The 57,671-nt window shown below is 44.9% G+C and carries 53 protein-coding genes and 1 pseudogene (1 of these 54 running past the window's edge); 39 read left to right on the forward strand and 15 right to left on the reverse strand.

All coding sequences use genetic code 11. The features are described from left to right. Positions 1-440 precede the first annotated feature (440 nt). Positions 441-878 (reverse strand): hypothetical protein, encoded by a 438-nt coding sequence (locus tag PPM_RS08035; RefSeq protein WP_013370299.1) that lies wholly within the window; start codon positions 876-878, stop codon positions 441-443. Between the two features lie 225 nt (positions 879-1,103). Between PPM_RS08035 and PPM_RS08040 the strand changes: the two are divergent. From PPM_RS08040 to PPM_RS08065, 5 genes and pseudogenes are all read left to right on the forward strand, one after another. Continuing rightward, positions 1,104-2,518, forward strand: a pseudogene (locus tag PPM_RS08040) (helix-turn-helix domain-containing protein). A 206-nt stretch (positions 2,519-2,724) separates the two neighbouring features. Next, positions 2,725-3,027 (forward strand): hypothetical protein, encoded by a 303-nt coding sequence (locus PPM_RS08045; protein ID WP_013370302.1) that lies wholly within the window; start codon positions 2,725-2,727, stop codon positions 3,025-3,027. 105 nt (positions 3,028-3,132) lie between these two features. Then, positions 3,133-3,864, forward strand: coding sequence for a hypothetical protein (locus tag PPM_RS08050; RefSeq protein WP_013370303.1), 732 nt, complete (start codon positions 3,133-3,135; stop codon positions 3,862-3,864). A gap of 14 nt (positions 3,865-3,878) precedes the next feature. After that, positions 3,879-4,268 (forward strand): hypothetical protein, encoded by a 390-nt coding sequence (locus tag PPM_RS29505; RefSeq protein ID WP_025676018.1) that lies wholly within the window; start codon positions 3,879-3,881, stop codon positions 4,266-4,268. Positions 4,269-5,104: 836 nt separating this feature from the next. Then, complete coding sequence (locus tag PPM_RS08065) at positions 5,105-5,467, forward strand: YmaF family protein (RefSeq protein WP_014599600.1); 363 nt, start codon at positions 5,105-5,107, stop codon at positions 5,465-5,467. Positions 5,468-5,694: 227 nt separating this feature from the next. Here the strand turns inward: PPM_RS08065 and PPM_RS08070 are convergent, their stop codons facing one another. After that, complete coding sequence (locus PPM_RS08070) at positions 5,695-6,534, reverse strand: manganese catalase family protein (RefSeq protein WP_013370305.1); 840 nt, start codon at positions 6,532-6,534, stop codon at positions 5,695-5,697. 225 nt (positions 6,535-6,759) lie between these two features. Here PPM_RS08070 and PPM_RS08075 point away from each other — a divergent pair, with 225 nt between their 5' ends. Together PPM_RS08075 and PPM_RS28175 are read left to right on the forward strand one after the other, a co-directional pair. Then, entirely contained in the window at positions 6,760-7,614 is an 855-nt protein-coding gene (locus PPM_RS08075; protein WP_013370306.1) for a manganese catalase family protein, read from the forward strand. A 180-nt stretch (positions 7,615-7,794) separates the two neighbouring features. Continuing rightward, positions 7,795-9,132: an IS3 family transposase gene (locus tag PPM_RS28175; RefSeq protein WP_014599601.1), complete on the forward strand. Its 1,338-nt coding sequence runs from the start codon at positions 7,795-7,797 to the stop codon at positions 9,130-9,132. A 140-nt stretch (positions 9,133-9,272) separates the two neighbouring features. Here the strand turns inward: PPM_RS28175 and PPM_RS08085 are convergent, their stop codons facing one another. Continuing rightward, entirely contained in the window at positions 9,273-10,337 is a 1,065-nt protein-coding gene (locus tag PPM_RS08085; RefSeq protein ID WP_013370307.1) for an HD-GYP domain-containing protein, read from the reverse strand. A gap of 270 nt (positions 10,338-10,607) precedes the next feature. Between PPM_RS08085 and PPM_RS08090 the strand changes: the two genes are divergently transcribed. The 7 genes from PPM_RS08090 to PPM_RS08120 all read left to right on the forward strand — a co-directional run bounded on the left by PPM_RS08090 (position 10,608) and on the right by PPM_RS08120 (position 17,369). Further along, a complete protein-coding gene (locus PPM_RS08090; RefSeq protein WP_013370308.1) occupies positions 10,608-12,062 on the forward strand; it encodes a bifunctional metallophosphatase/5'-nucleotidase in 1,455 nt (484 codons plus the stop codon). Continuing rightward, complete coding sequence (locus PPM_RS08095; protein WP_014599602.1) at positions 12,016-13,176, forward strand: HD-GYP domain-containing protein; 1,161 nt, start codon at positions 12,016-12,018, stop codon at positions 13,174-13,176. The genes PPM_RS08090 and PPM_RS08095 overlap by 47 nt, the downstream gene beginning before the upstream one ends. 97 nt (positions 13,177-13,273) lie before the next feature. Then, the gene (yfkAB, locus tag PPM_RS08100; RefSeq protein ID WP_013370310.1) at positions 13,274-14,404 is read left to right on the forward strand and encodes a radical SAM/CxCxxxxC motif protein YfkAB; all 1,131 of its coding nucleotides are present in this window, start codon (positions 13,274-13,276) and stop codon (positions 14,402-14,404) included. Positions 14,405-14,511: 107 nt separating this feature from the next. Beyond that, on the forward strand, positions 14,512-15,870 hold the full coding sequence (locus tag PPM_RS08105; RefSeq protein ID WP_013370311.1) for a hemolysin family protein: 1,359 nt from the start codon (positions 14,512-14,514) through the stop codon (positions 15,868-15,870). A 202-nt stretch (positions 15,871-16,072) separates the two neighbouring features. Next, positions 16,073-16,297 (forward strand): spore coat associated protein CotJA, encoded by a 225-nt coding sequence (locus PPM_RS08110; RefSeq protein ID WP_013370312.1) that lies wholly within the window; start codon positions 16,073-16,075, stop codon positions 16,295-16,297. 1 nt (position 16,298) lies between these two features. Then, positions 16,299-16,766 carry a spore coat protein CotJB gene (locus tag PPM_RS30390; protein WP_014599603.1) on the forward strand — a complete coding sequence of 156 codons (468 nt, stop codon included), beginning with the start codon at positions 16,299-16,301 and terminating at the stop codon, positions 16,764-16,766. Positions 16,767-16,799: 33 nt separating this feature from the next. Next, positions 16,800-17,369: a manganese catalase family protein gene (locus PPM_RS08120; RefSeq protein ID WP_013370315.1), complete on the forward strand. Its 570-nt coding sequence runs from the start codon at positions 16,800-16,802 to the stop codon at positions 17,367-17,369. An 87-nt stretch (positions 17,370-17,456) separates the two neighbouring features. On the opposite strand, the gene PPM_RS08125 is transcribed toward PPM_RS08120, so the two are convergent. After that, positions 17,457-18,167, reverse strand: coding sequence for a GntR family transcriptional regulator (locus PPM_RS08125; protein ID WP_013370316.1), 711 nt, complete (start codon positions 18,165-18,167; stop codon positions 17,457-17,459). A gap of 284 nt (positions 18,168-18,451) precedes the next feature. Here PPM_RS08125 and PPM_RS08130 point away from each other — a divergent pair, with 284 nt between their 5' ends. The 4 genes from PPM_RS08130 to PPM_RS08145 all read left to right on the forward strand — a co-directional run bounded on the left by PPM_RS08130 (position 18,452) and on the right by PPM_RS08145 (position 22,627). Beyond that, the gene (locus tag PPM_RS08130; RefSeq protein WP_013370317.1) at positions 18,452-19,426 is read left to right on the forward strand and encodes an SIS domain-containing protein; all 975 of its coding nucleotides are present in this window, start codon (positions 18,452-18,454) and stop codon (positions 19,424-19,426) included. Next, a complete protein-coding gene (locus tag PPM_RS08135; RefSeq protein WP_197537105.1) occupies positions 19,416-20,345 on the forward strand; it encodes a fructoselysine 6-kinase in 930 nt (309 codons plus the stop codon). The genes PPM_RS08130 and PPM_RS08135 overlap by 11 nt, the downstream gene beginning before the upstream one ends. A 104-nt stretch (positions 20,346-20,449) precedes the next feature. Beyond that, positions 20,450-21,766, forward strand: a complete 1,317-nt coding sequence (locus tag PPM_RS08140) for an anaerobic C4-dicarboxylate transporter family protein (RefSeq protein WP_013370319.1) — start codon at positions 20,450-20,452, stop codon at positions 21,764-21,766. A gap of 30 nt (positions 21,767-21,796) precedes the next feature. Beyond that, the gene (locus tag PPM_RS08145) at positions 21,797-22,627 is read left to right on the forward strand and encodes a sugar phosphate isomerase/epimerase family protein (protein WP_013370320.1); all 831 of its coding nucleotides are present in this window, start codon (positions 21,797-21,799) and stop codon (positions 22,625-22,627) included. 149 nt (positions 22,628-22,776) lie between these two features. Here the strand turns inward: PPM_RS08145 and PPM_RS08150 are convergent, their stop codons facing one another. Further along, complete coding sequence (locus tag PPM_RS08150) at positions 22,777-23,853, reverse strand: glycosyltransferase family 2 protein (protein WP_013370321.1); 1,077 nt, start codon at positions 23,851-23,853, stop codon at positions 22,777-22,779. 389 nt (positions 23,854-24,242) lie between these two features. Here PPM_RS08150 and PPM_RS08155 point away from each other — a divergent pair, with 389 nt between their 5' ends. The 3 genes from PPM_RS08155 (at position 24,243) to PPM_RS08165 (ending at position 28,567) form a co-directional block, all read left to right on the forward strand. Continuing rightward, entirely contained in the window at positions 24,243-27,092 is a 2,850-nt protein-coding gene (locus PPM_RS08155; RefSeq protein WP_013370322.1) for a methyltransferase domain-containing protein, read from the forward strand. 27 nt (positions 27,093-27,119) lie between these two features. Then, positions 27,120-27,782 carry a class I SAM-dependent methyltransferase gene (locus tag PPM_RS08160; RefSeq protein WP_013370323.1) on the forward strand — a complete coding sequence of 221 codons (663 nt, stop codon included), beginning with the start codon at positions 27,120-27,122 and terminating at the stop codon, positions 27,780-27,782. A gap of 83 nt (positions 27,783-27,865) precedes the next feature. Continuing rightward, entirely contained in the window at positions 27,866-28,567 is a 702-nt protein-coding gene (locus tag PPM_RS08165) for an HAD family hydrolase (protein ID WP_013370324.1), read from the forward strand. 102 nt (positions 28,568-28,669) lie between these two features. On the opposite strand, the gene PPM_RS08170 is transcribed toward PPM_RS08165, so the two are convergent. The 6 genes from PPM_RS08170 to PPM_RS08195 are packed head-to-tail and all read right to left on the reverse strand — an operon-like array spanning position 28,670 to position 35,427. Next, positions 28,670-29,848 carry a YheC/YheD family protein gene (locus PPM_RS08170; protein ID WP_013370325.1) on the reverse strand — a complete coding sequence of 393 codons (1,179 nt, stop codon included), beginning with the start codon at positions 29,846-29,848 and terminating at the stop codon, positions 28,670-28,672. Continuing rightward, positions 29,830-30,345 carry a GNAT family N-acetyltransferase gene (locus PPM_RS08175; RefSeq protein WP_013370326.1) on the reverse strand — a complete coding sequence of 172 codons (516 nt, stop codon included), beginning with the start codon at positions 30,343-30,345 and terminating at the stop codon, positions 29,830-29,832. The genes PPM_RS08170 and PPM_RS08175 overlap by 19 nt, the downstream gene beginning before the upstream one ends. Positions 30,346-30,363: 18 nt before the next feature. Further along, on the reverse strand, positions 30,364-31,470 hold the full coding sequence (locus PPM_RS08180; protein WP_013370327.1) for a YheC/YheD family protein: 1,107 nt from the start codon (positions 31,468-31,470) through the stop codon (positions 30,364-30,366). Further along, positions 31,467-32,837: a YheC/YheD family protein gene (locus tag PPM_RS08185; protein ID WP_013370328.1), complete on the reverse strand. Its 1,371-nt coding sequence runs from the start codon at positions 32,835-32,837 to the stop codon at positions 31,467-31,469. The genes PPM_RS08180 and PPM_RS08185 overlap by 4 nt, the downstream gene beginning before the upstream one ends. Positions 32,838-32,849: 12 nt before the next feature. Continuing rightward, positions 32,850-34,004, reverse strand: coding sequence for a YheC/YheD family protein (locus tag PPM_RS08190; RefSeq protein WP_013370329.1), 1,155 nt, complete (start codon positions 34,002-34,004; stop codon positions 32,850-32,852). Positions 34,005-34,047: 43 nt separating this feature from the next. Then, the gene (locus PPM_RS08195) at positions 34,048-35,427 is read right to left on the reverse strand and encodes a YheC/YheD family protein (RefSeq protein ID WP_014599605.1); all 1,380 of its coding nucleotides are present in this window, start codon (positions 35,425-35,427) and stop codon (positions 34,048-34,050) included. A gap of 162 nt (positions 35,428-35,589) precedes the next feature. Here PPM_RS08195 and PPM_RS08200 point away from each other — a divergent pair, with 162 nt between their 5' ends. The 3 genes from PPM_RS08200 (at position 35,590) to PPM_RS08210 (ending at position 37,822) form a co-directional block, all read left to right on the forward strand. After that, positions 35,590-35,934: a YlbF family regulator gene (locus PPM_RS08200; RefSeq protein ID WP_013370332.1), complete on the forward strand. Its 345-nt coding sequence runs from the start codon at positions 35,590-35,592 to the stop codon at positions 35,932-35,934. Between the two features lie 72 nt (positions 35,935-36,006). Further along, positions 36,007-36,291, forward strand: a complete 285-nt coding sequence (locus tag PPM_RS08205; protein ID WP_013370333.1) for a hypothetical protein — start codon at positions 36,007-36,009, stop codon at positions 36,289-36,291. A gap of 196 nt (positions 36,292-36,487) precedes the next feature. Next, entirely contained in the window at positions 36,488-37,822 is a 1,335-nt protein-coding gene (locus PPM_RS08210) for a DRTGG domain-containing protein (protein WP_013370334.1), read from the forward strand. 43 nt (positions 37,823-37,865) lie between these two features. Here PPM_RS08210 and PPM_RS08215 read toward each other — a convergent pair whose 3' ends face one another. Together PPM_RS08215 and PPM_RS08220 are read right to left on the reverse strand one after the other, a co-directional pair. Next, a complete protein-coding gene (locus PPM_RS08215; protein ID WP_013370335.1) occupies positions 37,866-38,363 on the reverse strand; it encodes a hypothetical protein in 498 nt (165 codons plus the stop codon). A 12-nt stretch (positions 38,364-38,375) separates the two neighbouring features. Then, the gene (locus PPM_RS08220) at positions 38,376-38,705 is read right to left on the reverse strand and encodes a YtrH family sporulation protein (protein WP_013309582.1); all 330 of its coding nucleotides are present in this window, start codon (positions 38,703-38,705) and stop codon (positions 38,376-38,378) included. Between the two features lie 137 nt (positions 38,706-38,842). On the opposite strand from PPM_RS08220, the gene PPM_RS08225 reads away from it, so the two are divergent. The 6 genes from PPM_RS08225 (at position 38,843) to pyk (ending at position 47,130) form a co-directional block, all read left to right on the forward strand. After that, positions 38,843-42,508: a DNA polymerase III subunit alpha gene (locus PPM_RS08225; RefSeq protein ID WP_013370336.1), complete on the forward strand. Its 3,666-nt coding sequence runs from the start codon at positions 38,843-38,845 to the stop codon at positions 42,506-42,508. Positions 42,509-42,675: 167 nt separating this feature from the next. Then, complete coding sequence (locus PPM_RS08230) at positions 42,676-43,173, forward strand: phosphatidylglycerophosphatase A (protein ID WP_013370337.1); 498 nt, start codon at positions 42,676-42,678, stop codon at positions 43,171-43,173. 153 nt (positions 43,174-43,326) lie between these two features. Then, positions 43,327-43,515: a hypothetical protein gene (locus PPM_RS08235; RefSeq protein WP_007429680.1), complete on the forward strand. Its 189-nt coding sequence runs from the start codon at positions 43,327-43,329 to the stop codon at positions 43,513-43,515. A 181-nt stretch (positions 43,516-43,696) separates the two neighbouring features. Further along, a complete protein-coding gene (gene accD / locus PPM_RS08240) occupies positions 43,697-44,590 on the forward strand; it encodes an acetyl-CoA carboxylase, carboxyltransferase subunit beta (protein ID WP_013370338.1) in 894 nt (297 codons plus the stop codon). Next, the gene (locus PPM_RS08245) at positions 44,591-45,574 is read left to right on the forward strand and encodes an acetyl-CoA carboxylase carboxyltransferase subunit alpha (RefSeq protein ID WP_013370339.1); all 984 of its coding nucleotides are present in this window, start codon (positions 44,591-44,593) and stop codon (positions 45,572-45,574) included. It abuts the gene before it with no gap. Between the two features lie 125 nt (positions 45,575-45,699). Then, positions 45,700-47,130, forward strand: coding sequence for a pyruvate kinase (gene pyk, locus PPM_RS08250; RefSeq protein WP_013370340.1), 1,431 nt, complete (start codon positions 45,700-45,702; stop codon positions 47,128-47,130). Between the two features lie 95 nt (positions 47,131-47,225). Here pyk and PPM_RS08255 read toward each other — a convergent pair whose 3' ends face one another. Further along, entirely contained in the window at positions 47,226-48,113 is an 888-nt protein-coding gene (locus PPM_RS08255) for a LysR family transcriptional regulator (protein ID WP_013370341.1), read from the reverse strand. A gap of 206 nt (positions 48,114-48,319) precedes the next feature. On the opposite strand from PPM_RS08255, the gene PPM_RS08260 reads away from it, so the two are divergent. From PPM_RS08260 to PPM_RS08290, 7 genes are all read left to right on the forward strand, one after another. Beyond that, entirely contained in the window at positions 48,320-49,243 is a 924-nt protein-coding gene (locus PPM_RS08260) for a phosphate ABC transporter substrate-binding protein (protein WP_013370342.1), read from the forward strand. A 105-nt stretch (positions 49,244-49,348) separates the two neighbouring features. After that, positions 49,349-50,281 (forward strand): phosphate ABC transporter permease subunit PstC, encoded by a 933-nt coding sequence (gene pstC / locus PPM_RS08265; protein WP_013370343.1) that lies wholly within the window; start codon positions 49,349-49,351, stop codon positions 50,279-50,281. Next, positions 50,281-51,177, forward strand: a complete 897-nt coding sequence (pstA, locus tag PPM_RS08270; RefSeq protein ID WP_013309592.1) for a phosphate ABC transporter permease PstA — start codon at positions 50,281-50,283, stop codon at positions 51,175-51,177. Before pstC ends, pstA begins: the two co-directional genes overlap by 1 nt. A gap of 16 nt (positions 51,178-51,193) precedes the next feature. Then, on the forward strand, positions 51,194-52,036 hold the full coding sequence (gene pstB, locus PPM_RS08275; RefSeq protein ID WP_013370344.1) for a phosphate ABC transporter ATP-binding protein PstB: 843 nt from the start codon (positions 51,194-51,196) through the stop codon (positions 52,034-52,036). Between the two features lie 210 nt (positions 52,037-52,246). Beyond that, positions 52,247-53,455, forward strand: coding sequence for a pectate lyase (gene pelA / locus PPM_RS08280; RefSeq protein WP_013370345.1), 1,209 nt, complete (start codon positions 52,247-52,249; stop codon positions 53,453-53,455). 136 nt (positions 53,456-53,591) lie between these two features. Continuing rightward, complete coding sequence (locus PPM_RS08285; RefSeq protein WP_013370346.1) at positions 53,592-54,110, forward strand: acyl-CoA thioesterase; 519 nt, start codon at positions 53,592-53,594, stop codon at positions 54,108-54,110. Next, positions 54,107-54,505, forward strand: a complete 399-nt coding sequence (locus PPM_RS08290; protein WP_013370347.1) for an FxsA family protein — start codon at positions 54,107-54,109, stop codon at positions 54,503-54,505. The genes PPM_RS08285 and PPM_RS08290 overlap by 4 nt, the downstream gene beginning before the upstream one ends. A 28-nt stretch (positions 54,506-54,533) precedes the next feature. On the opposite strand, the gene ytvI is transcribed toward PPM_RS08290, so the two are convergent. Beyond that, positions 54,534-55,652, reverse strand: a complete 1,119-nt coding sequence (gene ytvI / locus PPM_RS08295; protein ID WP_013370348.1) for a sporulation integral membrane protein YtvI — start codon at positions 55,650-55,652, stop codon at positions 54,534-54,536. Between the two features lie 344 nt (positions 55,653-55,996). On the opposite strand from ytvI, the gene citZ reads away from it, so the two are divergent. Both citZ and icd read left to right on the forward strand, forming a co-directional pair. Then, positions 55,997-57,109 (forward strand): citrate synthase, encoded by a 1,113-nt coding sequence (gene citZ / locus PPM_RS08300; protein ID WP_013370349.1) that lies wholly within the window; start codon positions 55,997-55,999, stop codon positions 57,107-57,109. 147 nt (positions 57,110-57,256) lie between these two features. Beyond that, on the forward strand, positions 57,257-57,671 hold the 5' portion of the coding sequence (icd, locus tag PPM_RS08305; protein ID WP_013370350.1) for an NADP-dependent isocitrate dehydrogenase. It continues 881 nt past the right edge of the window; the window shows 415 of its 1,296 coding nt (coding positions 1-415); the start codon lies at positions 57,257-57,259; its stop codon lies off the right edge, out of view.

Below are 57,671 nucleotides of genomic sequence, written 5' to 3' on the forward strand. Positions count from 1 at the left end.
TGACCCTGCACCTATTAATGCGCCAACAACACCCGATCAAACAACTGTTATTACGGAATAGACTAATACGGATACAGTTTCTAAGTAAACACTAAATGCTCTACTGGCTAAGCTAGTAATAGAGGAGCGTACAAAGGTACGACTGTGAGAGAGGTTCCGCAATAGATTTAGTGATTGGTATTAGATAAAGAAAGCCGGAGAGAGAATCTTCTTTTCCGGCTCTTTGGCATGGCGACAATCAGTACAATTACTTGTTCAGCAGCATGAATTTATTGATGAAACCCTCCTCTTGTATAAAGATGGGGGTTTGATTTTCGATGTGAAATCATAATAATATACGCCGCATCCTACTTCCTGTTTTTCTGAGAAGTGCTACCTAAATAATAAACTCCCTGTGTCTCGAACATAGTCACTAGATGTTCCACGATTTTTAATTTTTATTATCGTATTCTCCGTATGTATAAGTCCCAGTTGATTTCTTTTTGATCAGGCAAGATAATATCTTTGATAAAACCTTCGCCGTCATAAATAACTTTTAAACCAGGCTGAGGATCAGGGTTATCAATATGATATACCGGCAGTGATTTGGTTGCTTCTTCGATCTCTTTATCCTGTTGTTTTTCTTTTTCTAGCTCAACTTGTTGTTCAGCAGTAAGTGGGGCAATAGCAGCTTTAGATTTTTGCTGTTCAGGTACTGGAGTTCCTTTTTCCAATACAACCATGTTATTGTTCTCATCATATTGGATGATTGTACCCGCTAACATTTGGTCAGGGATTTTCCCCCCTTTCTCAGCATGAGAGATTGCCGGGCTGGCGACTACCAAAGAAATGAGTAACGTTGCAGCTAGAAAAGCTTGTGGTAGAAATTTTACTTTCAAACAAAACGCCTCCTTGAAATATTTGTGAATCAATAAATAGCATAAACGGGTCTATTAATATCGTCAACCTTTTTATGGAATATATGAATATATTTAATAGATTCGTGGACAGGTAAAGGCTTTAAATGAAAAAAAGGAAAGGTATTGACATCTGTTAAATTATGGATGACAATAGAATGCAATAATAAAAAGTTTTGGAATTTCTGTGTAGAAGGTGGATATGATATGAAGCATACACCTACGATTCGAGCAGAATTAGATAAATATATACAACAAAAAGGTTTGAGCCTAGCGCAATTCGGACAACTTGCAGGCATGAATAGGGGGATAATAAGTGCTATTGTAACAGGAAACAAGTCAATGTCTGTTAACCAGCTAGACCGAATCACTGAGGCTATGGGTTTACCAGAGGGAGAGTTTTACGATCTGTTTATAGAAAACTTCATCATCGACCATCCCCCGAATATGAGGCGAATCGAGCCATTTTTGTTTCGCTGTGCGGAGTTGGACAGGTTGGATGCGATCCGTCGAGTAGTTGGAGCCATCATGGACAATCTCCTGTATTCACCCAAGCTATTTGAAATTGCAGAAGGATTATTGTCGCAGGGACGATTAGAAGCGGCATTGATACTCTATGAGGGAGTAGCTGAAGCGGAGAGATATCAACATTCTGAACGCTTGGCAGTCTGCCAATATCGTATATTCACAATTCAAGTTGGAGAGGATCAAAACCGTAATCTCGAGGCAGCAACGCTACTTGAACCCTTTGTGGAACGTCTTGATGAAATGGAACAGCTTGACGCGCTGAAGGATTTAGCTAACGTGTACAGATCTCTGCGTAAATGGGACAAGGTAGAGGAAATAGCAAAATTAATGAGGGCTAAAGCGGAAATTCAATATAATTTGAAAAACGAACATAAGAGTCGAGAACATACTGAATGTACTGATAAGCTAAACCGTCCATTGTTTGTATACATTTCCTATGCTGACCTGCTGTGTGCAGGTGTCTACGAAGCCCAAGGCGATTACCACCAAGCTCTACAATATACATACGCCTATGCTAATTTAGATTGGGTTAAAGAGACAGACGAAGATACCCAACACTGGATTGGTTTGTTTAGGTACTGGGCAGAAGCTAATATTATTGTCAATAAGCTTTTATCCGGAGATATAGAGGTCCTGCAAGAATATATTGAATACATCGACGCAGCGAAGGATACAACCCAAGAAGATCGGATTATTCAACTACTGAACATTATGATAACGGCTAACCGATATGATATCGACGTTAGTGATATAATTAAACAATTTGAAACTGACATTGTTTCATTATCACAACACTCATCAAGTGATATATATACTCAACAAGTGGTACCAGATTATTTTGCGTGGTGTGGTTATGAGTTGGCCCATTATTATTTACATCGAAATTCTTACGATGATGGTTTTAAACATTTGATGTATTCTATGGTAAGTTATCATACACTAAATAATGAGACTTATTTCATAAATTGTATGGGGCTCTTTTTACATTTTCGAGAACATGCGAGTCTTGAAACCAAAAAAAATTTTTAAATCTTATTGAAAAGGTGTGGATGAACAATGTTAAAAAAAATGGCACTGGTGATCGTCGCGGCTAGCTTTTTGTTAATTGTTACTGTACCTATTCATTCGCATGGCATAGAGCCTCAAGTACAGCATGGAGGGGCTTATACATAAGTAAAGCAAATCCCCGCTAACCTTAACTGAACTGTGACCCGTAAGATGGACACTTTGAAAAAAGTGACCCACTTACGGGTCATTTGTGTTTTAATCAAACAATAAAGAGGATTGTGAGGTAAGATTCATGAGCAATAAGAGAGGTGCTTCCAAATCCGGTGGTGAACCAATCGAGTTTGTAAAAGGTGAGATCATTGGCTTTACTTATAAGAATAATAGTTCCATAAACCTTTCAGCTAAGTCTCCAAACTTGGCTCATTCGCTACATATTCGAAGCAAAATTCCGCTTCATTCGCTTCCTTCAGTTGTAGACAATGCGGATAATTCCAACATGCTGTATACATGGGCAAGCACAGAATATAAACCTGATACTGAAGATTACTATCGCAAATGTAATATCCAAATCGTTAGAAATGAAAACACAATTTGAGATATTACGTTTACACACGCTTACGTAGATGAGTATCAAGAACAGATTGATACCAGTAAAGAGATCATTGAGTTTGAACTTGTTTTAAAACAAAAAGAAGATCAATTGGGAAAAATACAGTACAGTCCTCAGGTAGAACCTAAGGAAACAAGAGAACAGGATGAGTCTGATGCCTCGAAAAAAGTATTGGAAGGTGCATACAGTAAGAATATGTTAGTGTATGCAGGAAATAATACTTTTCCGTTTGAAAATCCGATGGTAGAACTAGAAAAGACTTGGGTGCGAGGCGTAGAGAAGGTAAAAGATTCAACAGATACTGTAATACATTATCCTGATCGTAAAGCATTTGCATTAGTAGCTGTTCCTATAGCTCGAAAGAAGTACGGGGACATCACAGCCAATTTACTTCAACATTCACTTGACTACAAACCAGGAAATTTACACTTTAACGAGTGGTCGTATGAGGCACAGCAAATTAAAAAATCTAAAGAGCACATCGCAATAGTTAATGAAGAAGTCAAAAAAGCTAACGCTAATAAAGTTAAAAGTTTTTCTTATAATGGATCTGAGCAATTAGAAAGTGATAGAGATTTATATAATGCTTTTCACAAAATGAAGTACAAAATAGATGGAACATATGTAAACGGGCAATGGAAAATTACTACAACGTATTCTGATGTCTATAATTTTGAGTATAATTTTAAACAAATGTTTACTGGGAACAACAAACTTGGTTGGGCTGCAGCAAACCTAACAAATTTAATGGAATCATGGGGAACACTAAATGAGTATACGTCTTATGTAACAGTTACTGATACAAAAAAAGCTTGGAAGTGAGGTGTGAATTGCGGATGAAGCGTAGATATATCTTTATTTTGATCTTGCTCTCTCTACTAGTTATAACTACTACTATAATTTTTTTAGTGAATTTGGGGGATAATACGAAGTATAAATACCCATCAGGCAAAGATACCGTAGAATATTTTGGTGACGGGACTTTTCAAATTTTGAGAGGGGGGCCGCAAGACCCTTTAATACTTTATAATCATCTTGCTGATCCACTGGAAAAAGCTGTTGATAATATTGTGTCATATAAGATAAAAAAAAATATCGTATACGTGGTTGGTGAAAATAGCTTTATTAAATTGGATTCAAATACCAACACATACGTGAAAAAGAAACGGATTTCCGACTTTACTCCCAAAGATAGAGAGATATTTAATGAATTAATGGAAAAATAAAAGTAAAGTCTCCAGACTTACCTAGAGCCTTTTTGTGGTGTAATCTGGATTGTGTGACAAAACCGCTATAAAGGGCGAGGTGATGCATAGATGCATATTGAATTTATTACATCTGATTCTACTGATAAATTACGAGACGCTTGTTATGAGTATAATTATAAAAAATATGAAAGTGTACAGCGTGACAGGCGTATATGTAAGAATTTCAACGGAAGAACAGACGTGCAAGATCATCTGGAAAGATCATAGTTTGAAATTGCTGACCAATGATGATGTTACAAAATACTTGATAATGATTTTTAGGCAATTTCTTAGAGACATTCTTAGTAAAACAATAATGGCTACTGGAGTATGAAAACAGCTTATTTCTAGAGTCAGGTGATCAATATTGAAAGGAGGTTGTTTTAACCGCTCCTGTGAATTTGGAAAGTAATTTGCGTAAATACATAGTAGAAATGACTAAAGGCCAACGAGCTACTTTGGTTCTGGATGGAGCGCCTGTCTAATATTTGTTTTAAAGGAGGTACTGGATGGGAAAAGAAAGGATGAATGTTAATTGTCAAAAAAACACTATATATAATAGTAGAAAAAAATTAAGCTTTCAGTAAAATGTGATACCACGCATGATACCGAAAGCTATTAAGTCTAAAGAAAAATTGTTAATTTAGCTGTGCGTATAACATTAATCCCCCCAATTGAGCGGTAGTGTAGAAGGCGAACTTTTTAAGTTCGTCTTCTTTTATTTTTTCTGTGACCGCAGATAGTTGCCTAGCACTTATGTATGTTTGCTTAATAGGATGTTGTGAGCGACATAAACATAAGGAGGCAACCAACAGATGCAGAAGAATAAACCTGTAGTAAAGAAGAAGACAATCTCTTCTAAACAGACACAAAGGCATGTACATGAATTTGAAGGTAGTACCAAACTGGCTGAAGAAGGTGCAGACCGACATAACCACCGCTTTGCAGGTGTTACTGGGCAAGCGATTCGAGTTGGAAGAAGTCATGTCCACGAAATTGATCTTACAAAAACTGATTTCGTGAACCACTTTCATAATCTGAGAAGGATTAGAACAGGACCAGCTATTCCAGTCGGAAATGGAAAACACGTACATTTTGTTACGGGCCAAACTACATTAAATGATGGTCATGTACACCAGTTTAATTTCGCAACATTGATTGAGGCACCTCTTGTTTAATGAACGGTAGTTTGACTAAATCAAAAAGCTCTGCTAACCATAATTGGTCGGCAGAGATTTTTGGTCTTACATTGATTCTATACTTCTTGCTTATGATCAGCTGTAATTTGATGTGCTTTATGATAAGCCGTCTTATGTGCACTGTAAGTATATATTTTTGTTTCATTTTATGGTTAGTGTCACCAATAAGCAATCTTTAATGTTGGGAAGGCTCGTCTGTTACACGTTTATTTATCTGAAGTTTTATGGTCTAAGTCATGATGTAACTCGGTTGCTGGTATTTTGGCATTATAGATCTGGCCTTTGGCAACGGGGTTAGAGATGTATACATAGCTCCCGGTTCCATCCGGTGCACTTCCTGTTGCCCACAGACCTTCACTAGATTCTTCGCCTTCAGACAAGTTCCAAAACTCATATGCCTCAGGCTGAGATTCTTGCTCTGCTTCAGGAGGAAAGGAAGCCGGTACCACAACACCATTTTTTTCTTCTAATTCTTGGATTGCCGCCAGCCATTGATACTGATGATAGCGGTCGCGTGCTAGCATTTTCCGCAATGTAGCCCTAACGCTTTCATCTTGGGTCATATGATATAGTCTTGCTACCTGCAATCGACCTTGACTCTCTGCATGCAGGTTGGACCGCATATCTGCCAAAAGATTACCACTCGCAACAATGTAAGAACCGTTCCATGGAACTCCATTTGAATTAGTAGGTAATCCGCCCAGACCACTGACGAGTAGGTGTTGCGGGTTAATTCCCCCCATAATGGCAGCTGTAACAGGGTCTTTGGCAGCTTGCTCCTGATCTTCTGGTTTAGCCCCATCAAGTAATTGACTAATTAAAGCACACAGCATCTCCACATGCCCTATTTCTTCTGTTCCAATATCCATTAACATATCTTTATATTTTTCATCACCGCGACAGTTGAACCCTTGAAACAAATATTGCATCATCACGGTCATTTCTCCGAATTGGCCTCCCAAAACTTCTTGTACCTGTCGGGCAAATAGAGGGTCAGGTCGCTCTACTTTCACTTCGAACTGCAACTCTTTTTGATGTCTAAACATAATTAGTCCTCCTATAGGTTAAAAGCAGTTTAGTGAATCCAAGCTATATTAACCCATTCAATGCGCAACAAAACGAGGAGCTGCTTAACAACAAATATCCCTAATACTAGACTGATAGGAGCCTGCATAATAATAACCTTTCTGTTTCTTTGTCTTGTATAAAAATGATAAAAATGGGTAGCATATGTTTTACTTCAAAATAAAAGCTCTGAGGGGGTTTTGGTATTGTATTTTTATAAAGAAGATTTGATTAACTTAATAGTGCCCGATAAACCCGACCCAGCTGCTGCAAAAGTGATTCAGGAGGTATTGGGTGGTCGATTTGGAGAAATGCGTACGATGATGCAGTTTTTCTTTCAAAGTAATAATTTTCGTGGTAATGCTGTGCAGTATAGGGATTTGATACGAGGAGTTTTCCTAGAGGAGCTTAGTCATGTTGAACTGGTCCAACATACCATAAATCAACTTCTGACTGGCTCAGGCGAAGACCAAGCCGGCGATGCTGGAATTGATCATGCTCCTTTGGATGAAGCGATAAAACATGCCAATCCTCATCATTTTATTATGGGAGCTCAAAGTTCCTTACCCGTTGATGCAAGTGGTAACCCTTGGTTAGGCAGTTATGTCTATTCCCACGGCAATCTGATTAGTGATTTGCTTGATAATCTCGTACTCGAATCTACAGGGGTTCTGCAAAAATCCCGAATTTACGAAATGAGCTCGAACAAAACATTCCGGGAAACATTAGCTTTTTTGATTGTACGAGATAATGCTCATCAAAATGCGTTTGCCAAAGCGTTAGAGACACTTGGAGTAGATTGGGGCAAATTGTTCCCGGTTCCAAACTACGATATTAACAAGTATCCAGAATGTCGGAAGTATGTTGAAATGGGCTTTCACAATGCACAGTTTAATTTTCGATTGGATTCTACCCGTATTGGAGAAATATTCAATGGGCAAACGCCAAGCAGAAACGGTGGAGATTTGAGTGTCATTGACCCTCCAGAAGGCTTTCCTCTTCCGTATATGCCTGAATTGCCTAATGAACATAGCCCAGGCCTACAAGATCTTAACTCCTAGGATTAAACAAGCAATACAGAGTAATTGGGCTAATGTTTGTAATACAAAAAGAGGCTGTCCTTTGTAGGAAAAACCTACGGATGAACTGTGACCCGTAAGATGGACACTTTGAAAAAAGTGCCCTCTTACGGGTCTTTTGTGTTTTAATCAGATTATAAAAGTTTGTGGGGATGAAGAATTATGAGAAAAATCAGACGAGTTTTTACGGAGCAAGAGATCAAGGCGCTGGAGTCAAATCCATCCGTTCTTCGCGTATCAGAGAAGAATATCACGTATTCTCCTGCCTTTAAGATTGCAGCCGTACAGGCCAATCAAGCAGGGCATACACCCACGGAAATCTTCGTACAGGCAGGATTTAACGTCGAACTCATTGGACAGGAGACGCCAAAAAGATGTCTGGATCGTTGGCGAAAAACATATGCTTCTTCAGGTGATGCGGGGCTGCTGGAAGAGCGTAGGGGGAAGGGAAGCTCAGGAAGACCGGCTAGTCGTGAGCCATCGGCTGAGGAAAAACTCCGTCTTGCTGAGGCACGTATCAAGCTTTTGGAAGCCGAGAATGAACTCTTAAAAAAGCTAGAAGCGCTCGAAAGGCACAAAGACAACAATGAATTACTAGCGTCTTCCGAGCGCTTTCAGCTCATCAATCAAGTTGTTCGTAAACATGGATTGAGACGTGTGATTCGCTATCTTTGTAAGCTTGCTGAGGTAAGTACGAGCGGGTACTATCGCTGGTGTGCGGCAGAAGAACATCGCCAGCTTCGAGAAGCTGCCGATGAACGAGACTTTTTACTGCTGAAGGCGCACTTTGATGCACTTCGAGGGAAGGCTGGCGCGCTGGTCATCAAGATGAGGTTAGAACGTCTTCATGGAATCGTTATGAATCACAAGAAAATTCGCCGTTTGATGCGGAAATTCAAACTCGTTGCTGTGATTCGTCAAGCGAATCCCTATCGTAAAATGGCTAAAGCCACACAAGAGCACCGCACCTGCCCGAACCTCCTGAAGCGTCGGTTTGACCATGGAGAGCCTGAAAGGGTATTGCTAACCGACATTACTTATATGCATTATGGAAATGGCCAGCGGGCTTATTTGTCCTGTGTAAAGGATGGTGCAACAAAAGAAATCTTAGCTCACTATCTGTCCTCTTCTTTGAAATTGTCTCTTGTCCAACAAACACTGAAGCGACTGCTTAACCGTTTAGGCGGGGAAGTCCATCCGGAGGCTATCTTTCACTCTGATCAGGGATTCCATTACACACATCCTGAGGTTCGTTCCATGATCGCTAAAGCTGGCTTTAACCAATCGATGTCACGCAAAGGAAACTGTTGGGATAATGCTTCTATGGAGACGTTCTTCGGGCATATGAAGGATGAATTAGAGTTCAAGGATTGCTCATGCCTACAAGAGTTGCGAGTTCGTGTCAACGAATACATCACTTATTACAATACCGAACGGTTCCAATGGACATTAAAAAAGATGACTCCTGATGAATACAGAAGTCATCTCATTGCTGCTTGATGAATAGGGACCCTTTTTCAAAAGGACCCACAAATGGGGTCACAGTTCAGGATTAAAGGACAGTCTCTTTTTATTCGTGTAGCCTGTGCTTCGGTAAAACATTCCGTACAAACAAAGTAACGCCGGGTGGCAGTGGCAGATCAGGATTCCAGATAAATTTCGTCAATGTATACATGGCGTTCCTTTGACAAATCTATATATTCATTATCGTTAATTCTTACTAAGGGTCTGAAGTAATCCACAGGATTGTTCAGAATAATAGTTCCTGTCTGGCCTGTAGTCAATAGAACCTGCTTATTAATAAAATTCGGAAGCATATGTCTGATGAACACTTGGGTAGTTTCTGGATTCAGATGTCCAAAACTCATACTGTGCAGCTCGCGTAATACGGTGAGCAACTCCTGTTTTGTCTGATACACACGGTTGGAAATCATCGCGCTGTATACGTCGGCAACAGCTGTTATGCTGGCAAAAGGATGAATCTCTTCTTTGAACAGTCCGTGGGGGTATCCACTTCCGTCTTCGCGTTCGTGATGCTGCAAGGCGACAATTGCTGAAATATCATCGCTGGTTGAATTGCGAATAATATCATAGCCATACAGAGAATGTTTCTTCATCTCATGAAATTCTTCAGGTGTTAGTTTATCTGGTTTATTTAAAATTTCATCCGGTATCATGGACTTGCCTATATCGTGTAAATATCCAGCTTTGCCCGCGGCATATGCCTCTTCCTCTGTATATCCAAGCCAAGTGGCAATGTAATATGACAGTATACCTACTTGGAGAGAATGGTTATAGGTATAGTGATCTCCCCGTTCCATAATTAACAGCAGAGATACGACATCTTTTTGACGAGCCAGCTCTGAAACAAGAGGGGCGAACAGCTCATCAACTCGATGTTCATCAAATTTTCCAGTTGAGGAAGCTTCGAGGAACATGCTTTCAAAGCCACTGATCGTTTGCTCCATAAGGGGAACGGCGCGTTTGAGGGACTCGGGGGAAGCAGGAACATCGGGGGCAAAGCCAACCGGAATGCTCGTAGAACCAGCATCAATGTCAATATAATCGACACCATGCATAATGAGCTTGGAAATATCGTCATGCTGAAGCTCGGTGCCCTGAATCAAGACAGGTACACCGTGCCCATTGTATGTATCGGATTTGAGGCGATCTCCCGGCTTGGCATCGGTAACGTGAACTCTCATGTGCTAACCTCCTTGTCGTAAATTTGTCGAAAATACGAAACAAACTTAATATATCAAGAATTATATGGGATGACAACGACTAATTTACTATTATTCCAAGCTGTAAAATAGGTCCCAAGGACCCGTCTCCTCTGAGTTACATATAGAAGGCAATGTCAATGATTTTCACTATCTATGTCCACCTCATATGTACCATATTGCTAAATAACATGGTATGCTTAAACATTAGAAGCTCCAAAGTCGATATATAAAATATAGAGGAGGGCGGTTATGGAGATGACGACTCGGCAAACGTTGACCATTTTGCATACCAATGATATCCATAGTCATTTTGGCAGTATGCCTTCGATAGCCGCGATGATCAATGAACGAAGAGCTGCATCAGGGGATGCGCTACTTGTACTGGACATAGGAGACCACATGGATCGGATGGCCCCCGAAACGGAAGGAACGCTCGGTGGGGCAAATGTGGATGTGATTAATCTGACAGGATACGATGCAATTACGATCGGTAACAATGAGGGACTAACTTTTACCTCGGATATGATTGAACAGGCATATGCGGGCATTCATTGTCCAGTCGTATGTGGCAATCTAACAGAGCGTGCTACGGGGAGGATTCCTTCGTGGATGAAGGAATCCGTTATTCTAAACAAAGCAGGAATCAAGATCGGTTTACTAGGTGTGACGGCTCCTTTTACAGAGTTTTATCAATTGCTGGGCTGGGACGTGCTCGATCCGTTTGAGGTGCTGGGGACGCAGATCGCGGCACTCAGAAAGCAGGTGGATGTGGTGGTCGTGATGTCTCACCTAGGTTTACCGTCTGATGAGAAATTAGCGTCCCAGTTTCCTGAGATTGACGTTATTCTTGGTGGTCACACCCACCATGTGCTGGAGGAACCGCTTCGGATCGGGAACACCGTTCTATGTGGGGCCGGGAAGTTCGGAACGTTGCTCGGTGAAGTGACACTAACCCGTAACCATAGTCTTGAACCGTTTCGAGTTACCTCAGGCGGCGTAGTTCCTATGGATCAGACGCTGCTAGACGAAAAAGTGGCATCGGCCATTGTGTTGCATCGCAGACAAGCAGAACGCGCCATGGAGAGCACGGTAGCAGTAACAGATCGGGAATTGGAGATCGCCTATAATGAGGAGTCCCCTTTCGGGAATTTGCTGGCACAATCGGTGTCCCATTTTACAGGAACCGAAATTGCCCTCGTCAATGCAGGTCAACTGCTTGGCCCCTTGCCTCAAGGAGATATTAGCAAAGGAATACTGCATTCCTTATGCCCATCGCCGATTAATCCCTGTGTTATGAAGTTGCGGGGAAGAGACATTCGGTTGGCCCTAGAGCAATCTTTGCTGCCTGAATTTACAGACAAGCCCATGTCGGGATTTGGCTTCAGAGGCAAAGTGCTGGGCACGATGTGTGTGGAAGGGTTGACCATTCAGTTTGATCCGGACCGTGCTCCTTATGAAAAAGTGACGGACATTCGTGTAGCGGGTCAACCTTTGGAAGAAGATGAGGAATACACAGTGGGCACGTTGGATATGTTCACTTTCAAAGCAGGCTATAAGGTGCTTGCGAACGGAACAGATCTCCGATTTATGCTTCCAGAATTTTTACGGGATTTGATTGAAATGGAGTTGAAGCGTCCGGGCGCGATGGAAGAATGTTTTGCAGCTAGGTGGCTTCAGGTATCAAAACAATCGGGAGAGGATTAAGCTGCGACTGGTACCTGTTACATTATTGAGAGCCGGCATGAAGCTGGGCAAAAAAATATACAATGAAAATGGAATGGTGCTGCTCTCGGAAGGTGTTGAGCTTACTTCGCGATTGATTGAACGTCTAGGCCAAGTCGGAATTGGATATGTATACATTGAGGATGCTGTGACAGAAGATATCGTCATACCCGAGATGATCCATGAACAGACAAGGGTGGCGGCGCTACAGGAAATCAAAAAGCAGTTTCAGGGTTTGTCATCCTACTCCGTAGATCATAAGCACAAATATTTTGGCAAGTCATTTTATAAGGTCATGGAATCCATTCTGGACGATATTGGAGGCCGCCAGGATGCCATCATTATGTTGATGGATATCGGGGCCGCGGATCAGGATTTGTATCATCATTCTTTGAATGTATGCTTGTATTCACTAGTCCTGGGGATATCCAATGGCTACGATAATAATCAGCTCATGGAGCTAGGGATAGGTTCATTACTGCACGATATCGGTAAAATGAAGATTTCACCTCAAGTGCTCTATAAGCCAGGTAAATTGACGGACGAGGAATATGAGCATATGAAAACACATACAGTGATCGGCTATAAGCTACTTAAAGACGAACCCGGGATTCCCTTGTTGTCAGCTCATTGTGCATTACAGCATCATGAGCGTATTGACGGTAGTGGATACCCACACGGTTGGAAAAAGGACCAAATCCACGAATATGCGAAATGGATCGGTCTGGCGGACTCGTATGACGCGATGACGGCAAGTCGAATCTACAAGCAGGCTTTGTTGCCTTATGAAGCAATGGAGGTGCTATACGCCGGGGCAGGAACGCTGTATGAGCAGCGGATGCTGGAAGCCTTTCGTGACTGTGTAGCTATTTACCCTCTGGGGCTTTCTGTAATGCTCAACACAGGGGAAGAGGGAGTCGTAGTGCGTATACATCCCAAAATCCCGCAAAGGCCTGTCATTCGTATTGTAAGAGACCGGGATGGGCAGGAACTGAAGGCGCCTTATGATGTGGATTTGTCCGTATCCCTTTCGGTTATGATTACAAATACATTAGGCGCTGCTACCGGCCCTTTCGGAGGAGTACGCGTAGATTAGCAGAGGATGTGGAAGAAAGCATGCAGGCACTTTACACATCATGATATGATAATTATACGTCTTTTGAGGTTAATAACAGAAATAAGGTGAAAACATAATGACAGTTCTACAAAATAACACACTACCCCAAATATCGCCAACGTATGATCCGTGGGACCCGATTGTCTCACTGCGTACACATGGTCGTCATTTGCTTACAAGTGTGGAAATGACCGTAACACATTTATGTAATATGCGCTGTGAGCATTGCGCTGTCGGCGATATGTTGGTTATGAAGGAGGCCCCTTTCCTTCCTTTAGATTTGATGCTGAAGCGGCTGGATGAAGTTGAGCATCTGGAGACAATAAGTATTACAGGCGGAGAACCTGCATTGCTTGATAAAACAGTGGACGATGTGATCGTTCCGCTGTTGAAGTATGCTAAAGAGCGCGGTATTCGTTCGCAAATTAACTCCAACCTGACATTGGATATCAGAAGATATGAGAAGATGCTTCCGTATCTGGATGTCATGCATATATCGTTTAATTATTTAAATGCAGACGATTTTTATGAAGTGGGATTTGCAAATACCGGACGTCCGACTCCACGCGCGGGTGCTGTGCGCCTGTATGAAAAAATGATAGAGAATGCACGCAGATTGAGCGAAATGGGGATGTTCATTTCAGCTGAGTCCATGATTAATTATCGGACACATACGAAGCTAGAAGGCATTCATCAGTTGATCAACGAAATGGGATGTCGCCGACATGAGGTTCATCCGATGTACGCATCGAATTTTGCTTCTGCCTTGCCTGTACTGTCCCTTGACGATATGCGGAACTCTATTGATAAGCTGCTGGATGTGCGAAATCAGGACATGTGGATGTTATTTGGTACACTACCGTTCTTTGCTTGTTCTGAGCGGGAGGAAGACCGTAAATTGCTTCGTCGCTTGCGCCAAGAACCGAATATTACGGTGCGTAATGATCCAGACGGAAGAAACCGTGTAAATGTGAATATGTTCACGGGTAGCGTATATGTGACGGATTTTGCAGACATTCCAGCTTTCGGAAATATTCAGGAGAACAGTCTGGACAATATTTTCGGTGAATGGCTGAATGAGCATCCGCTGAATCAGACCGTGAACTGTCATTGCGATGCGGCTGCCTGTTGCGGGCCGAATCTACTCGTAGCGGATATGTATTACAAGGGTGTAGACTTTAAATCAAGAAAAGCATTGCAATTATAAGCATTTTTACATGATTCCAATTCCAGGTTTCCAATCATAAATATTGAATTGAATAGCTTGCAAGTCGAATGGTGCAAAATGCTAACTAAAGAAATGGGGAGTTCGTATTGGATGGTCATACCGAGTTTCATTGGGGATTGCTAGGGGTGAATCTCTTCTTGGTACTGCTGCTTGTCTTTCTAAATGGTGTCTTTGTGGCCGCAGAGTTTTCGCTGGTCAAAATGCGCCAATCCCGATTGACGCAGCTCCAAAGTGAGGGGCATCGCCTGGCAGGCTATGCGCTAAAGGTGAACCAAAAGTTGGATGCTTATCTGTCTGCCACCCAATTGGGCATTACGCTGGCTTCATTGGGGCTAGGCTGGATTGGTGAGCCAGCAATATCCGGCTACCTGATAGAGCCACTCATGCACAAACTCGGTGTAACTGACGGTACACTGATTACAACGGTATCCGTTGTCGTCGGATTTTGCGTAATTACTTTTTTGCATATTGTATTGGGCGAACTGGCTCCCAAGTCTTTGGCGATTCAAAAGACCGAAGGAGTAGCGTTGTTTTTATCGGCGCCCTTGCTGCTTTTTTATAAGGTTTTTCTCCCTGTAATCTGGGTGTTGAATGCTGCCGCAAACATGCTGTTACGGGCATTCGGCATTCAGCCGGCCAGTGAAGCCGAAGCGGCACATTCGGAGGAAGAGATCCGTATATTGATGAATCAGAGCGCCAAAAGCGGTGTAATCGATAAGGATGAAATCAAACTGATGGATAATATCTTTGATTTTTCCGACTTGCTTGCTCGTGAAATCATGTTGCCGCGTACGGATATGGATTGCTTGTACACGAATTTGTCGTTTAAGGAAAATCTGAAGATTATCAGTGAAACCAAGCATTCCCGTTACCCGGTAGCGGTGGAGGATAAAGATCAGATTATCGGTTTTGTTCATATTACAGATCTTCTGTTAGCCGAGCAGGGCGAACAACTGGATCTGGCCTCAGTGGTGCGTCCAATTCTGAATGTGCCTGAGTCTATGGAAGTAAGTCATGTGCTGCGCCTTATGCAGAAAAAGCACTCCCAAATGACTCTCGTGGTGGATGAATACGGCGGAACCGCCGGTCTGCTGACAGCGGAGGAAATTCTGGAGGAAATCGTCGGGGATCTCTATGATGAGTTTGAAGATGAACGTCCAAGCGTGGAAATGAAGGAAGACTTCATCTCTGTGGACGGTCGTATGCTCATTGAGGATGTGAATGATTTGACTGGAGTGAACATTGAAGACGACGAGGTGGACTCCATCGGAGGCTGGCTGTTCAAGGAATTAGAAGGCAGTCCGGTGAAAGGGAAGAAAATAGAGTTTTATAATCTGACCTTTGAAGTGGAGGAAGCAACAAGGCTTCGCATCATGAGAGTGAAAATTCACCGCAAACCTGATCTGGTCAATGAAGATAATCTTTCTAGCGATGAGGAGTCCTGATCCACAGAGATAGGTATAATTAGTTCAGATATGTAAGTTATATAGAGTGCTGAAGAAAGAGCCTTTAAATCCACATTATCGTGGTTTTAAAGGCTCTTTTTGAATTTTATTTCTTTGAACCCATTTTTTTGTTCGAGACTTGGGCGATGCGGCATATGTTGAATAGTAAAGCAGATGGATCAATTAAAGGAGGTCCCGGCCCGTGAAATTTCCACAGCAAGGTCAGTATGCCCCGTTTGTCGGCCCGTTCGATCCGTGTCCGCCCATTCTATGCAAGACTTATGTGCTTCCGCCAAACTTGTTTATACAATTTCAGCCCCCTGGTCTGCCGCAATTCAGTCCAGAAGAGGCGCTGACGAAAGGAACGCTATGGCCATTGCTTTTCAGTCCTTATGAGCCTAGGAGAAACCAGGGGGGAGGCGAATAATATGGAGAATCCAAATCAGGGTCAGTCCCCAAATCAATTTCAGCAGCAAGTTCAGTATGAGAGTGGTCAACAACCGCCGAATCAGTCTCAAAACCCTTTTTCAAATTCGTATCCATCTCAGAGTCCATATCCATCTCAGAACCAGTACCAAAACCAAGCCCAGGGTTATAGTCAAGCTATCCCCCCGGCTCAGGGCTATACATCTCAAACCAAGCCAGTTGATGCCCAGTTTTATGCGCTATTGGAGAAGCTCCAAGCGGTGGATTTTGTCTTGGTAGAGCTGAATTTGTATTTGGATACACACCCGGATGATTTGCAGGCCATCGAACAGTTCAACAAGCTAACACAGGAAAGAACGGCGATTGCCAACGAGTACCAGCTCCTATATGGGCCTTTGCAAAATTTTGGTCGCGCTTATTCCAAGTATCCTTGGGAGTGGAGTCAAGCGCCTTGGCCGTGGCAGGTATAAGCAGGTACAACCTTTAATAAAGGAGGAACATGAATGTGGGTATATGAGAAAAAGCTGCAATATCCTGTACGTGTCAGCAAATGCGACCCTCACATGGCCAAGTTGCTTATGGAGCAGTACGGGGGAGCGGATGGAGAGCTCGCAGCAGCTTTGCGTTACCTGAATCAGCGGTATACCATTCCGGATAAAGTGATTGGTGTACTGAATGACATCGGGACGGAAGAATTTGCCCACCTCGAGATGATTGCAACGATGATTTACAAGCTGACGAAGGATGCGAGTGTGGAGCAATTAAAAGCGGCTGGTCTGGGCGAACATTATGCGGCACATGATCGTGCGTTATTTTATGAAAATGCGGCGGGGGTTCCTTTTACCGCGACCTATATTCAAGCCAAAGGCGATCCCATTGCGGATTTATATGAGGATATTGCGGCAGAGGAAAAGGCGCGAGCTACATACCAGTGGCTGATTGATTTGACAGATGATGTGGATTTGCAGGATAGTTTAAAGTTTCTGCGTGAACGTGAGGTGATTCATTCGCTGCGTTTCCGTGAGTCAGTCGAAATTTTGAAAGGGGAAAGAGACCGGAAGAAAGTATTTTAAGGGAATTTAGTAGGGAGGGCCATCTGCAAATGCAGGTGGCCTTTCTTTTTTAGGATTAAATCTACATAAAAGCATCTGTTCATAATCTTAAACAATCAACTCGAACCTATCCCCTAATATCAACTGCTTGGAACGATGGATTTTTTGGCCGTCTGGATTACAAACGGTACTTTTAATACACAGCAGAGGATAGCCTTCCTCAATATTTAAATAGGTGGCTACATCAAAAGAGGCAAATTCCATAACTATATATTTTCTTGATATTCCAAATGTAATCTTGTGTTTATTTTTTAAAATATCATAAAGAGATATATTATTTAAATCCTCTTGTAACAAAAAAGAAAAAGAAGAAGGGAAACGTGAATACTCTACAGATACCGGCACATTGTCAGCATACCTGATTCTTTCTATATTGATTACTTTATCCCCTGGCATTAAACCTAAATGTTCCTGATCTGATGCTGTAGCATCTTCAATCACGCATTTTATTACTTTTGCACCAGGCACTTTATTTTGTAATTTACAAGTATCGCTAAATCCAATGGTCTCTACGACATTTTTTTTGATTTTATCTTTTGTAATAAATGTTCCTTTTCCCGGAATCCGTACCAAGTAACCTTCAGAGGTAAGTGAATCAAGTGCCGCACGGACAGTTACACGACTCACATTATTGGTTTCACTTAATTCTAATTCTGTAGGGAGTTTGTCTCCTGGTTTTAGGGTACCGTTGTGGATGGAATCTAAAATTTTTTCTTGCAGCTGTCTATATAACGGTGAAGATTCTGAATGATCAATCATGCAGTTCAACCTCCAAATCAAGTTTTTATAAATGTATTATATTGTTTTATATCAGCATGCTTATATTATAACAGCATATACAATTTATGAATAGCTTGTAAGCCCTTGCAATAAGGGGTTTATCCTTTAAAAATCGGGGGAATTGAAGCAGTACTCTAGAAAAAGTAGTAAAGTGTTATTGCCTCATGTATTGTTTTGTGTTATTGTTTCTTTATAACATTCCAATACATACACCGGTGTGGAATGAAAAACAAGAAAATGTATCATACAAGGAGGAAATGATAATGGAAATCAAAAAAATTATTGAAGAAATTTTAGCAAATAAACAAGAGGCTGGCGGTATAAAGCAGGTATATTATGTAGCTTGCGGTGGTTCTTATGGTGCTTTTTATCCTGCAAAAACATTTCTTGAAAAAGAAGCAAAGGAAGTTAAGGTAGGTCTCTATACCAGTAATGAGTTTGTGCATAACACACCTAGAGCATTTGGAGAAAATTCAGTACTGGTAGTGGCATCACATAAAGGTAATACACCAGAGACTGTGAAGGCCGCAGAATTAGGTAAAACAGCAGGAGTTCCAGTTATTGCATTAACATGGGTTGAAGATTCTCCTATTACAGAACAAGCAGACTATGTGGTGAAGTACACATTTGGGGATGGCAAAGATATTGCCCGCGAGAAAACCATGAAAGCACTAATGACGGCGGTAGAGGTATTAAATCAGACTGAGGGATATGAGCATTATGAAAAATTCCTGGACGGAGTAGGAAAAATAGATCGAATTGTTAAAAATGCATGCAAACACGTGGAAAAGCGTGCGCTGGCTTTTGCGAAAAATCATAAAGATGATTCCGTAATCTACACCATGGCAAGCGGAGCTGGCTACGGGGCTGCCTATATGCAAAGCATCTGCATTTTTATGGAGATGCAATGGATTAACTCTTCCAGCATACATTCAGGTGAATATTTCCATGGACCATTTGAGATTACTGATGCTGAAATACCATTTGTCATTCAGGTCTCTGAAGGAAGTACCCGACCTTTAGATGAAAGAGCGTTAAAGTTCCTTAACCGTTATACCAAGAGAGTAGAGGTTTTAGACGCAAAGGATTTGGGACTGTCTACCATTGACAGCTCTGTGGTTGATTACTTCAATCATTCTCTATTTAATAATGTTTACCCCGTTTATAACCAAGCTTTGGCCATTGAAAGAGCGCATCCGCTTACAACTCGTAGATATATGTGGAAGGTTGAATATTAATCTTTTAGCAACCTTTAGAGGGGATATTCTTATGGAACAATATAAGGTTATTGGCATTGGTGACAATGTAGTAGATAAATATGTCCACCAGGGTATGATGTACCCTGGTGGAAATGCCTTGAACTTTTGTGCGTATGCCAGAATGTGTGGTATGGAGGCATCTTATTTAGGTAAGTTTGGTAATGATCATATAGCTCAGTATATTCAAAAGGTTATAGACGATTTAGGGATAGAACGTAACCATTGCCGGATTTTTGAAGGGGAAAATGGGTATGCGCGGGTTACATTGGAAGACGGTGATCGTGTATTTCTGGGCTCCAATAAAGGCGGTATTGCAAAGGAAAAGGCATGGGATTTTACGGAAAATGACTTGAACTACATTAAAAATTTCTCCGTAATTCATACCAGTTTAAATAGCTATATAGAGCAGAATCTCGCAACATTAAAAAAAACGAATGTGCCTATCTCCTATGATTTCTCGGTACGCTGGAATGATGAATATTTAAAACAAATATGCCGATATGCGGACATTTCATTCCTTTCATGCAGTCATTTAACGGAAAGTGAAAGAAAAAGAGAAATGCTAAAAGCACAGAAATTCGGTTCTAAAATAGTGATTGGAACTGTGGGAGAAAATGGATCAGTTGCTCTCTATAAAGATCAATGGATGCACCAGCCGGCGGTATTGACGGATACCGTGGATACGATGGGAGCGGGTGACTCTTATATAACCGCTTTTATTGTAGAGATGATTAGAAGTTCTAATGCCGGAAAGATTTTCTACGGTGAAGATGAGGATATGCTTCGGAGTATCAAAGCAAGCATGGAAAAAGGAGCGGTTTTTGCGGCTAAAATATGCCAGATAAACGGAGCTTTTGGCTACGGCACACCCATTCGTTGTTTGGACTCGGAAGAATAAGCATGATAAGAATTTTGTAAGCGTATTCAGTAAAGGGCGGCTACGCCCTTGTAGATAATGAAAGATCGGTAAAGTTCGTAAAATCAAAAAAAGGGAGAATTCTTATGTTTTGGTTTGAGCTATTGATCATCTTTTTACTCATTTTCTTCGGCGCTAGAGTTGGCGATGTTTTTATGGGCTTGCTCGGTGGAGTGGGCGTAGCGATTTTTGTATTTATCTTTCATGTCCAACCAGCGGCTCCTCCCATTGATGTGATGCTGATCATTTTAGCGGTTGTATTGGCTGCCTCTGCGCTGCAGTCTTCAGGCGGACTTAACTTACTCGTCCAGATTGCAGAGAAAATGCTTAGTAAGTCACCTAAGAATATTACAATAATAGCTCCAATCATATCCTGGTTATTTACCTTCTTATCAGGAACCGGGCATGTCGTATATAGTTTATTGCCTATTATCAATAAGCTTGCCATTGATAATGATATCAGGCCGGAAAGACCCATTTCAAATAGTATCATTGCTTCCCAGCAGGCAGTAACTTGCTCACCGGTTTCAGCAGCTACTGCTGCTATGATTGGATTTATGTCACCCCTTGGAGTAAGTTTGGGAACTATCTTGGCCATTTCCATACCTGCTACACTCTTAGGTGTCATTACAAGTGCGGTGTGCACGTTGCGTAAAGGGAAAGAATTATCTGAAGATTCGGAATATTTGCATAGATTGGCAGAAGGCTTAATTGAAAAATCAGAAAAGAAGGCTGAGAAAAAAGAAACTTCAAAAGGAGCGAAAGCCGCAGTTGTTCTCTTTTTGATGGGGGTTTTAGCCATTGTTATTATGGGCATGTTTACTCAGCTGCGTCCATCCTGGGTGCTGAATGGCGAGGTTACTAGTCTATCAATGCCGCATACCATTGAAATGATTATGCTAGTCTGCGCTACTATGATTATTATCGTATGCCGTCCGGCGATTGAAACGATTCTTAACGGACCCATATTTAGGGCAGGGGCGCTGGCTATGGTCTGTGCCTTTGGGTTAGCCTGGATGAGCAGTACCTTTATTACCGGACAAAGCGCTTTTATTCAAGATCATGTTGCTACGATTGTAAATAGCCATCCGTGGATGCTTGCCGTTATCATGTTTATCGTTGCTGCTTTAACTACAAGTCAAGGTGTCACGACGTTAATTATGATACCTATTGCCATTGCACTTGATTTGCCTACCTACATCATAATTGGAGCCTGGATGGCTGTAAATGCAAACTTCTTTTTACCAGTATCTGCTCAGTGTCTTGCTGCCATATCTTTTGATACAGCGGGTACGACTAAAATTGGTAAATATGTATTGAACCACAGTTTTATGATACCTGGAATGATTAATATTATTTTATCTGTAATATTAGCTACTTTACTTGGAAGCGTTTTAATATAGCGTTGTGTAAAAAGGAGGTATCTAATTATTATGATACAGATCTCACAAATTGCGGCTGCAAACTATCATTATAAGAGATATTCTTTGGAGTATTTTTTAGATTCTGTTGCAAAGCTTGGATTCCATAATATTGAATTGTGGGCTTCAGGTCCACATCTCCATTTAGACTATTTTACGTATCAGGATATAAAAAAATTAAATAAAAAAGTAAAAGAAAGAGGGTTAAAGACGATCTGCCTTACCCCTGAGCAGTATGTCTACCCGGTAAGCATCAGCCATCCTGATTCGGAGTATAGAAAGAGAAGTGTAGATTTTTTTTGCCGGCATATCGAAGCTGCATCTTTGCTGGAATGTGACAAAGTGTTGGTGACCACAGGCATCGCATACTTGGATGTTGATGAGACAGAAATGTGGAAATGGTGCAGAGAATCTTTAGGCGAAATATGTAAAACAGCAGAAAAAGAGGGGATTTACCTTCCTATGGAGGCTTTTACCTCTTTTACTACACAGGTGTTTAATAGAGTCGAGCACATTTCCAAGATGATAAAAGAAGTTGGGAGTCCTTATTTAAAAGGTTTAGCGGATACAGATGTGATGGAAACTACAGGAAAGGATACCATTCATGATTTTATAAGGGAACTGGAAAATAATTTAATGCATGTACATTTTGTGGATGGTAATCCTGGAGGACATCTGGTGCCCGGAGAAGGAAAATTAGCAATGGTGGAAGTGTTAAAGGAACTTAACAGTATAGATTATAAGGGATATCTAGGTCTGGAATTATTGGATAAAAGGTATGTTATGAATCCGGAAAAAGCCCTGAAGGATTCGCTCACGTGGTTCGAAAAACACTTGGAATGATATAAAAACGAGCGACTTTCAAACCAAGAAAGTCGATTCCCAGAAGGAATCGACTTTTTTAAGTGCGCCTAGCATGGATATTAACTCTGGAGCAGGAAAACCCGAACGTGAACTGGCAGGTCCCTGCCTTTAGCCATTGTTCGTCTTCCTTATTTCTGCTGCTCTAGTTGTGCAAAATACTGTTCATTATATAAAACACTTGGATGAGTAGGATGGTGCAACTGGGCTATGCAATGATGCGATCTTGCCTTTTCGATGTCACCGATTCGGTCATAACACAGGCATAATTGCAAGTGTGGAAACCAGGTATAGTACGACGAATTGGTTAAGGCCATCACATCTTGCGGGGGCTCGATCAGCGTCGCTTGACGAAACCAATAAATGGCTTGAGCATATTGTTCATCTTCAATGAACAAATTGCCGAAAACACAGCAGAACTGAGCGCGTGGTACATCGAGGGTAAGTGTGCGGAGCAAAGCCATACGTTGCTCCTGTTTTTGTCCTTGACGATTGTAGCAATCCGCAAGCTTAAAGCAAGCAGCAATCCGATCTTCTATCCATCCTTGATTTAGCCCTAGATAATGTTCGTACTGCTGAATGGCTTCTAGCGTGCGCCCGTTATCATATAATTCATTGGCGAAGTAGTAGTGATCTCGTTCAGAAAATACGGTACCCTGCTCCCGATGTTTGAGATATATGTGCAAATTACGGTCAGTATAAGCGCGTGTCTTGTTATGAGTCACCGCCATATTACTGTGAAAGATGCTGCCTGTTACATTCAGGAACTCGTGAACAAATCCGGTCCATCTGAATCTGCGATCACGCCGTACAATTCGGTTTCTTTTGAGCTTATACAACGGCTGTCCTTGTTCATCTACGGAAAGCACATAATCCATTGTAATGCTGTCATAAGAGAGGGTGGCTTGTTTTTTCCAGGTGAGAAAGGATAGTCGATCTTTTTCTTCCAGTATGTCATCGGCATCCAGCCAAAATTGATATTCTTGCGTGGCCTGATCAAACGCATAATTGCGAGCAGCGGAGAAATCATCGCACCACTCAAAGTTGTATATCCGAGCGTTGAATGCTGCAGCGACCTCTTGGGTTCTATCGGTAGATCCAGTATCAACGATAATGATTTCATCCACCAGGTCATGGACTGATTCCAGACAGGTATGAAGGGTTTCTTCTTCGTTTTTGACAATCATACATAAGCTGACAGTTACCATGCTCTTTGTCCCTCCAAAATAACTTGGTATAATTCCCATTTTATTAGGATAGCTTGCTCATTATGTAGAATTCGGATGGAACGTGTAGAGGAGATGATGATCATAAATTCAGTTCTGTTCTAATAAATTAGAAAATCAAGTTGGATGTTTGGGGGGAGAGAATGGATTGAACGATGTGCGTGACATTCCGGGTTAGGACGTGCGACAGGATGGGTTTTATCGTTGAATGGGGAGATTGTATTTTGTATTGTTGTCGTTTTCAATGATATTTCCAGGTGTAAGTCCATTCATACCACGCTCACTCCCAATCGCTTGGTCGCAATTATGGTATGCGTTAGGACATGGAGGGGAACGGTTATGAGGCTTCCGCCTGATGGAGGCGTTGACACATGCGTATACTAATCGGCAGCCCGGTGCACCAGAAGCCGGAAATTTTGTCTTTGTTTCTTCAAGCCTTGGAGCGCCTGGAGACACCTGACGTGCTACCGGATTATTTGTTTGTCGATGATAATGACAATCCGATTTCAAGTCAGTGGCTAGTTGAATTTTCCAATCGGCTTCCGGGTCGGGTTTTGCCCTTGTTAACAGGCTCGCAGCAAGTGGAGAATCGTAGTGATGAGCACACTCATTATTGGCCGCCTGCTCTCGTCTGGAAAGTGGCTGGCTTTAAAAATCGTCTTATTGAATATGCCCTTCAGCACAATTATGACGCGTTGTTTCTGGTCGATTCAGACCTGGTTCTCCATTCTCGTACCTTGTGCAGGCTGGTGGAGACGGAGAAGGACATCGTATCAGAGATTTTCTGGACACGTTGGCAACCGGAAGGACCGTTATTGCCTCAAGTGTGGGTCAGTGATGAATATAACTTGTTTCACCGTGAAGATGGCGAAGTGTTGTCGAAAGAGGAGCGAGCGCAACGTGAGTTGCATTTTATACACCAGTTGCATATTCCTGGTTTGTATGAGGTGGGTGGTCTAGGCGCTTGCACCTTAATCCGCAGACGGGCGCTGGAAGCAGGAATTCATTTTGGCAAAATCAAAAACGTTTCTTATTGGGGAGAAGATCGACATTTTTGTATTCGGGCGGCTGCATATGGATTTCCACTTTTTGTAGACACACACTATCCGGCAATGCATCTATATCGGGAAGCCGATCGAATGAAGGCAGAACAGCTATTATTCACCCTAAAATATTTTACATCGAACCATTCAGAGCAAGTAACACATGCGGAACACTCCGATACTTCTCCAAGCTCTCCAGCCTTCAATCATTCAGCATCTTCAAGAACCCCTAAGTTCCCTGAACCTCCAGTTATACCCGATCATCTCCACGAAACTGCTGTCTTTGCCAAGTACACAGCGGATTCGTTTGTTGTACCACCAACGTTCACTGGTCCACGACAAAGTGAGCTTTATACACCGCCTGTCTCTAATCCTAAATTGACGCTGACCATGACGGTATACAATGAGGCAGATCACAAGCTTACAGACGTGCTGCTGAGCCACCGAAAATACATTGATGAAGCAGTCATTATTGATGATGGTAGTCATGACGATAGCGGAGAGTTGTGCCGGGAAATCTTACAAGGAATCCCACTGCGTCTGATCCGCAATGAAACACCCTCTTTTACCAATGAAGTCGAACTGCGAAAGCAGCAGTGGAGAGAAACATTGGCTTCCTCTCCCGAATGGATATTAAGCATGGATGCTGACGAAATGTTCGAATCCCGCTTTGCCCAAGGGGTACATTCTTTGTTAGCGGGAACGACAGCGGATACGATTTGTTTCAGGTTGTTTGATATGTGGTCTTCCACGCATTACCGTGATGATGAATATTGGCAGGCTCATCGGTATTACCGTCCTTTTTTAATTCGATATAAAGAAGGGTTCCCTTATAAATGGAGGGAGCAGTCCTTGCACTGTGGGAGATTACCCGAAAATATACTTGATCTTCCCACAGAGATCAGCAACTACCGTATTCAGCATTGGGGTTGGTATACACCTGCTATTCGCATGGCTAAATTTGAGCGGTACCAGCTGCTTGACCCAAGTGCTCGTTATGGATGGAAAGAGCAATATGAATCAATTCTGGACTCGAACCCACAACTCACGCTCTGGGTGGATCAGGACAACAAAAATACAGAAAAAGAACCTACACCAGAATATGAACCTGCCCATCAGGTGGACGCCTCGGATGTCGCCAAGGTGGCCAGTGTACAGGTTATGAACAAACTCGAACCACAAATAAAAAGTGAAACCAAGGACACCTTTTATGCTACGGAGAAGGGGAAAGGAGCAGAGCAGAGTGTAAAATGCAAACTGTGTGGCTCATCTGACACGGTAGTATTTCATGATTATCAACGCTTTACCTTGATGGGATGCGGCTCCTGTGGATTGGTTTTTCGTAAGGATGTGGATCATATTCAGTCTGAGGAAATGATAGCAGAGATTTATAATGCCAATTGGGTTGCTATGCGGGATAGTGCAGCGGCGTCCACCTATGGGGATCATGCTCTTTTTGGACTTATGTTGCTCGATATGTTCAGTCCCAGAAAAGGAAAATTGCTAGAGATTGGCTCAGGCACCGGAGAATTTATCCATGCTGCCCTTCAAGCTGGCTGGAATGCAGTGGGCATTGAGCCGTCCAGTGACTCGCGTGCCTACGCCAAAAGCAAATATGAGGTAGATTTATTACCCGGCTATTGGAACGGTGAAACAGAATTAGATGCTCAAACACAACAATCTGTGGAAGTGGAAATTTACCAAGCTCATGAAGCTCAGGAAGGGATTGAGGCCGAAAGTTTAGAGGAAGAACTGGACTTATCTTTGGAGCACCCATACGAAGCCATCGCATGCTGGCATGTGCTGGAGCATATCGCGGACCCAGTCGCATTTTTGACGGATTTGTGCGAACAGCTTCAACCTGACGGAACGTTATATATTACGGTGCCCAATAAAAACTCGTTTACCAACGAGGCTTACGGCGTTCACTCACCTTTATTTACGGAGGAAGATCATTTGTACCATTATTCAGATCATACGCTGACGCTCTTGCTGGAAAAGTCCGGCTTGCGTCCGGTGGCTTTGTTCACCCGCCAGCTTCCTGCTGGTTTGGATGCCTTGCTGCAAGCACATCCATTGTACGGTGAGCTTGCCTTTACGGAACAAATGGGATTGTTGGCTAAGCTTCAAGGCGAGAAACGGGGTCATGAATTATGCTGTGTAGCAAAAGTAATCTAAACATCTCCAAAGGAGGAGGCTACATTCATGAATATGGCTGACCCGTATCTGTCACGCTTTTTTGTATATTCTGATCCCAACTCGTCCAACATGATTTACAGACTCCCTCAAAGCTGGTGGAGTCGTCCATATGAGTATGAGTGGTGTCTCCAATTTATGTCTGGGCAAGATACGGTATTGGATGCGGCATGTGGTATCCCTCATCCATTCAAATTTGAGCTGGCCCGCCGTTGCGCTCAGGTCTATGCCTGCGATCTGGATATACGAATCGTTTCTGTAGATGCTATCTTGGCCGAGGTGCGGCGGGATATTGGAGAGGAGGCCGCTGAGCGCATTCAGGAGATTTTACCGGTTCGGCTCCACTCCGCCCATGCCAATCTGACCGCCCTGCCCTATGAGTATGCCAGTTTTGACAAAATTGTATGTATTTCAGTGTTGGAGCATTTAACGCCCGATGAATCTTTGGCGGCCTTGCGTGAATTTCATCGAACTTTACGGGATGACGGAATGCTTCTGTTGACGTTTGATTACCCTACAGTAGATCTTTCAGCGATGGAACAATGGATAGAACAAGCGGGATTTTCGTATTGGAGTGGTGTGGATCTCAAGCTTCCACGAGGAGCTCTACACACAGATATGTGGGGCGGATTACATTGTTTTAGGACCGTTCTAAAAAAATATAAGAGTTAACGGTATGCGCAATGAGGTTTACACGGACCTCTCTTATTGCTTATCATGAGAGGGGTCGGAGTGTAAACTTACATAGGAAAGGAATGACTGATAACTACATGAACAATGCACCTGTGTTGAAGAAACCTGAGGCTATGGTATTTGATATGGACGGTACACTTTTTCAGACGGAGACGCTGCTGCTTCCTGCGTATCAAAAGCTGTTTGATACGCTGCGCGCCGAAGGGCTTTATGAAGGAGAGACTCCTCCGGAGGAGCTTATTTTGAATAGTTTGGGTATGCTGCTGGATGAAATCTGGAGAAGAGTAATGCCAGAAGCCAGTGAAGCAGCTCACAGAAGAGCGGACGAGTTGTTGCTTCAGCTGGAGCTGGAGGGGTTGAAGAATGGAAGTCATGCTCTGTATCCACATGTAAAAGAAACACTCCAGGCACTTCATGAGCAAGGTGTCCGATTATTCGTAGCCAGTAACGGGCTGGAGGATTACGTAAAGGGGATTGCTGCTGCGTATGAAATGGTTCCTATTTTTGAAGGACTGTATAGCGCTGGGGAATACAGTACGCTTTCCAAAGTGAATTTGCTAGAAATTCTGTTGAGCAAGCACGATATTTCGAATGTATGGATGGTCGGAGATCGTTCCTCCGATGTGGAAGCTGGCAAAAAGAACGGACAGACCGTGATCGGCTGTGCTTACGCTGGATTTGGTGTGAATGATGAGTTGGAAGGGTCCGATGCGATTATTACGGACTTTACCCAGCTGCTTACACTTTATAAAAACGCCGAGTAACTGTGAAAGCATTGATAAGAGTTATAAATAGCTGTGGCGTATCATATAAATAATACATGTAAACGATGTTGGGCAGATAACAAAACAAAGGAAGGCAGCCACTTAGGCGGAGCCTTCCTTTGCTTTACTCTCTGTCTTATCTTCTGTTTGTTCTTCTGTTTTTTGTTCCGTCTGTGGCTTCGGATTAATCTGAGTATGGTAGACCCACAGGGCGTATTCCATGGGCTTGGTGATGGCACGACGATAGGTTTCTTTTTCGCCAATGCGTGAAAATACCTCGCGAGCCGGCTTCGGGTTGACCTCGAGCACGTAGATATGACCGTCCTTATTGATTGCCAAATCGAGCGCAAGCTCACATAATGCCCCATAGCTTTCTTCCAGATACGCAGCAATGTCCAGTCCGAGCTTTTCCCCTTGCTTGATGATTTTCTCTCTCTGGTCTTCATCACGAATCCATTGCGTCAGCAATTGCTTCATCGGCACTGCCTTGCCTCCGCCATGTAGGTTGGAAGTGACACTCCGATGTGCCCCGATGCGTCCGGCACATCCCGTTAGCTCCCATACTCCCTGGCTATTTTTCTGTACCAGCATACGGTAATCATGGACCCTGCCATTCGGCAACTGCACAGGAATGCCTTCCTGAACAATGTAGTTATCCATGTTCCAGCTGCTCAGACGCGGCTCCAGACGATCTAGACGTACCCGCTGCTGAGGAATAATATGGCGTTTGCGATTGCGTCCCTCAATCAGATACAGGCCGCTCTGCTTGTTAACAGGCTCAATGCGTAAAATCCCGCGGCCTCCCGTGCCGTTAATTGGCTTGAGGTATACTAGTGAATTCTGTTTGAGCATTCGCTTTACACTATGAAATCCATCGAACGGCTCTGTTGCAGGCAGATGGGGGCGAAAGGCAGCCTTTCTCGCAAGCTGCTGATGAATGGCCCATTTATTGCTCAGCGGTCGGTTTAAATAAACAAGGTCTGTATACTGCAATCGGAATTTCTTTAATTGACGATACCGCTCACTGCGCTGGACTCGGCAGCGGTCGAAAATCATATCCGGAAATTCTCGCCATTTTCGTGTCCATTTATCGCTGTGTGGATCATAGATTTGGGCAAGGAGCAGTCTGCGATCCTTATGGACATCCGCAGGAGTGAATACATACATATCCAGCCCCAGCCTTTTTCCTTCTGCAATCATGCGTTCATATATGTCACGTTCCTCCAGTTGCTTCTTACTGTTCAAATACAAAGTCATGATGCCTAGGACAGGTTTTGGCACAGCATTCCACCTTCCTCTGCCGTCTGCTCATCTTCGGATAACTTCCCACAAAATATTAGCGTGGGCTTCCCCGTCGGTCCAGTTGTCATTTCATGTGCAATAAGTCCAGCACGAAAACAGGTTTTGAGACTGGCCATATTGTCGGTGGCTACGCTGCACGTCAGACGGCGCAGCTGTTGAAGCTGGGCGGACAGCAGTCTAGCGCCCAGTCTGCGGCCCCGGTAAAGCGGACGAACAATTACGATGCAAGCATCCTTCCCATAATTCAGAGCGAGGGAAAATCCCGCAATCCGCAGCCCCTTCTCTGTGCGCACATATGCGCACAGGAGGGAGGAGCCAGGGGTGTTCAATTGCTCCGGCGTTAAAACAGCCAACTGCCGCAGAGCATTGCGAGTAATGCGCATGCCGCCCGAGCTACGAGCCAGAAACAGCAACTGTCGTCGTCTCAGTACCCAACTCCGGGCAGGCAAATGTTGAACATCGCTAATTTGCGGCATAATTCCACTTCCTTGAGATTATTTCATTCGTTCGGCCAAAAAGGAGCTGTACTGAAATATACGTCTAAGTGATTTTTGACGGATGTCCGGCTCGTCGAATTTCATCGGTTTGGCATTGGCTTCAAAAAACCAGAGGGTCCCGAGTGTGTCTACGCCCAGATCCATGGACATTTCACCATGAGAAAGACCGGATGCGCGTTCAATTTGACGTGCAATCTGAATGGCCGTACTTTTAACCTTATTCAGCAAATCTGTGCTATCCTCAGGTCCAAAGAGTGAGGACAGCAGCATAAACGGGTCCTCCACACTTCCCCCGCGCGGAACATGTGTTGTAATACTTCCCTTACCCGCTAGTCTGGCACCTACTCCGGTAATGCTCCATGCGCCACGGGCATTTTTTTGCACTAGAATGCGCAAATCGAAGGGCTTTTTCTGATAGGTTGCTAGATCGATACCCTGCTGAATGATATAAGGGGAGTTGCCTGCTTCTCGGCGAATACGTCCCCATAACCGAGACAAGGATACAGATCGGTAGGTTATGCTTTTTTTGTCATGTTGAATGGTCAACCTGTATGCCATCAGATGCTCTGGGTTGAATCTGAGGATCATAATTCCCTTTCCGGCTTTACCGTTTTCCGGTTTGAGATACAGGTATGGATATGCAGACAGCATTTTTCCTAAGGATGACAGGTTGCTTAATCGTTTGGTAATCGGAACAAGTTGACGAGTGGATTCCGAGGTGCGGAGCCATTTGAACAGTTCCCATTTGTTAAAAAAGCCTGGATTGTACAGCTCAACGCCTGAGGCATGTGCAATTTCATCCAGCTTTGTGCGCACAGATGTTTTAAGTTCATAATTACGGTTGGGGATACGATTATAAATGACCTGTGGAGATGGGAAATTTTGTTCCTCCCATATCTGTGAGTTTTTGTTGTAGATGTAGCCCTTCACTGTTTCATCCGTCAGTTTCAAGTCCCTGACAGTAACAATGTATACCTGATAACCCATGCGCGTTCCCGTTTCAAGAATATCCCTGAAGTTTCGCTGATTTCCCTTGAAAAATTGTTCATCGTCGTGCACTGTCAATACAGCAACAACTGGTTTTTGCTCCGCCCGGGTATTCATAGTTCCTCTTTTCTGCGGAATTTACTGAGGTAAAGACAGTGGTCCAAAATATGCTCCACGGATGCTTTACCCTCCGCACGCAACGATGGATGCTGAAAAATGGATCGACCTGGCTTAGAATTGGCTTCAAACATCCATACCTTTTCATCCTGATCAATGCCCAGATCGAATCCGATTTCACCCAGTAGATGCTGGTGGTGATATTCAATGGCTTCTGCTAGCGTAACTGCTACATTCTTGGCACGTTGCAGCACTTCACCCGCCCGGTCTCCGAATACACGACCGAGCGCTTGCTCGGGTGTCATCAGGGAACCGCCGTTTTTGATATGGGTCGTGACACTGCCACGTCCGGCTTTTTTGGCTCCAATGCCAACGACGACCCATTGGTTATTACCGTCTTTGTGCATATGAAACCGAAAATCAATCGGGCAATTATCAATCTCGATCAGCTGAATGCCCTGCTGAATGACGTAGCCTTTTAGCGTCTGCCCCTTATTGGAGTGAAGCATCCTCAGCATGGAATTAAAAGAGGCGAACCGCAGCAATACATTGCTATTTTTTTTTCGGTACCTTACATAGTATCCTTGCTTGGGGACATAGGACAGACGATAGATTCCTTTGCCGAGACTGCCGCTACTTGGCTTGTAATAAGCAAATTGATGCCGCTCCAGCATACCTCGAATACGTTCAGAGCTAGGATTCATATAGGATTCAGGGACATAACGGTTAACCTCTGGATTATTTTCTAGCAAATGATAGATATCGGATTTATTGAAAAAGCTCCAGTTAAAGAAAGGAATTCGTTTACGGGAAAAGCGTTCGCGTAGTTGATTGATCGCTGGGGAAAAATCAGAGCGACGGCTCGGCAAACGATTATAAATTACGTCCGGCAGAGGTACGAGTTTACGGGTAAACTCCCCGCTGGATGACAGAAAATAGCCGTTAATCGTATCATTTTGCCAGTTGATATCCCGTGGGGTGAAGGCAAAAATATAAGACTTTTTGCTGCCTTCCTTCAACAGTTGCTTAATAAAGCCTGTGCGTGATCCGAAAGGGCGGGTGGTGGAGCTAGTAGCATCAGACAATACTCCAATCAACGGTCCAAGCTGAACATCTCCGTCCAGATTCCGCAAATAGATAGACCCGCTTTTGGGAACACGGATTGCATTGCGTAAGCCGGAGGTCAAGTATAGATGACGTCCCGCCTTCTGAATGGGTTTTACTGTTGCGGGAATCTGATCCTTGCCAAGTCGCAAACGAATGGACTTGGCTCCAGATAACTTAAGGCTTTTCAACAAGGCAGTGGATATATACGCCACCTTGTCGGGCTGCTGTGAGAAATGCACATTGCAATGCGTTAAACTCATCTGTTTATCCTCCTATACCGTATGTTCAAGGGAGGCGCCCGCGCCCTTTGGCCCTGTCGCTTTGGAATGGGTCATTAAATATCGAGCATATTCGAGCGGGCGGTTGACCGACCGAAAAGCGCACTCTGGCTGACGAGTCTGAAAAAAGGAAGCCCGACCAGGGCGGGAATTAACCTCCAACAGCCAGATATTCCCGCTCCGGTCAATACCATAATCAATTCCCAACTCGCCAAGGCGACCATAGCGTTCCTCCAACGCCCCGGCAATGGTCAAGGACAGCTCCATCATCTGCCCGATGATGAGACGTGTGCTGTCCACGCCAAATTGTTCACGAAGGTAAGGCTCTGCCGGATGGGCTTCGCCCCCACCGTGCAGATTGGAAGTCAGAGTTCCTTTTCTGCCTTCTCTCACGGCAAAGCCCGTCAGGCGCCAACAGCCGTTGCCGTCCTTTTGCATGAGCGCGCGAACATCAAAGGGATGATTGCTTTGGCTTGTTAATTTCAAATAAGGCTGCACGATATAGGCGCGTTTGTGTGCAATACCGTCGATCCATGACAATCCTGCATCCAATTCAGAAAACAAGCGACGGAACGGGCGGTTTTGGGAGTTCCTGCCTTGTACGTACAGTCCCTGACCTCCTTCCGCCAGCCGGAGATACAGCGTGCCCTTGCCATGTGTTCCGGACTGTGGTTTCATAAATAACTCCGAATGGCGTTGCAGCCACTCCACAAGCTGGAGCGTATCCCGGTATGGGGCCGTAGGCGGTACAAAGGGCCGCACTTTATCTACCGTATGCAGAGCGCGATATACCTGCCATTTGCCAGGCAAGTTACGCGACCAGTAGATGAGCTTGCACGATTTTTGCTCCGCTATGTCTCCCAGTGTGCGCTTGACATTCTGGCTCTCATGGACATGGAGACAGCGGTTATACACAATATCCGGCAAGGGAAAGCGGCCGAATGTCCATACTCCAGCACGATAAACATAACCCCGTATGGAATGATCTTCAGGTGAAACTCCTTCGGCGGTAAACGCCATTACGCTAATACCAGAGCGCCTGCCCAACAAACTTAGCCTGCGGCAGAAATCGGCTTCGGTAATAGGGGGAGTAGCGTCCTGCTTTCGGCTAACAAGCACGCCCAGCATGCCTGGCATAACAAGAGACACCGACAACAGCTCCTTTGGCAGCCGGACTCTGGAAGAGATAGATTCATTTGAATCCGGCTGAATAACAGCAGTATTCAATCATTTTTTTTACGGACGGGCGGGTTTTCTGATCGTTCAACGGTGTATTGTCATTTTTTGATGGTTTGGAATTGACCTCCAGCAACCAGATACGCCCCGTGCTGTCAATCGCCAAATCAATACCAAATTCCGCGAAATGGGCGGGAATTGCCTTTTCTACTCCGCTTGCGATATCCAGTGCTGCTGTTTTGAGAGAGGTAAGACCATTCGATTTAACAGTTGCGGGCAGCGTGGTTTTGGCCAGTGCTTCCTTGACTGTACTGAGCGTACCGCCTCTTGCCAGATTGGATACAAAGTGGCTGCCTCCTGCGATCCGAGCGACAATGGATGTTACGGTCCAGGTTCCAGACGCATTTTTTTGTACAAGCGCGCGAAAATCGACCGGACGCTTATCGTGATCAATCAAGGTAAGACCCTGTTGCAGCTGAAAACGTGTTGATTTCATTTTTCCCGCTAAGCTTTTGTACAGTTTATCGACGTTAGCGTACGATTGCTTTCGGGGTGTGCCCGCTGTCGTGGATAGCACCGAAAAGGTCCCATCGGTTTGCTTGTTAATGCGCATAATGCCTTTACCAAGGCTCCCGCGCACGGGTTTGAGAAAAACAGAGGGATACTGGTTGCACATTTTTTTGAAAACGGCAAAGGTTTGCAGCAAGTGGGACTCGGGTAAATACTTGCGCAGGGAAGAATTCGATTTGAGTGCATCAAACACTTCGTTCTTATCCAAAAACTTTTCATTAAAAAAGGCCGTGCCGTACTGCGATTTTACTTCTTTCATGAAATGCTGTACGCTAGTTCTGTTCTCGAGTTTACGGGAGGTAAGCCGGTTATTGACGACATCGCCGGCAGGCATGACCGTCTTTTTCCAGCCTCCGTCATACACCCATCCCTGAACTCGCCCGGGCTGACTTCCGATATGCTCCGGGGTGAAGAAATACACATATGCTCCTTGTCTGCGGCATTCCCCGACTAGTTCACGGCAGAACAGGGTGATCGACCCGAAAGGCTTGTCGGGCTGTTCGGGATAGTCCCGACTAACCAGCACGCTAATAAGTGGGCCCACTCGAAGTGTCCGGCGGCCTCGGCTGTAGGTTACTCGCAGATTACAACTGTCATGACTGGCATGAAGCCCCATTTTTCGGGCCAGCACGCTTCCCACGCGTAGACCGCTGTATCGGGGTACCGATATGACGGTAACCTCTTGGCGGAACGAACCGAAGGCGAGCTGAACGGGGTGGCCTGCGGATATTTTCCATTTGCGAAGCAGGGACTCGCCGACCATGAGTACGTCATCCTGCAAGATGCCCGATCCGATGATTTGAATCGTTGTTTTTTTGATGGACATCGTGGATCTCCTTCCGGGCAGCAACTTGATGTCTTGAAAGTAACGGGAAACGTGAATGGGCTGTAATAGCACTGATTCATCATATGAGGACATATATACCTTGGTGATTGACGGACAATGTGAAATGTTGACACAAAACTTGTAATGGAGGAATGAACAATCATGAATATCTATGACAAAGCCCATGATTTAGCGAAAGCATTGAAGGAAAGCAAAGAGGTAGAGGAAATTACGTCAGCGATGAAGCTGATTGAGACTGATCCGGAAGCCAAGAAAATGCTCGACGATTTCCGTGAACGCCAAATGGAAGTGCAACAGCGGATGATGAGCGGCGATATGCCAGCACAGGAAGAGATGGAAAAGATGGAAAAAATGTTCGAGGTACTCAGCTTGAACCTTAACATCCGTCGTCTGTTCGACGCTGAACGTCGCCTGGCAGTGATTATTGAGGACGTAAATAAGATTATTGCAGACAGTCTTCAACATTTGTACGGTTCGTCTCTGTAAGTTTGTCTCATATTCCTTCCTGTCCTCTCATAGACTAGATACATAGAGTCACAGGGAGAGGAAGGGATACGATTGGGTTCTTTTAAAAAATGGAAACACGGTATGTACACACTGATCGCATTGGCTATGGTATTGGTCGCGTTACCACGCATCTCGCTGGCAGGTGGTTTGAACTGGGTCAACGGCTTTGGGATGGTATGGGTACTTTTTGCGTTGCTTGTCATCGGAGCGAACCTGCATTTTTTGCTGGGTGTAGATGAGGAAAAACGCAAAACGCTGGAGCGTGTGCGACGGGCCAAAATGCAGCAGTGGCAGATGAAATGGGATAATAAAGCTGACAAAGGCAATATGCTGTAAGTTTTCCTCCGGATTGTCCTAAGCTTGCTCCTAAATTACAAATCAATCCTAGTACGAAGCGGTCTCTTGTAACATGGGACCGCTTTTTTGTTATTTCCAAAGGAAAGATATCCTAATAACAAGGGTCTAAAACAAAGGGGTTTTGTGGTATAATAGATACAGAATGATACAGATTGAACGTTGGGGGTGTAACAGGTTGGACGGGCTAGATGAAACAGTTACGAAGCATGAGCAGCTATTGCGTCATATCGAGCAGTTGAAAATAGGCTCCAAAATTTCTGTACGCAGGTTGGCTAAAGAAATGAGCGTTAGCGAAGGCACGGCTTATCGGGCCGTGAAAGAAGCAGAGAATTTGGGAATTGTCATTACCAAGGAACGGATCGGAACAGTACGAGTGGAGAAGCGCCCACGCGGCTTGTCTGAGCAGCTGACCTTTGCGGATGTCGTGAATATTGTAGAGGGACATGTGCTGGGCGGAAGCGAGGGGCTAGAGAAGCCGTTGCACAAGTATGTGATCGGGGCGATGCGTGAGGAAGCGATGGCTCGTTATATTGACGCAGGCAGTTTGCTGATCGTAGGTAACCGGGAGGATGCGCATTCGCTTGCATTAGAGCAAGGGGCAGGTGTGCTGATTACAGGGGGGTTCGGTACGAGTCGGGAGGTTAAGCAGCTTGCAGACCAGATTAGTCTGCCGATTATTTCCTCGCGCCATGATACATTTACGGTGGCATCTATGATTAATAGAGCAATATTTGACCGCCTGATCAAAAAGAAAATTATGTTGATTGAAGACATTGCGGCAAGCAAACCGAAGACGCTGACCTTGAAAATCAACAGCACGCTTACCGAATTTGAAGAGCTATCAGCGACCACGGGATATCATCATTTTGCCATAGTGGATGAATGGAATCGTTTAATTGGTATCGTCAGCCGTAAAGATGTGGAAGGACTTCAACCTGAGCATACGATGGATAAATGTATGATCCGTAATCCAATTACGGTCACCTACCAGACCTCGCTGGCTTCTGCTGCTCAAATGATGGCATGGGAAGGTGTAGATTACTTGCCGGTCGTGGATCGCAACCGTAAGCTGCTTGGGTCCGTTACACGGCGTGAGGTGCTGGAAGCACTGCGTAACGCCCAAAAGCAGCCACAACTGGGCGAGACGTTCGACCAGCTGATTTGGAACGGTTTTGCTGAGGAGCGTAATGAGGACGGATCCTTATTTTTTCGCGGTTTTATCATTCCACAGATGGCCACCAATTTAGGGACGATCTCGGAAGGCGTACTGGTCAACGTGATGACACAAGCGGGCTACCGAGCAGCTAGAGATATGAGCGGCAAGGATTATGTGCTGGATAATTTGACGACTTATTTTATTCGACCGGTACAGATTGAGGATGCTGTCGTTCTTCGTCCGTTGCTGCTCGAGATGAGTCGCCGCACATGTAAGCTAGAAATTGCGATTTCACGGGAAAATCATTTGGTGTGCAAAGCAGTAATGACGCTCCAATCTATTGAACATGGTTGATCTACCTCTGGATTGGAGCAAAAGGTGGGGTGAAATAGATCGATTAGTGGCTTTGAGGCAGTCTTTCTTTGGCCTCCAGCCAAATTTGCAGCACACCTTCCATTACAAGCATCGTTTTGACCTGGATTGTATACTCCTTGTCACGAACGGTGTATTTTTTTTGGTGCAGCAACATACGTACCAGCTTGCTGTCAGAGTCAATCTCAAACATATCTCTGCCGCGCAGCACCTCCAGATCACGACTGACGCGGCGAAGAAGCTCTTTTAGATTAATAGAGTCAATTTTTTCAGCCGAAGCTTCCTCCGCGATCAGCTTGATTTCTTTGATGACGGTTTGGCGCTTGCTGTATTTACGTAATGTTTTGTTGTCCTCTTCGGCTTGCTGGAGCTGGAATTGAAGGTCCTGGTTGTTCACCCACAGCTGATTGAAGCTCGCATGCCAGATGGCATTATAGATCATTCCTCCCGTAATCATACCGAGTACAAAAACGGAGGATAATTGCATAAAAGGGCGCAGGCGCTCAAAGGGGGGAACTCTCATAGTCGTTTCACCTCACGGCCGTCCGTTGCCGCATACCCACTTGACCAGCTCTGCACCCATGTGAGCGCCTAGAAAGGCGAAAATCAAATACAATATCTGCTTAATGGCAGGTGACAAATTACCATCCAACATATTGCTCTCAATGACCCGGATCGGGTCCATCGTTCCCCCCACAGCGGCGGCAAGCGCCCATATTTTAATCCTTCCTGCAACCTCCAGCATCGTCTGGGTAGGTGGCTGAAGCGATACTACAGCTCCCATTCCGCCGAGCATGGCTCCTCCGAGCACGATGCCGAAGGCAATGAAGAAGTCGAGAATCGCTTTGGATATAAAAGTGCTCATGCCCTTTTCCTCCTTGGGTATATGAATCAGGACCGCGCTTGTCCGCCCGGGTCTGTACTTTTATTCTATGGGCGCTACTAACGCGGATATGATAAAATAGTTTGAAGAAAATCAAGCGGTGAAGGGAAGAGAAGCGCATGAGTTCATTTGTGCATTTGCATGTTCACAGCGAGTACAGCCTGCTGGACGGCGCGGCTCGTACCGCGGAATTGGTCAAACAGGCATCAGCTTACGGAATGAAGGCGCTGGCTCTTACAGATCATGGGGTCATGTACGGTGCCATTCCTTTTTATAGAGCATGTGTAGAGAACGGCATTAAGCCGATTATCGGGTGTGAGGCTTATATGACGGCAGGATCGCGCAAGGAGCGTGGCAGCCGGAAGGATCAGCCTATATATCATTTAATTTTGCTCGCCAAAAATAAAACAGGCTATCAAAATCTAATGAAGCTGTGCTCCATTGGCCATTTGGAGGGTTTTCACTATAAGCCGCGCATTGATATGGATGCTTTGGCTGCCCATCATGAAGGCATCATATGCCTGAGCGCTTGCTTGGGCGGTGAAGTGCCGCAGCATTTGCTGCATGGCAGAGAAGCCGAAGCACGACGTGCAGCGGAACGATACCGTAGCATTTTTGGCGATGATTTTTATCTGGAGCTTCAGGATCATGGTCTGTCGGAGCAAAAACGCGTAAATCCTCAATTGATCGCACTGGCAAAGGAACTGGATATTCCGCTAGTGGCGACGAATGACGTGCATTACTTAACCGAGCCGGATGCTGATGTCCAGGACGTCCTGATCTGTATCGGGACAGGGAAGACAGTTGACGATGAGGAACGCTTGCGGATACCAACACGTCAGTTGTATCTGAAAAGTCAGGAGGAAATGGCTCGTTTATTTCCACATGTAGCAGAAGCCATCGCCAATACAGTGCGTATTGCTGAGAAGTGCGAGCTGGAACTGGAATTCGGCCAATCTATTTTGCCTGAATATCGCCCGCTGCCGGAGGACATGACGTCTTCGTCCTATTTGCGCAGTCTGTGCGTGCAAGGGCTGGAGCGTCGCTACGGAGGCGATCCTGTGTGGGAGCAGCCGGAGGAGCGGGAAAGACTGGACCAGCGGCTGAACTATGAATTGAATACGATTGACAGCATGGGCTTTAGTGATTACTTCCTGATTGTATGGGATTTTATTGCTTTTGCTCATAAGCATAAGATTACAACAGGACCGGGGCGGGGGTCCTCCGCAGGTAGTTTGGTTGCCTATGTGCTTAATATCACGAATGTTGATCCAATGAAATACAATCTGCTCTTTGAACGGTTTCTGAACCCTGAACGGATCAGTATGCCGGATATAGATATTGATTTTAGCGATGAACGCCGCGATGAGGTTATCGACTATGTAGTACAGAAGTACGGAAATGAGCATGTAGCGCAAATTATTACCTTTGGGACATTAGCGGCAAGAGCCGCAGTCCGTGACGTCGGCCGTGTATTGAACGTGCCGTATGGCGAGGTGGACAAGGCGGCCAAGTTGATCCCGGCGCAGCTCGGTATTAATATCCGACATGCGCTGGAGATTACCCCCGAGCTGAAGGCTCTGTATGAAACGAAGCCCAAGACACGTGAACTGCTGGATATGGCGATCAAAGTAGAAGGAATGCCTCGTCATGCTTCGACACATGCTGCAGGTGTTGTCATCTCGCGGACTCCACTGACCGATGCGGTTCCGCTGCAAGAGGGGAGCGAAGGGGTTCCTTTAACGCAGTACTCGATGGAAAATCTGGAGCGCATTGGTTTGCTAAAAATGGATTTCCTCGGACTACGTACGCTCTCCATTATTGAACGTTGCATGCGCTGGATTGCGGAGCAGCATGGAGAAACACCTGACTTTAGCCGTGTTCCCGATGATGACCCGCATACCTATGACTTGCTGGGCAAAGGAGATACAGGAGGCGTGTTCCAGCTGGAGTCGGCCGGTGTACGCCGGGTGCTCAAGGATTTGAAACCGAGTGTTTTTGAGGATATCATTTCTGTCGTGGCTTTGTATCGTCCGGGTCCGATGGGCTTTATTCCTAACTTTATACAGGCTAAGCACGGACAGATTGAGATTTCTTATCCGCATCCTGATCTTGAACCGATCTTAAAGGATACGTACGGTATTATTGTGTACCAGGAACAAATCATGCAGATTGCTTCGCGCATGGCTGGCTTTTCTTTGGGAGAGGCTGATCTGCTGCGCCGCGCGGTGTCCAAGAAAAAGCGCGAGGTGCTGGATCTAGAGCGGGGCCATTTTGTCGAAGGCAGTATTAAACAGGGCTACACGGAGGAGGAAGCTGGAAGGGTTTACGATATGATCGTCCGTTTTGCTGACTACGGCTTTCCGCGTGCCCATGCAGCTGCTTATGGTGTGCTAGCATTCCAGACGGCCTATCTTAAGGCACATTATCCAGTACAATTCATGGCTTCCATGCTGACGGCCGTAATGGGAAGTCATCGAAAAGTGGCTGAATATGTCGTCGAATGTCGTCGTATGGATATCGCAGTGTTGCCGCCTGATGTGAATGAGAGTGGGGTGCTGTTTACCCCATTACAGCACGGTGATATCCGCTTTGGACTGGCTGCAATTAAAAATGTCGGCACACAAGCAATGGAAAGCATTCTTGCTGTTCGTAAGGAACGTCCTTTCGACAGTCTGCTCGATTTTTGTCGACGTGTTGATTTAAGGGTGTGTAATAAGAGAGTGATTGAATCGCTCATTCAGGCAGGAGCATTTGATTCATTGACAGGCCATCGGGCACAGTTGCTTGCCATGCTTGATGAAACGGTGGACGCAGCTGCCAAATGGCGCAAGGAACGTGACGATTTGCAAATTGATATGTTTGGGTTTGTGGAAATGCCTAATTGGGATATCGAATATCCCAATGTACCCCCATTTAGTACCAGCCAGCAATTAGAGCTGGAACGCGAACTGCTGGGACTGTATTTGTCTGGGCATCCGCTAGATGATTTTGAGTCGCTGCTGGAAAGCAGCCAAGCGGATCGTCTGATGGAGCTGAGCGATGTGCCAGATGAAACGGTTATTGTGACCGCAGGCATGGTGGTGTCACTCAAGACGATTACGACCAAGCAGGGAAAGGCTATGGCCTTTATTGAGCTGGAGGATCAGATTGAACGCTGTGAGGTTGTGCTGTTTCCTGAAGTTTGGAAGCGAAGCCAGCAGTGGATTGAAAAAGGTGCCTTGCTTGCACTTCGCGCCAAGATGCAGCAGCAGGACGAACACTTCAAGCTCCTAGCGGATGAGGCAGTTCCGTTGGCGGAAGACGCGCTGTCACGGCTTCTTCAGCGCCGGCGTACCGGAGCACGTTCGTCCGCAGCAGCTGGAACATCCGTGCCAGCTGCTGGCAATACGGGCGGGAGAGCGCCACGTGTGTCGACCTCGCTTTCGGCAGCAGCTCCATCAGCGTCGCCCCAGCAGAAGGAGGCTCGTCCCGTAGCGGCTTCTTCACAACGCAGAGGCGAAGCGGCTCACAGTGAGCAGGTGCCTTCCCCGCGCGGCTCGGAATCGCCCGCCCGTCAGCGGGTGTTTGTCAAAATCACCCGCCAGGCCGAGGAGGACGCCAGCTTGCTGGTCAGCCTCAAGGCATTGCTACAGGAGCATCCCGGTGCTGTACCTACCGTACTTTTTTACGAGAGCAACCAGCGTCTGCTGGCGTTGAGTGATGCTTACAGCATTAAGCCTTCTCCTCAGCTTTTTGATCGAATGGAATCGATGCTGGGTGAAGGCACCGTGAAAGTCAAATGACAGGCACACAGCAACTCGTCTTTATTGTAACGGTTTAATGAACATTTTCCTTCCCTTTCGCATACACTTGGAAAACTGGCGGAACAGGAGGTTCAACACGTATCCTGCACCATAAAGTCCCGCACGGTGGAAGAATAGAACTGCATGGTGAAAGCGGGAGGGAAATTATGTCCTATGAATATGCAGAAACCTTGTTAAATCGCAGAGGCATTCAGATCGAGTCCATTGCGGACATTGTTTTTCAGCTTCAGCTAAAATATTATCCTCATTTGACTATGGAAGAATGTGTAGAAAGTGTCAAAGCGGTTTTGCAAAAGCGAGAGGTACAATATACACTGCTGACAGGCATTGCGCTTGATGAGCTGGCCGAAAAAAAACTTCTTCCCCAGCCACTTCAAGCCATTATGGAGGCAGACGAACCGCTGTATGGAGTGGACGAGACAATGGCTCTTGGCATTACGAGCGTGTACGGCATGATCGGCTTAACTAGTTTTGGCTATCTGGATAAAGAAAAGATTGGAATTATCGAAAAGCTGAACCAAAAAGGCAGTGGTATTCATGTGTTTTTAGATGATCTTGTCGCCGGATTGGCTGCCGCCGCTTCTTCGCGTATTGCCCATCGGAGCCTTCATGCCAAGCATTATCCTGCATCATTGGATGTTTAATTGGCCTGAATAAACAGAATTAATGATTTTCTAGGCCCTCCGACGGAACTTGAATGATCAGGAGGGCTTTTGTTGCGGGAAAAAAGTAAGGTATGTTATCATGAGTCTATTATATGGGCTCAAAACTTGAGGCTTAGGGGGTAGAAACAAGGCATGTGGACGGTGATATATATTGCACCGACGGCCAGACTGGCTGACATGATTAAGCTCAAACTGTCTGAAGAAGGTTTTATGGTGCAGACCCGGGCCATCAGTGCATCCAAGCAACAGTTTGAGATACTTGTGCCTTCGGGTGAAGTCGAAGAAATACAGGAAGTGCTGAATTCGATTTTGCGCCCTTGAGTCCGGAACGGCGGAAGTGATACAGCAGCATGAATGGAACAAAGGATGCACGATCGGCGGTAATGTTGTATTAACTGGCGTTGACGTGTGTATGAACATAATGCTTAAGAGGTGCCGCATCGACGGCAGAGGACCTTGTATCGGTTACGGCTGACAAATAAACGGCTGGAGAGGTGTAGTTGTGTTTAAAGATTTATTCCAAAAGAAGCGTAAATACGCGACCATCCCTTCGGAACGGGCGCTGAGCGGCGATCAAGCGGACATGCCGGATCGTCCCAAACGGGAAATTCCCGAAGGTCTTATGACCAAATGTGGTAAGTGCGGAAGTATTCAATACAGCAAAGAGTTGGAGAAAAATTTGAAAGTGTGTCCGGTGTGCGGATACCATATGCGTTTGAATGCGATGGATCGCATTCGTATGGTGCTCGACGAAGACACGTTTACGGAATATGATGCCGATATGATTTCGGTTGATCCGCTGGACTTTCCGGGATATGCAAGTAAGTTGGAGCAACAGACCCTGAAAGCTGGCCTGCGCGAGGCTGTCGTTACGGGCGACGGCCTTATTCATGGGCTTCCTGTTGTCGTAGCGGTGATGAGCTTTGACTTTTTTACAGGCAGTATGGGCTCAGTCGTAGGAGAGAAAATTACGCGCGCCATTGAGCAGGCGATAGACAAGCGCTTGCCGCTTATCATCTTCTCCACATCCGGTGGGGCACGTATGCAGGAAAGTATTCTGAGTCTGATGCAGATGGCCAAAACAAGCGCTGCTCTCGCTCGTCTGGACGAGCAGGGATTGCTTTATATTTCTGTGATCACTGATCCGACTACAGGTGGAGTCTCCGCCAGCTTTGCTATGCTCGGAGATATTATTATTGCAGAGCCAGGTGCTGTGTTCGGTTTTGCAGGTCGTATTGTAATTGAGCAAACGATCAGACAGAAGCTGCCCGATGATTTCCAAACTTCCGAATTTAATTTGCAGCACGGACAATTGGATATGGTTGTACATCGCAAGGAACTGCGTGATACCCTTGGGCAATTGCTTGATCTGCACAGTGTGAAAGGGGAGGAATAAATGGCTGGCGAATTGCCTTATGAAAAGCCCCTGGTCGAGATGCGACAGAAGATCGAAGAACTTAAGCAATTCGGACAGGATAAACAAATTGATTTTACAGATGAAATTAACCGCCTGGAAGAACGTTATCTCCAGATGGAAGAAGAAATATATTCTAACATTACAGCATCGCAAAAAATGCATTTGGCCCGCCATCATCAAAGGCCAACGTCCCTTGATTTGATCGAGCAGGTGTTTACGGACTTTATTGAATTGCATGGCGACCGCTTGTTCGGAGACGATCTGGCGGTTGTGGGCGGGATTGCCAAGCTAAATGGTATTCCGGTGACCGTCATTGGCCAGCAACGTGGTAAGGATACGAAAGATAACATTGCACGCTTTTTTGGTAGTGCCCATCCGGAAGGATTCCGTAAAGGCTTGCGGCTGATGCAGCAGGCTGACAAATTTAAGCGTCCTATTATTACATTTATTGATACGAAGGGCGCTTATCCGGGTAATACAGCAGAGGAGAGAGGTCAATCGGAAGCGATTGCCCGCAATTTGCGGGAGATGGCAAAGCTTTCGGTGCCTGTTATTTGTGTGGTCATCGGCGAGGGTGGAAGCGGCGGTGCGCTTGCGTTTGCAGTGGGTAACCGTGTGCTGATGCTGGAACATGCTATTTATTCGGCCATTTCTCCAAATGGCGCAGCCTCGATTCTATGGAAAGATGCTTCTAAGGCAGATCAGGCAGCTGAAGCGATGAAGATTACCGCTAATGACCTCCTGCGCATGGAGATTATCGAGGATATTGTGCCAGAGCCGAAAGGGGGCGCACATCGTAACTATGAAGTGACTGCTGCTGCAATCAAGGAGTTATTAGAACGCCATTTGGCAGATCTTACGAATATGAGCTGCGATGAATTGAGAGAAGACAGGTATCAAAAATTCCGGAAAATAGGTCAATATACTTTCTTAAAACCTTCGGAATCTGAACCTATGTTGTAATACGCTGGAAACGGGTAACAATAAATATGACGAACTTCCTATACAAATAGGAAAAAGTGTAGTAGATTTAATTGTTGGAAAAAGATATAAAGAGTAGCACCTTTGAAAACGGAGGAAAAACCCAAATGCGCAAAACTAAGATTGTATGTACCATCGGTCCTTCCAGTGAATCATTGGAAAATGTGAAGAAACTGATTATGGCTGGTATGAACGTAGCCCGCCTGAATTTCTCTCACGGTGATTTCGAGGAGCATGGCAACCGGATTAAAAACATCCGTCAAGCTTGTAAGGAGCTTAACAAAAATGTTGCTATTTTGCTCGATACGAAGGGGCCGGAAATCCGGACAGGAAAGCTCGAAGTTGAACCTATTGAGCTTGTTCAGGACGAGTTCATTACGCTGACAACGGAAGAAATTCTCGGTACGCAAGATCGTATCTCCATTACGTACAAGGATCTTCCCTCGGACGTGGAGCCCGGCTCCACCATTCTGATCGACGATGGTCTGATCGGACTCACCGTTATTGAAGTATCAGGCACTGAAATCAAATGCCGCATTGTCAATGGCGGAACGATCAAAAGCAAGAAGGGCGTTAACGTTCCAGGCGTTGCTATCTCATTGCCTGGTATTACGGAGAAAGATGCTAATGATATCATTTTTGGTATTGAGCAGGACATTGATTTCATCGCAGCTTCTTTTGTTCGTAAAGCAAGTGATGTACTGGAAATCCGTGAATTGCTGGCGAAGCACAACGCAAGCCACATTCAAATCATTTCCAAAATTGAAAACCAGCAAGGTGTTGACAACCTGGATGAAATTTTGGAAGCTTCGGATGGTCTGATGGTTGCTCGTGGTGACCTCGGTGTGGAAATTCCTGCTGAAGAAGTGCCTCTGGCCCAAAAATTGATGATTAACAAATGTAATGTAGCTGGCAAGCCTGTTATTACAGCAACACAAATGCTGGATTCCATGCAACGTAACCCGCGTCCGACTCGTGCGGAAGCAAGTGACGTAGCCAATGCTATTTTTGACGGAACAGATGCAATTATGCTGTCCGGCGAAACCGCTGCTGGGAAATATCCGGTAGAATCCGTATTGACAATGTCACGTATTGCCGAAAAAGCTGAGTCTTCTCTGAACTACCGCGATTTGTTCAAAAAACAAAGAACGGCGCAAGAAATTAGTATTACAGAAGCAATCAGCCAATCCGTTTCTATTTCTGCTCTTGACCTGCATGCCAAAGCAATCCTGACGTCCACACAAAGCGGAACAACGGCGCGTATGATCTCTAAATACCGTCCAGAAGCTCCGATTATCGCTGTGACAACACAGGAAAGAACAGTTCGCCGTTTGGCTCTGATCTGGGGCGTACATGCAGTACAAGGCAGACCAATCGTCGACACAACAGATAGTCTGTTTGACAATGCGCTGGAAGGTGGTCGCAAATCTGGCCTCGTTAAAGAGGGCGATTTGGTTGTGATTACAGCGGGCGTACCTCTTGGTGATTCCGGTTCCACGAACCTGATCAAAATTAGCTGCGTTCCAGCACAAGCGTAATTGTAGTCTCCACGAAGTAATACTGGGACGGAATCTACTCGTTACAGTAAGCAAAAGAGCATTCAGGTCAATAAGACCTGAATGCTCTTTTTTTGTTAGCTAGTTCTTATTCCTTCTCGTCGTATAAAATCAAGGAATGCCTGTTGCATCATGTTCTTATGTGTATCTTGTTGATACACGATGTTTATTTGATAATGGCTCTTTGTGCTGTCAGTTTCGGGATAAGGAAGCCATTCCACCGAGGGGATAGTATGATCCTCGCTACGAACTCCGCAGGCAGGAAAGAAGGCAAGCGCTTCTCCGCCACTAACCACTTGCTTTACTGCTTCCCAAGAGTTGATTTCCAGATGGGATTTAACTAGCGAGGAATAGGAATCTACAACGGATGCCCCGCTATATTTTACCCATATGTGTTTATCCAGCGTATCGGCCCCATTGATGTCCAGTGATTTGGATGTCTCTGCCGATGCAGAGCGGATAATTCCCACCTGATCTGAAGCCACTGGTTCTGCCACAGCATTCTCCAGAAGATATTCTCCATCGTCGAGAAAAGCAAAATCAACTTCTCCGTCTTTCAGTAGCTGCTTGATTACATCCGGAGATTGAATTTCTAACTGAATACGACATTCTGGATATTGCTGAGCAAAATCAGCCATGATAGTCGGGAGAAGATACATGCCCGAAATCGACTCTGCACCTAGACGTAGTTGGCCCTGTGATTGTTCTGTCATTTCATCTACAGCTTGTCTGGCTTCTTGCTCGAGAGAGAGAATCTGCTTTGCGTAAGGCAACATTTTTTTACCAGCCTCAGTTAGCATAATTCTGCCTTGTTGGAGAGAGAATAGGGTCGCACCCATTTCCTTTTCCAGACTTTTCATATGAAAGCTGACGGTGGGCTGTTTGATTTGCAAAGTTTCTGCCACCTCCGTCGCTTTATGGAATTTGTCGATCAGCACTAAGATGCGCAATTTTAAAATATTCATGGAATCGAACAATTCTCCTTACTTGTTATTTATGCGTGAATTCACACTATAGATTAATTGTATACCAAAAAACAATTTATCTATCAATATTTTATATTTGTTTTACAAAACCTAGTCGTTCGTCTAACATTCTAGGCCTACAATGTAAAAGTGTTGATGGTCATAAATAAAAAACCGTCACTTAACTAAGGGGAGGACAATAAAAAATGTTGAAAAAATGGCCGTTCATTCTGATGACTCTCACCATGGTATTTGCACTTGCAGCTTGCGGATCAGGTAACAATGCTGCACCACAAGGAGACGCTGCTGCAGGAACAGACAATAAAGCAGCTGCTGAACTGACAGGTAATATTCTGGCTGTTGGCTCCACTGCACTTCAACCATTGGTAGAGCAAGCGGGACAAAAATTTATGGCTGTCGATAAATATAAAGGCATTGCAGTTCAAGTGCAGGGTGGCGGTAGCGGTACTGGCTTGACTCAAGTATCCGGTGGACAAGCGGATATCGGTAACTCTGACGTGTTTGCAAAGGAGAAACTGGAGAGCGGCGCAGAAGAGTTGGTCGATCACCAAGTAGCTGTTGTAGCCATGTCAGCGGTAGCGAATCCTAAAGTAGGCGTAACAGACCTGAAGAAAGATCAACTGGTACAAATCTTCACAGGTAAAATTACGAACTGGAAAGAAGTTGGTGGTGCAGATCAAAAAATCGTGATCGTGAACCGTCCAAGCAGCTCCGGTACTCGTGCAACCTTTGAAAAATATGCGCTGGGACAAAAAACGGAAGATCTGCCAGGCTCCATTCAGGAAGATTCCTCTGGTACTGTGAAAAAGCTGATTGCTGAAACACCTGGTGCAATTGGTTACCTGGCTCTGTCCTACATCGACAACACAGTTACTGCTTTGAAGTATGACGGTGTGGAAGCTAACGTTGAAAATGTAGAACAAGGTAAATATCCAGTGTGGGCATATGAGCATATGTACACCAAGGGTGAACCAAAAGAACATGTAAAAGCATTCTTGGACTACATTCTGTCTGATGAAATCCAAAAAACAGACGTTGTAGACTTGGGATACATTCCGGTATCAGGTATGCAAGTGAAACGTGATGCTGACGGTAATATCACGAAATAAGGAGAGCGATCTCCTGTTCGGATGAACGCAGCTAACGCGAGTATATTCACGAAGAAGAGGCGGACTAGCGTCCGGCCTCTATTCTTCGGTTAAAGGAGTTACAGTATGGAACCAATTGAAGGGAAGGCATACATGGAACAGAATAAACGATCCCGAGTTATGAAAGAAAGACATTACTGGGAAGAATGGACCGGCCGCATCTATACGTCGGTTTGTGTCGTTTTTTTAGTTGCAGTCATTGTCTCCATCGTATATTTTGTTGCCTCCAAAGGTGTAGCTACATTTGCGGTGAATGGAGTCAGTCTGCGAGAATTTTTCTTTGGAACCAAATGGAGCCCGGATGGCGAGCCCAAGTCCTTCGGCGCGCTTCCGTTCATTACGGGTTCTTTTGCCGTAACCATATTAGCGGCCTTAATTGCCAGTCCGCTTAGCTTGTGTGCAGCTTTGTTTATGACGGAAATCGTGCCAAAATCGGGTAAACGTATCCTTCAGCCTGCCATTGAATTATTATCCGGCATTCCGTCGGTTGTCTATGGCTTTGTCGGCTTGACCGTAATCGTCCCACTGCTGAGAAACGTGTTTGGGGGACAAGGCATCGGTATTCTCGCAGGTTGCCTTGTGTTGTCAGTTATGATTTTACCGACAATTACGAGTATTATGGCGGATGCGTTGTCTTCTTTGCCGGGAGGGCTGCGTGAATCCTCTTATGCGTTGGGTGCTACCCGCTGGCAGACGATTGCCCGTGTTATTATTCCGACGTTGCTGCCTGCTCTTTTAACAGGAATTATTCTCGGTATGGCTCGTGCCTTCGGAGAAGCATTGGCTGTACAGATGGTTATCGGGAATGCTCCGCACATACCGCATTCCTTGCTGGAATCCGCTTCGACCTTGACCAGCGTCATTACACTTAGCATGGGCAACACAGCGATGGGCTCTGTTCATAACAATGCACTCTGGAGTATGGCGCTTGTTCTTCTGCTCATGACATTCATTTTCGTGCTGCTGGTTAGGCTGCTTGAAAGGAGAAACCGGGTTTGATGAAAGCTAAAACGACCGACAAGATCGCTACATTTGTAATCTGTTTCTTCGCCTTGTTCATTGTTGCACTTTTGGTGGGATTACTGGGCTTCATTTTGGCCCGCGGAGTTAGCCATATTTCTTTTGATTTTCTAACCAGTGCTCCGCAAACGTTACGTGCAGGTGGCGGCATTGGTCCGCAACTATTTAATTCTGTATTTTTGCTAATCTTAACTTTGATTATTACCATTCCAATTGGCTGGGGCGCCGGCATTTACATGGCGCAATATGCAAAGCCGGGGAAAATTACGGACTTCATACGACTTGTCGTTGAAGTATTGTCCTCGTTCCCGTCGATCGTCATTGGATTGTTTGGACTATTACTCATCGTAAATACGTTTGATTTTGGCTTTTCCCTCTTGTCAGGGGCTCTGGCTTTGGCCGTATTCAATCTGCCGCTGATGGTTCGCACAACGGAGCAGGCTTTCCGCGCTGTACCGAAGGAGCAAAAGGAAGCCGGACTTGCGCTTGGATTGTCCAAGTGGAAAATCATTACCTCCATTTTGTTGCCAGCTGCGCTGCCAAGCTTGATTACGGGTACCATCTTGGCCGCAGGCCGCATTTTCGGCGAAGCCGCCGCATTGCTGTTTACAGCAGGGATGAGTACGCCGCCGCTTGATTTTACCGATTGGAATCCATTGCATGCCAGATCGCCTATTAATCCGATGCGGCCTGCTGAAACATTGGCTGTTCATATTTGGAAGGTCAACAGTGAAGGTATTGCTCCTGACTCCAAAGATATCGCCGCAGGCGCTTCTGCGGTATTGGTGCTGCTGGTACTGGTCTTCAACTTGAGTGCAAGATGGTTCGGAAGAGTCGTTTACCGTCGGTTGACAGCTGCCAAACGAATGGATTAGAAAGGGGATGAGAACAATGGAACATGTGATTACACGAGCGGCAAAAACCGCCACACCAGCAACATCCGTTCAGTCTACGCGTTCAGAACAACTTGCGGGGCAAGCGCCACATCCGTTCAGTACTGAGGATTTGAGTATTTATTACGGAAGTTTTGAGGCCGTGAAAAAAGTAAACTTAGCTTTTCCAGAGCAGACCGTGACCGCCCTGATTGGGCCTTCCGGCTGTGGTAAATCGACTTTTTTGCGTTCCCTTAACCGAATGAATGATGAGATTGCGTCTTCATCGACAACGGGACATATTTGGATGGACGGACAGGATTTGACCGCGCCAGAGACGGACGTGATCAAGCTGCGTCAGCAAATTGGCATGGTGTGGCAGCGGCCTAACCCTTTTTACAAATCGATTTATAATAACATTGCCTTCGGTCCTAAATACCGGGGAGTGCGTAAAAAGAAGCAGCTTGATGAAATCGTCGAAAGCAGCCTGCGTAAGGCGGCATTATGGGATGAGGTCAAGGATCGTCTTCACGATTCCGCTCTTGCTCTGTCTGGCGGGCAACAGCAGCGGCTTTGTATTGCACGTGCACTTTCTGTCCAACCGAAAATTCTGTTGCTTGACGAGCCAGCTTCCGCGCTGGACCCTGTGTCTACAGGCAAGGTGGAAGAGCTTATTACCGAATTGAAAAAAGAACTGCGCATCGTTATTGTGACGCACAATATGCAGCAGGCTGCACGGATTTCCGATTATACGGCTTATTTTTATGTCGGAAGTTTGGTTGAACATGGGAAAACAAATGATATTTTCACCAATCCTGAAAACGAGTTGACTCAAGAATACATCATGGGTCGCTTTGGATAAGCCGTGCAGTTTGGCGACTTGTTATATATATGAAACATAAAAAAACATCTTACTAATCTAGTATTGGTAAGATGTTTTTTTTATGTTAGTTTAGTAAACTATTACATTTGTATATAATAAAATATATTGATTATTTGGTTATATTTTCATATAATACATGTGTTTAATAGTTCTTGTAATGCCACAATCCAATTAAAGGAGAGGTTTGCAATGAGATTTAACGTTAAAAAATCTGTCAAATGGATTGCTTTTTCTGGAATGGCTATTACCCTAACAACTGGACTTGTCAGCCCTTCATGGGCAGCAGCTGAGCAGAATTTGACTGATGCAGGTACGAGTGTTACCCAGGCCGTGTACAATGATGCAAACGTTTACAAAAATGCTGTTGTTCCATTGGCTAGTGTGAATGTGAGTAGTTTGCTGGACAAGTATCGTGATTTTAGTAAATTTTCTACAGGGAATACATCCAAGGACACTACGCTTGCCTTGAATATTGTATCGTGGCAATTGCCGCATGGTGGATTCTTCAAAGCGATGGAAAAAAATTATAAATCCAAATGGGATGGCAAGGCAGCTCGCTCTACATGGAAGAGCAAGGATGGTGTTGAACTCGGAACGTTTGATAACGAGGCCACGACAACCGAGATCCGCTTTTTAGCGGATGTATACAAAAAAACCAAAAACAAAGACATTAAGACCAGTGTACAAAAAGCAATTGATTTTGTATTAACCTCTCAATATTCCTCCGGTGCTTGGCCGCAGGTATATCCTAAACGTGGTAATTATTCTGATGCCGCAACCTACAACGATGATGCAATGGTTAGAGTGATGGTACTGGCAGATGACATTGTAAACAAAAGGCAGCCGTTTGATAGCGATATTCTTGACAATACATATCGCTCCAGACTTCAGCAGGCTCTGAATAAAGGCGTACAGTACACAATTAAAGCTCAAATTGTAAACAATGGCACACCGACAATTTGGGGAGCACAGCATGATCCGGTTACTTATGAATCTGTACCTGCGCGAGCATTCGAGCTTGCTTCCAAAACAACTACGGAATCGGTAGGCATTACAGCCTTCTTGATGTCTCAACCGCAGACGGCTGAGGTGAAAAAGGCTGCTCAGAGTGCCTTGAAATGGTTTGATATGAATCGGATCGACGGTATGAAATACAACCGTCAAGGTCCGGAGTTTTTCCAAAAGGATGCATCAAGCGTGATGTGGTATCGTTTCTACAATGTGGAGGACAATAAGTATTTCTTCTCAGACCGAGATGGCAAAAAGTATACGGACATCATGAAAATTAGTGAAGAAAGACGACTCGGTTACGCCTGGGCGGGAAGTCAAGCGAAGAGCTTACTGAAACTGGCTTCGGAAAGTGGATATTATAAACTGTCCAAGCCGTTGCCACAATAATAAAGCCATCATTGTAAATGCTTTGAGAGGGGGGGGCCGTATGGTTCGGCCCTCTTTTTGTTCCCAGGCGGTAAATATGGTTTAATGGAGAGAGGGCAAAATAGAGATAAAGATGCACAAAGATAGGAGAGCTTGTATGACTCAAGAGGAGAAACAAACGCAACTACGATGGTATGGCGCACCTCTACGTGTCCGTTATCAGGAAAGCGACCAGATGGGGGTCGTGTATCATGCGAATTATTTAAACTGGTTTGAGATCGGGCGTACGGAAATGATCCGGCAGGCAGGCTTTAACTACCGGAGTATGGAAGATCGGGGAGTTTTGCTGCCAGTTATTGAAATCAATGCGAAATATGCGAGTCCTGCTCGATATGATGATTTAGTTACTATTTATACCGCTATTACGGACTTCTCCAGACTACGTTTGAACTATACTTATGAGGTTCGACGGGTAACGGAGGAGGAGCACCAAAAGAATGTGGGAAAGGTATGGACAGAGGCTGACACGCTGCCGGGAGAACTGCTGGTCACAGGAACGACACGACATGTGTGGCTGAATACCGACTGGAAGCCCGTTCGGCTTGATCAGGCACTGCCTGAGTTGTACACTGCGTTAAGGTCTGCTTTTACAGGCGGGGAGGGACAGAAGTCATGATGATGCGTAAACGTCTGTGGCTGTTGCTGCTGCTCATTCCTTTAGCGGAGCTGTACGGGTTTATATGGGTAAGTCACTGGATTGGAGCGGGGAAAACTATTCTGCTCATTATTCTGACGACCTTGATTGGCGCTGCCATGATGCAATTTGAAGGCCGAAAGGTGATTGCCGATGCCAAAAATGAAATGAATCGGGGGCAAATGCCCGGCCGTAAAATGCTGGATGGATTATGTGTGTTTTTCGGCGGGAGCTTGCTGCTTATCCCTGGATTTATAACGGATATTATTGGTTTTACGTTGGTGTTTCCTTTAACACGAGTATTGTACCGACGTTTTTTATTAAAGTGGCTGGAGAAAAAAATGAAAAACGGCAGTATTACGTTTCGACGGTTTTGACTGAGCTGCCGTTATCCCCTATCTATGACTAACGGACTCTTCCAGCAAGAATATAGTTGCGCAAGTCCTGAATGACATTTGCGCGATTGAGTGCATCGAGGACGATGAGTGATACAGGCCCGATAATGAGTCCTAAAGCGCCAAACAGCTTGAGCCCGATGAACATACCGATGAGGGTGGGAAGCGGGTTCAATCCCACGCTGCTGGCCAGCACCTTAGGCTCCACGATCTGCCGTCCAATCAACAGGATGGCATATAGGATCGACAATCCAACCCCTAGTGCTAAATTCCCTGACATATACGCATACAGTATCCACGGAATCATCACAATGCCAACCCCTAAATAAGGTAACAAATCCACCAGCCCGATCATCAAACCGATAGTAAAGGCCGATTCCACACGCAAGATGAACAGCCCAATGATAACCGTTAATGCCGTAATGGAAATGATAATAAACTGTGCACGCAAATAGCCGTACAATGCTTTACGCAGATCGTGCCAAATATCTGACAATGGTTTGCGGATCGTATCTGGAACCGTATTCGAAAGTATCCGATAATGTCGATCCCAATCCTTACTAATAAAAAAGGCCGATAATACAATAACCATAAGCACAGCTCCCATATTAGGCAGAGAGGTTAGTAAATTCAAAACCCCATTAAAAAATTGACCAACTAGCGTAGTAACAGCCGAACTGACGGTTTGAGTCGTTTTATCAATATTGCTGTTGATGGTGTGTTGGTAATCGGGATTATCCCGAATAAAATGGTTGATTTCAATAATTATATTTTGGATCAAATCGCTTTGAGTCCAATCAATAAACAGGCTTTTAAAACGCTCGATATGCCCGTCAAAAGTCATGGCCAGCTTAATCACTTCTCGAACCATGCGGGTGATTGCAGCAGACAGGATGATTGCGATTCCGCCTAAATATACAAATAATGAGACCGTGACAGCTGCCCAACGCGGCATACGAGCCTTGTTATGCAAAAAAACGACCAGTGGGTTCATAGCATAGGCCACAAGCCAGGCGAATAGGAAAGGATAAACGAGAGGGAACAGCACATATATGCCCAGCAACAGAGCTACAATCACGATTACGACCCATAGAGCACGTAATATGCGATTCAGGATTAACCGGCTCAAGCGCTCACGACTCCTTTCTTTTCGATGGTGTCCCTTAAAATCAGTGCTCTACTATACTTATGCGGGGAGAGGGTAAGACAAGACCTATGTAAAAAAGTGCAAATGAGCTCATATTTTTTGTAAGGGGTTTCAAAAATTTCTTTATAGAAGCGATAAAACATTTGAATGTGTTGGAATAGCCCTCAATGTTCACATAAACGACAAAATCCAGTATAGTGAAAGAAGGTTTAAATATTGACATATGGCGTTAACATTACTCAGCTATTTAAAAGACATATCTTACTTTTGAAAATGTTTACATTGCAAGTCCGTTCACAATGTTTTTACAAAGGAGAGATGTAACGATGACGGCGACCAAAGGTCTGGAAGGGATCGTAGCGACCACTTCCTCCATAAGCTCTATCGTAGATGGCGTTCTCACGTACCGGGGTTATAACATTGATGATTTGGCTGTTAACGCCGATTTTGAAGAGGTAGCTTATTTGTTGTGGTTTGGAAAATTACCTGACCAAGAACAATTGCAAGAGCTTCGCAGCCAGTTAAGCGACTATGCTGCTATTCCGGATGAAATTATTACTCAATTAAAGTTATACCCGAAAGAATTGAGCACGATGGCTGCCTTGAGGTCAGCTGTATCGTCTCTTGCTTTGTATGACCCAGAGGCGGATGATATGTCAAGAGAGTCCAATGTGACTAAAACCGTCAAGCTTCAGGCGCAATTGCCCACAATTGTGGCAGCCATAGCACGTATACGCGAAGGCTTGGAACCAATTGCGCCTAAAAAAGGTGTTTCTATTGCTGAAAACTTTTTGTATCAGCTGACTGGCAGGGATCCGGAGGAGACGGCTATTAAAGCGTTCAATCAGGCTCTCGTGCTGCATGCCGATCATGAATTGAATGCTTCGACCTTTGCTGCGCGTGTTACGGTAGCCACTTTATCAGATATTTATTCCGGGATCACGTCTGCCATCGGGGCCTTAAAAGGACCGTTGCATGGTGGAGCCAATGAGGCTGTTGCCAAAACGTTGGAGGAGATTGGCGGTCTGGATCAGGTGGACTCCTATATTCAGGCCAAACTGGATAACCGCGAAAAAATTATGGGCTTCGGACATCGTGTCTATAAAAACGGTGATCCGCGTGCCAAGCATTTGCACAAAATGTCCCGCGAACTGGGAGAAATGAACGGCGACACTACGTTGTTTGATATGTCAGTTCGAATTGAAAGTATTGTAACAGGGCAAAAAGGCTTGAAACCGAATGTGGATTTTTATTCTGCTTCCGTATATACCCAGCTGGGTATTAAGAGGGATTTGTTTACTCCTATCTTTGCTATGAGCCGTGTATCGGGGTGGACTGCACATATTTTAGAGCAGTATGAAAATAACCGTTTGATTCGTCCTCGTGCCGAATACACAGGCCCAATGGATCAAAAATATGTGTCACCAGAGTTGCGCTAACCTTTGGAGGAAGATTGAGGTTGTATACCCTGAATTTAAAAAATAAGGTACAATAGAAGGGTCGGCGAGAGATGTAATTTTTTGTCTATGATAAAGATCATGTCTTTCGTCCTGTACCCATTCATATCTGAGGAGGAAAAGGAACTTATGGCGAAATTTGAAAAGTTTGAGCTCCCAACTGAAGGCGAAAAAATTACGATTGATAACGGTCAACTGCAGGTTCCAAACCATCCGGTCATTCCGTTTATCGAAGGTGACGGCACAGGTCGCGACATCTGGAAAGCTTCCAAGCGCGTACTGGACGCAGCTGTAGAAAAAGCATATAACGGCACGAAAAAGATTGCCTGGTATGAAGTATTCGCTGGTGAGAAAGCTTTCAATACATACGGCGAGTGGCTCCCTAACGATACGTTGGAAGCCATCCGTGAGTATATTGTAGCCATTAAAGGTCCACTTACGACACCTATTGGCGGTGGTATCCGTTCATTGAATGTGGCATTGCGCCAAGAACTGGATTTATACGTATGTCTGCGTCCTGTTCGTTACTTTAACGGTGTCCCGT

The sequence above is a fragment of the Paenibacillus polymyxa M1 genome (assembly GCF_000237325.1).
Taxonomy (GTDB): domain Bacteria; phylum Bacillota; class Bacilli; order Paenibacillales; family Paenibacillaceae; genus Paenibacillus; species Paenibacillus polymyxa_C.

Coding starts and splice junctions, on each gene's coding strand:
- PPM_RS08165 (WP_013370324.1), top strand. CDS start 27,866: ATGACTGATAACTACATGAACAATGCACCTGTGTTGAAGAAACCTGAG.
- PPM_RS08215 (WP_013370335.1), bottom strand. CDS start 38,363: ATGAGAGTTCCCCCCTTTGAGCGCCTGCGCCCTTTTATGCAATTATCC.
- PPM_RS08180 (WP_013370327.1), bottom strand. CDS start 31,470: ATGAATACCCGGGCGGAGCAAAAACCAGTTGTTGCTGTATTGACAGTG.
- PPM_RS08150 (WP_013370321.1), bottom strand. CDS start 23,853: ATGGTAACTGTCAGCTTATGTATGATTGTCAAAAACGAAGAAGAAACC.
- PPM_RS08155 (WP_013370322.1), top strand. CDS start 24,243: ATGCGTATACTAATCGGCAGCCCGGTGCACCAGAAGCCGGAAATTTTG.
- pstA (WP_013309592.1), top strand. CDS start 50,281: ATGAAAGCTAAAACGACCGACAAGATCGCTACATTTGTAATCTGTTTC.
- PPM_RS08235 (WP_007429680.1), top strand. CDS start 43,327: ATGTGGACGGTGATATATATTGCACCGACGGCCAGACTGGCTGACATG.
- PPM_RS08070 (WP_013370305.1), bottom strand. CDS start 6,534: ATGTTTAGACATCAAAAAGAGTTGCAGTTCGAAGTGAAAGTAGAGCGA.
- PPM_RS29505 (WP_025676018.1), top strand. CDS start 3,879: ATGAAGCGTAGATATATCTTTATTTTGATCTTGCTCTCTCTACTAGTT.
- PPM_RS08120 (WP_013370315.1), top strand. CDS start 16,800: ATGTGGGTATATGAGAAAAAGCTGCAATATCCTGTACGTGTCAGCAAA.
- PPM_RS08065 (WP_014599600.1), top strand. CDS start 5,105: ATGCAGAAGAATAAACCTGTAGTAAAGAAGAAGACAATCTCTTCTAAA.
- PPM_RS08130 (WP_013370317.1), top strand. CDS start 18,452: ATGGAAATCAAAAAAATTATTGAAGAAATTTTAGCAAATAAACAAGAG.
- PPM_RS08255 (WP_013370341.1), bottom strand. CDS start 48,113: ATGAATATTTTAAAATTGCGCATCTTAGTGCTGATCGACAAATTCCAT.
- PPM_RS08140 (WP_013370319.1), top strand. CDS start 20,450: ATGTTTTGGTTTGAGCTATTGATCATCTTTTTACTCATTTTCTTCGGC.
- citZ (WP_013370349.1), top strand. CDS start 55,997: ATGACGGCGACCAAAGGTCTGGAAGGGATCGTAGCGACCACTTCCTCC.
- PPM_RS08175 (WP_013370326.1), bottom strand. CDS start 30,345: ATGCCGCAAATTAGCGATGTTCAACATTTGCCTGCCCGGAGTTGGGTA.
- yfkAB (WP_013370310.1), top strand. CDS start 13,274: ATGACAGTTCTACAAAATAACACACTACCCCAAATATCGCCAACGTAT.
- pyk (WP_013370340.1), top strand. CDS start 45,700: ATGCGCAAAACTAAGATTGTATGTACCATCGGTCCTTCCAGTGAATCA.
- PPM_RS08220 (WP_013309582.1), bottom strand. CDS start 38,705: ATGAGCACTTTTATATCCAAAGCGATTCTCGACTTCTTCATTGCCTTC.
- pstC (WP_013370343.1), top strand. CDS start 49,349: ATGGAACCAATTGAAGGGAAGGCATACATGGAACAGAATAAACGATCC.
- PPM_RS08260 (WP_013370342.1), top strand. CDS start 48,320: ATGTTGAAAAAATGGCCGTTCATTCTGATGACTCTCACCATGGTATTT.
- PPM_RS08090 (WP_013370308.1), top strand. CDS start 10,608: ATGGAGATGACGACTCGGCAAACGTTGACCATTTTGCATACCAATGAT.
- PPM_RS08225 (WP_013370336.1), top strand. CDS start 38,843: ATGAGTTCATTTGTGCATTTGCATGTTCACAGCGAGTACAGCCTGCTG.
- pelA (WP_013370345.1), top strand. CDS start 52,247: ATGAGATTTAACGTTAAAAAATCTGTCAAATGGATTGCTTTTTCTGGA.
- PPM_RS08230 (WP_013370337.1), top strand. CDS start 42,676: ATGTCCTATGAATATGCAGAAACCTTGTTAAATCGCAGAGGCATTCAG.
- PPM_RS08185 (WP_013370328.1), bottom strand. CDS start 32,837: ATGAGTTTAACGCATTGCAATGTGCATTTCTCACAGCAGCCCGACAAG.
- PPM_RS08200 (WP_013370332.1), top strand. CDS start 35,590: ATGAATATCTATGACAAAGCCCATGATTTAGCGAAAGCATTGAAGGAA.
- PPM_RS28175 (WP_014599601.1), top strand. CDS start 7,795: ATGAGAAAAATCAGACGAGTTTTTACGGAGCAAGAGATCAAGGCGCTG.
- PPM_RS08085 (WP_013370307.1), bottom strand. CDS start 10,337: ATGAGAGTTCACGTTACCGATGCCAAGCCGGGAGATCGCCTCAAATCC.
- PPM_RS30390 (WP_014599603.1), top strand. CDS start 16,299: ATGGAGAATCCAAATCAGGGTCAGTCCCCAAATCAATTTCAGCAGCAA.
- PPM_RS08290 (WP_013370347.1), top strand. CDS start 54,107: ATGATGATGCGTAAACGTCTGTGGCTGTTGCTGCTGCTCATTCCTTTA.
- PPM_RS08160 (WP_013370323.1), top strand. CDS start 27,120: ATGAATATGGCTGACCCGTATCTGTCACGCTTTTTTGTATATTCTGAT.
- PPM_RS08285 (WP_013370346.1), top strand. CDS start 53,592: ATGACTCAAGAGGAGAAACAAACGCAACTACGATGGTATGGCGCACCT.
- pstB (WP_013370344.1), top strand. CDS start 51,194: ATGGAACATGTGATTACACGAGCGGCAAAAACCGCCACACCAGCAACA.
- PPM_RS08045 (WP_013370302.1), top strand. CDS start 2,725: ATGAGCAATAAGAGAGGTGCTTCCAAATCCGGTGGTGAACCAATCGAG.
- PPM_RS08195 (WP_014599605.1), bottom strand. CDS start 35,427: ATGTCCATCAAAAAAACAACGATTCAAATCATCGGATCGGGCATCTTG.
- PPM_RS08125 (WP_013370316.1), bottom strand. CDS start 18,167: ATGATTGATCATTCAGAATCTTCACCGTTATATAGACAGCTGCAAGAA.
- PPM_RS08145 (WP_013370320.1), top strand. CDS start 21,797: ATGATACAGATCTCACAAATTGCGGCTGCAAACTATCATTATAAGAGA.
- PPM_RS08245 (WP_013370339.1), top strand. CDS start 44,591: ATGGCTGGCGAATTGCCTTATGAAAAGCCCCTGGTCGAGATGCGACAG.